Annotated in this window: 41 protein-coding genes, 2 tRNA genes and 1 riboswitch (1 of these 44 only partly in view); of the genes, 5 read left to right on the plus strand and 38 right to left on the minus strand. The window is 55.4% G+C overall.

Annotated elements, in window-relative coordinates:
* Together OR1_RS15125 and OR1_RS15130 are read left to right on the plus strand one after the other, a co-directional pair.
* Positions 1–222 carry the 3' portion of a peptidoglycan-binding protein gene (locus tag OR1_RS15125; RefSeq protein ID WP_041972730.1) on the plus strand. The gene continues 45 nt to the left of window position 1, outside the view, so the window shows 222 of its 267 coding nt (coding positions 46–267); its start codon lies beyond the left edge, outside the window; the stop codon is at positions 220–222.
* Between the two features lie 103 nt (positions 223–325).
* On the plus strand, positions 326–763 hold the full coding sequence (locus tag OR1_RS15130; RefSeq protein WP_041972731.1) for a hypothetical protein: 438 nt from the start codon (positions 326–328) through the stop codon (positions 761–763).
* 218 nt (positions 764–981) lie between these two features.
* Here the strand turns inward: OR1_RS15130 and OR1_RS15135 are convergent, their stop codons facing one another.
* The 5 genes from OR1_RS15135 to nifH all read right to left on the minus strand — a co-directional run bounded on the left by OR1_RS15135 (position 982) and on the right by nifH (position 6,942).
* Positions 982–1,800: a mechanosensitive ion channel family protein gene (locus tag OR1_RS15135; RefSeq protein WP_041972732.1), complete on the minus strand. Its 819-nt coding sequence runs from the start codon at positions 1,798–1,800 to the stop codon at positions 982–984.
* Positions 1,801–1,847: 47 nt separating this feature from the next.
* Positions 1,848–2,579 carry a DUF4197 domain-containing protein gene (locus OR1_RS15140; RefSeq protein WP_041972733.1) on the minus strand — a complete coding sequence of 244 codons (732 nt, stop codon included), beginning with the start codon at positions 2,577–2,579 and terminating at the stop codon, positions 1,848–1,850.
* Positions 2,580–2,652: 73 nt separating this feature from the next.
* Positions 2,653–2,733: riboswitch (cyclic di-GMP riboswitch) on the minus strand.
* 63 nt (positions 2,734–2,796) lie between these two features.
* Positions 2,797–4,266, minus strand: a complete 1,470-nt coding sequence (nifK, locus tag OR1_RS15145; RefSeq protein ID WP_041972734.1) for a nitrogenase molybdenum-iron protein subunit beta — start codon at positions 4,264–4,266, stop codon at positions 2,797–2,799.
* A gap of 114 nt (positions 4,267–4,380) precedes the next feature.
* Positions 4,381–5,811 carry a nitrogenase molybdenum-iron protein alpha chain gene (gene nifD / locus OR1_RS15150; RefSeq protein WP_041972735.1) on the minus strand — a complete coding sequence of 477 codons (1,431 nt, stop codon included), beginning with the start codon at positions 5,809–5,811 and terminating at the stop codon, positions 4,381–4,383.
* A gap of 264 nt (positions 5,812–6,075) precedes the next feature.
* On the minus strand, positions 6,076–6,942 hold the full coding sequence (gene nifH / locus OR1_RS15155; protein WP_041972736.1) for a nitrogenase iron protein: 867 nt from the start codon (positions 6,940–6,942) through the stop codon (positions 6,076–6,078).
* A gap of 112 nt (positions 6,943–7,054) precedes the next feature.
* Here nifH and OR1_RS22125 point away from each other — a divergent pair, with 112 nt between their 5' ends.
* Positions 7,055–7,357, plus strand: coding sequence for a hypothetical protein (locus OR1_RS22125; RefSeq protein ID WP_152609927.1), 303 nt, complete (start codon positions 7,055–7,057; stop codon positions 7,355–7,357).
* On the opposite strand, the gene OR1_RS15160 is transcribed toward OR1_RS22125, so the two are convergent.
* Both OR1_RS15160 and nifV read right to left on the minus strand, forming a co-directional pair.
* Positions 7,347–7,910 (minus strand): ANTAR domain-containing response regulator, encoded by a 564-nt coding sequence (locus OR1_RS15160; RefSeq protein ID WP_041972737.1) that lies wholly within the window; start codon positions 7,908–7,910, stop codon positions 7,347–7,349. The genes OR1_RS22125 and OR1_RS15160 overlap by 11 nt on opposite strands.
* 66 nt (positions 7,911–7,976) lie before the next feature.
* Entirely contained in the window at positions 7,977–9,122 is a 1,146-nt protein-coding gene (nifV, locus tag OR1_RS15165) for a homocitrate synthase (RefSeq protein ID WP_041972738.1), read from the minus strand.
* Positions 9,123–9,456: 334 nt separating this feature from the next.
* On the opposite strand from nifV, the gene OR1_RS15170 reads away from it, so the two are divergent.
* A complete protein-coding gene (locus OR1_RS15170; RefSeq protein WP_052440509.1) occupies positions 9,457–11,490 on the plus strand; it encodes a bacteriohemerythrin in 2,034 nt (677 codons plus the stop codon).
* Between the two features lie 328 nt (positions 11,491–11,818).
* Here OR1_RS15170 and amrB read toward each other — a convergent pair whose 3' ends face one another.
* From amrB to OR1_RS15210, 8 genes are all read right to left on the minus strand, one after another.
* Entirely contained in the window at positions 11,819–12,622 is an 804-nt protein-coding gene (gene amrB, locus OR1_RS15175; protein WP_041972739.1) for an AmmeMemoRadiSam system protein B, read from the minus strand.
* Positions 12,623–12,693: 71 nt separating this feature from the next.
* Complete coding sequence (gene scpB, locus OR1_RS15180; protein WP_041972740.1) at positions 12,694–13,314, minus strand: SMC-Scp complex subunit ScpB; 621 nt, start codon at positions 13,312–13,314, stop codon at positions 12,694–12,696.
* The gene (locus tag OR1_RS15185) at positions 13,301–14,104 is read right to left on the minus strand and encodes a ScpA family protein (protein ID WP_041972741.1); all 804 of its coding nucleotides are present in this window, start codon (positions 14,102–14,104) and stop codon (positions 13,301–13,303) included. The genes scpB and OR1_RS15185 overlap by 14 nt, the downstream gene beginning before the upstream one ends.
* A gap of 3 nt (positions 14,105–14,107) precedes the next feature.
* Positions 14,108–15,091: a tryptophan--tRNA ligase gene (trpS, locus tag OR1_RS15190; protein ID WP_041972742.1), complete on the minus strand. Its 984-nt coding sequence runs from the start codon at positions 15,089–15,091 to the stop codon at positions 14,108–14,110.
* Between the two features lie 20 nt (positions 15,092–15,111).
* Complete coding sequence (locus OR1_RS15195) at positions 15,112–15,783, minus strand: site-2 protease family protein (RefSeq protein WP_041972743.1); 672 nt, start codon at positions 15,781–15,783, stop codon at positions 15,112–15,114.
* A 154-nt stretch (positions 15,784–15,937) separates the two neighbouring features.
* The gene (glnA, locus tag OR1_RS15200) at positions 15,938–17,350 is read right to left on the minus strand and encodes a type I glutamate--ammonia ligase (RefSeq protein WP_041972744.1); all 1,413 of its coding nucleotides are present in this window, start codon (positions 17,348–17,350) and stop codon (positions 15,938–15,940) included.
* Between the two features lie 39 nt (positions 17,351–17,389).
* Positions 17,390–17,728 (minus strand): P-II family nitrogen regulator, encoded by a 339-nt coding sequence (locus OR1_RS15205; RefSeq protein ID WP_041972745.1) that lies wholly within the window; start codon positions 17,726–17,728, stop codon positions 17,390–17,392.
* A 242-nt stretch (positions 17,729–17,970) separates the two neighbouring features.
* On the minus strand, positions 17,971–18,882 hold the full coding sequence (locus OR1_RS15210; RefSeq protein ID WP_041972746.1) for a putative 2-dehydropantoate 2-reductase: 912 nt from the start codon (positions 18,880–18,882) through the stop codon (positions 17,971–17,973).
* 65 nt (positions 18,883–18,947) lie between these two features.
* Here OR1_RS15210 and OR1_RS15215 point away from each other — a divergent pair, with 65 nt between their 5' ends.
* Positions 18,948–19,673 (plus strand): M23 family metallopeptidase, encoded by a 726-nt coding sequence (locus OR1_RS15215; RefSeq protein ID WP_041972747.1) that lies wholly within the window; start codon positions 18,948–18,950, stop codon positions 19,671–19,673.
* Here OR1_RS15215 and hrpB read toward each other — a convergent pair.
* From hrpB to OR1_RS15325, 23 genes are all read right to left on the minus strand, one after another.
* On the minus strand, positions 19,665–22,181 hold the full coding sequence (hrpB, locus tag OR1_RS15220) for an ATP-dependent helicase HrpB (protein ID WP_041972748.1): 2,517 nt from the start codon (positions 22,179–22,181) through the stop codon (positions 19,665–19,667). The genes OR1_RS15215 and hrpB overlap by 9 nt on opposite strands.
* 2 nt (positions 22,182–22,183) lie before the next feature.
* Positions 22,184–22,867, minus strand: coding sequence for an HAD family phosphatase (locus OR1_RS15225; protein ID WP_041972776.1), 684 nt, complete (start codon positions 22,865–22,867; stop codon positions 22,184–22,186).
* Between the two features lie 11 nt (positions 22,868–22,878).
* Positions 22,879–24,117: a VanZ family protein gene (locus tag OR1_RS15230; RefSeq protein ID WP_052440511.1), complete on the minus strand. Its 1,239-nt coding sequence runs from the start codon at positions 24,115–24,117 to the stop codon at positions 22,879–22,881.
* 6 nt (positions 24,118–24,123) lie between these two features.
* Entirely contained in the window at positions 24,124–27,048 is a 2,925-nt protein-coding gene (locus tag OR1_RS15235) for an SLBB domain-containing protein (protein ID WP_041972749.1), read from the minus strand.
* A gap of 117 nt (positions 27,049–27,165) precedes the next feature.
* A tRNA-Glu gene (locus OR1_RS15240) sits at positions 27,166–27,240 on the minus strand.
* A 39-nt stretch (positions 27,241–27,279) separates the two neighbouring features.
* Positions 27,280–27,354: transfer RNA gene (locus tag OR1_RS15245), tRNA-Gln, on the minus strand.
* Between the two features lie 68 nt (positions 27,355–27,422).
* On the minus strand, positions 27,423–27,962 hold the full coding sequence (locus tag OR1_RS15250) for a 2-oxoacid:acceptor oxidoreductase family protein (protein WP_041972750.1): 540 nt from the start codon (positions 27,960–27,962) through the stop codon (positions 27,423–27,425).
* Between the two features lie 77 nt (positions 27,963–28,039).
* Entirely contained in the window at positions 28,040–28,783 is a 744-nt protein-coding gene (locus OR1_RS15255) for a thiamine pyrophosphate-dependent enzyme (RefSeq protein WP_041972751.1), read from the minus strand.
* Between the two features lies 1 nt (position 28,784).
* Positions 28,785–29,879 (minus strand): 3-methyl-2-oxobutanoate dehydrogenase subunit VorB, encoded by a 1,095-nt coding sequence (locus tag OR1_RS15260; protein ID WP_082002984.1) that lies wholly within the window; start codon positions 29,877–29,879, stop codon positions 28,785–28,787.
* 24 nt (positions 29,880–29,903) lie between these two features.
* A complete protein-coding gene (locus OR1_RS21735) occupies positions 29,904–30,107 on the minus strand; it encodes an ATP-binding protein (RefSeq protein WP_082002985.1) in 204 nt (67 codons plus the stop codon).
* Positions 30,108–30,195: 88 nt separating this feature from the next.
* Complete coding sequence (gene hisG, locus OR1_RS15265; protein WP_041972752.1) at positions 30,196–31,071, minus strand: ATP phosphoribosyltransferase; 876 nt, start codon at positions 31,069–31,071, stop codon at positions 30,196–30,198.
* Positions 31,068–31,445, minus strand: a complete 378-nt coding sequence (hisI, locus tag OR1_RS15270; RefSeq protein ID WP_041972753.1) for a phosphoribosyl-AMP cyclohydrolase — start codon at positions 31,443–31,445, stop codon at positions 31,068–31,070. The genes hisG and hisI overlap by 4 nt, the downstream gene beginning before the upstream one ends.
* Positions 31,446–31,485: 40 nt before the next feature.
* The gene (locus OR1_RS15275; protein WP_052440513.1) at positions 31,486–31,824 is read right to left on the minus strand and encodes a hypothetical protein; all 339 of its coding nucleotides are present in this window, start codon (positions 31,822–31,824) and stop codon (positions 31,486–31,488) included.
* Between the two features lie 76 nt (positions 31,825–31,900).
* The gene (rlmB, locus tag OR1_RS15280) at positions 31,901–32,647 is read right to left on the minus strand and encodes a 23S rRNA (guanosine(2251)-2'-O)-methyltransferase RlmB (protein ID WP_041972754.1); all 747 of its coding nucleotides are present in this window, start codon (positions 32,645–32,647) and stop codon (positions 31,901–31,903) included.
* A complete protein-coding gene (pyrF, locus tag OR1_RS15285) occupies positions 32,647–33,375 on the minus strand; it encodes an orotidine-5'-phosphate decarboxylase (RefSeq protein WP_041972755.1) in 729 nt (242 codons plus the stop codon). Before pyrF ends, rlmB begins: the two co-directional genes overlap by 1 nt.
* 111 nt (positions 33,376–33,486) lie before the next feature.
* The gene (locus OR1_RS15290) at positions 33,487–33,810 is read right to left on the minus strand and encodes a hypothetical protein (RefSeq protein WP_041972756.1); all 324 of its coding nucleotides are present in this window, start codon (positions 33,808–33,810) and stop codon (positions 33,487–33,489) included.
* A 140-nt stretch (positions 33,811–33,950) separates the two neighbouring features.
* Positions 33,951–35,663, minus strand: coding sequence for a proline--tRNA ligase (locus tag OR1_RS15295; protein ID WP_041972757.1), 1,713 nt, complete (start codon positions 35,661–35,663; stop codon positions 33,951–33,953).
* Between the two features lie 225 nt (positions 35,664–35,888).
* A complete protein-coding gene (locus tag OR1_RS15300; RefSeq protein WP_041972758.1) occupies positions 35,889–36,254 on the minus strand; it encodes a hypothetical protein in 366 nt (121 codons plus the stop codon).
* 187 nt (positions 36,255–36,441) lie between these two features.
* Complete coding sequence (gene ispG / locus OR1_RS15305; protein WP_041972759.1) at positions 36,442–37,500, minus strand: flavodoxin-dependent (E)-4-hydroxy-3-methylbut-2-enyl-diphosphate synthase; 1,059 nt, start codon at positions 37,498–37,500, stop codon at positions 36,442–36,444.
* A gap of 95 nt (positions 37,501–37,595) precedes the next feature.
* Complete coding sequence (locus tag OR1_RS15310) at positions 37,596–39,005, minus strand: ATP-binding protein (RefSeq protein ID WP_052440515.1); 1,410 nt, start codon at positions 39,003–39,005, stop codon at positions 37,596–37,598.
* A gap of 8 nt (positions 39,006–39,013) precedes the next feature.
* Positions 39,014–39,298: a sulfurtransferase TusA family protein gene (locus OR1_RS15315; RefSeq protein WP_041972760.1), complete on the minus strand. Its 285-nt coding sequence runs from the start codon at positions 39,296–39,298 to the stop codon at positions 39,014–39,016.
* Between the two features lie 27 nt (positions 39,299–39,325).
* Complete coding sequence (locus tag OR1_RS15320) at positions 39,326–40,441, minus strand: YeeE/YedE family protein (RefSeq protein WP_152609928.1); 1,116 nt, start codon at positions 40,439–40,441, stop codon at positions 39,326–39,328.
* A gap of 76 nt (positions 40,442–40,517) precedes the next feature.
* A partial coding sequence (locus OR1_RS15325; RefSeq protein WP_041972762.1) for a (Fe-S)-binding protein occupies positions 40,518–40,910 on the minus strand: 393 nt, incomplete at its 5' end.

Genomic DNA, 40,910 nt, shown 5'->3' on the forward strand with positions numbered 1-40,910 from the left:
CCGTCATACGCCGCTACTGATTGCGCCAACCTTCCAACCGTGGAGCAATTCAAGAAAAGCAGTTCCAATATGGACACCAAGAAAATACAGCTATGCTTGAGCACTGCCGGTTTCTATGCTGGGAAAATTGACGGGTTAAAGGGGCCATTGACCATCAGCGCCTTGACAAAGTATCATGCAAAAAGAGCCGGAACTCCCAAAAAACCGGGGACTACCAAATAAAGCCTGTGCGAACGCTTTACCTCACTCCTGTTGCCAGCGACGCACTTCTTTTCAGAACAGATCAATAATACGGACTGCTGGCCGCTTCGGAAATGAGGTCTCAATGAAAAAACTCATGCCATCGGCAATCTTTGTCACCGCTTTTGCCATGCACCTGATATATCTACTCGTCTTCCGCGAGCCCGGCTGCGGGCCACCCCCTACCCTCTCAGGCTACTTCAGTAACGGAGACGTGTTTCTCGGCTTTTCCTACGCCCTTGGTGCGGCATTCTCGGTATGGTCGTTCATATTGTTCATGTCTTGTCGTTCCAAATCATCAGCGGCAGGAGCAGCGAGTGGAACAGTGTTGACCACAGGGCTCGCCGCCGCAGGCTGCTTTCTCACCGGCTGTTGCGGTTCGCCCATGTTTGCCGTTTACGCCGGTATCTTCGGCATTGGCACCTTCACCATTCCAAAATGGGTGGTCGCGCTGCTGACGGCATCCCTATGTGGAGCCTCCATCTGGTGGCAGAAAAAAAGCCGCATTGGCTGCGGTTGCTAGAAAGAGAAGGCAGAGCGCCGACGGCAAGGAGCTCAAGGTGTTGAACCAGGAATGGTCTACCTTATTGGCGGCACCGATCAACCTGCTGGAGAAGAACGCCGAGCTGATCAGCATAATCGAGGAGTGAAAGACTCGCACGAAATTGCTCCATCAAGCCACAACAAAAAGGGCACCCTGTTTCCGGAGTGCCCTTTTTGTTACGAATCGAACCACCGACCCTATGCCGGGTTCTGCACAACCACCATCTGCGCGGGCATTGGCGACGGGAAGCCGGCAGCTGCCAATGCCTCGCGGATCGTCCGGTTGCCGTCGAAATAGACCTGCCAGTAGTTATCGTTATGGCAGAACGGGCGAACTGCCAGCACCGGCCCGACCAGGGTGAAATCTAAGATTTCCACCTCCACCGCCGGCTCCTTCAGCACGTTGGGAACCGCTGCCAGTTTCTCCCGCAGAAGTTGCATGGCTGCGACATGATCGGCGCTACCGGCAAGCTGGCACTTCAGCTCGACCCGCCGGAAATCGTTGGCTGTGAAATTCTGGATGGTGTCGCCGAAGATTTTGGCGTTCCCAACCAGCGTCATGACGTTGTCCGGCGTGTTGATGGTGGTGACAAAGAGCCCGATCTCCTTGACCGTGCCGGTCACACCGGCCACGGTCACGAAATCGCTCACCTTGAAGGGGTGCAGCACCACGAGGAAGATCCCGGCCGCCAGGTTGGATAGGAGTCCGCCCCAGGCGGCGCCGATGGCGATGCCAATGCCGGCAACCAGTGCGGCGAAGGTAGTTGTCTGGATCCCGCAGTACCCCAGGATGGCGACAACGAGGATGATATTCAGCGTCACGGCGACGAAGTTGCCTATGTAGCGCATCAGGGTTGGATCGACCTTCTGTTTTTCCAGCACCGTGTGCAGCATCCGCCCCACCATGCCGATCAGCCAGCGGCCGACGACCCAGAACAGGATGACGGCAATTATCTTGGTCCCGAATTCCGTGGCATAATTGACAACAAGCTGCTGGTACTGTCCAAGGTTATCCATACGCTTCCTCCTTTTCTAGAATAAGTCGTTTACAGCAGCGCCCCTGTTCATTTGCCGAATACCTTGCGCAGAAGATCGGTGGTCCGGGCCGCGGGGTTTGTCCTGATCTTCTTCTCCTCCTCACCCACCTTTATGAACAGACCGTCCAGAGCCTTGTCGGTTACATAGGTATCGAGATCCAGGGATGGGATGCCTGCCAGGGATGTCAAGGGCGAGACATCGTACTTGCCGATCATCTCTTTGTAGGCACGGGCGGTTCCCACCTGGTCCATGCTCCTGGTTACCGTCGGTTTGAAGGCATCAAAGAGTTGCGACCGGGTCTTGTTCTCAAAGAACCTGGTTGCCGCCGTATCCCCACCGTTCAGGATTCCCTGGGCATCCTCCACGCTCATCTGCCGGATGGCATCACCGAAGAAGCTGGCCGCCTTGGGCGCCGCTTTTTCCGCGGCCCGGTTCATGCTTAGGACAACCTCGTCAACCTGTTGCTGGTAGCCGATGCGCCCCAGAATATCCGCTGCCTGCTGGATCTTGTCGGGAAGAAGGATCTTAATGAGCTGGTTGCCGAAGTAGCCGTCAGGCCTGGCAACCTCGGTAACGGCCCGCTCGGTGCCGGTGGCCAGTGCCTCCTTGAGCCCCTTGACAATAGTGCTGTTGTCGAGAGAATCCTGCTGTCGCAGTGACGGGAGAACTTCTCTTGATAGATCATCGAAAAAACCTGCCAGACAGGGAGCAGCAAAGAACAGGAGCAGGACCGACGCCAGACCGAGAGAGCGTTTCATAGAAACCTCCATCCTCATAGAAATTTCGCAACGAAAAAGGCCGGACTGCTCGGTTCCTCCATACGGTGAAGGCTCCGGCAACCCGGCCGACTATAAGCTGTTTAGTCCCGTGGCGTTCCGTCCCCCGGTCACCCGGGGTTTGGCAGTATTATTGTTACATATTAACAATACCGGCTAATTGCCAGCTGTCAATTATGCGATCAAGATACTGTTGCGGCTACCGCATCATCTCGAAGTGCCGGTCATCACAGGTTTCATCCGTGATTTCGATGAACTTGTTGCAGATCGTGGCGAGCATGTTCAGCACCCCCTGATAGCCGATCAGCGGCACGCGGTGGAGGTTCACCCGGTCGAAGATCGGGAAGCCGAACCGGAACAGCGGGATCTTGGCGTCCCGGGCCGCGAACTTGCCGTGGGTCTCGCCGATCATGGCGTCCACCGGGTCGGTCATGACGAGGCTCCGCAGGTGCCAAAGGTCCTTGTTGATGTAGATCTTTCCTTCCTTGCCGTACATGGAGCCATCGAGAAGAGCCTGGATCTCTTTCTCCAGCTTCTTCGTCCCCTTGCTGCAGAGGATGTGATAAGGGACCGCCCCCATTTCCAGCAGGAATGAGACGTACCCCAGGAGATAGTCCGGGTCGCCGTAGACCGCGAACTTCTTGCCATGGATATACTGGTGAGCGTCGGTCATGAGGTCAACGGCGCGGCCGCGCTCGGCCTTCAGCGATTCGGGAACCGGCTTGCCGAACAGATCGGAGATCTTCATCAGGAACGCGTCGGTCTTGGCGATACCGAAGGGCATCGGCATGGAGACATGCTTGCCGGAGTAGGTATCCTTGAGCCAGGTGAAGGTCTTGGCAGTGGAATAGCTCCCCAGGGCAATGGTTGCCTTGCCGTTGATGGAATCGGCAGCGTCATCCAGCTTGGTGCCGCCGGGATAGATCCGGTAATGACCATCCAGGGGAGAATCGAAGGTTTCGGAAATATCGGCCAGCAAGGTATAGGGAATGCCGAATTCCTTGAGAATACGCTTGTATTCGCGATAGTTGCCGGTATTGGCGTCGAAACCTGCGATCAGGTTCAACTTGCCGGTGCAACGCCCTTCCACCGCTTTACCTTCCGTCAGGGTCTGCAGGATGGAGAGCAGCATGGCGTCATAGCCGTGAACATGGGAACCATTGAAGCTCGGAGTATTGGCATAGGGGAGCGGGAAATCCTGGGGCACGCACCCCTTGTTTTTGGCGTTCTTGATAAAAGCGGTCAGGTCGTCGCCGATGATCTCCGGCATGCAGGAGGTGAAGATCGGCATCATCTTCGGTTTGTAGAGGGCATAGGCGTTTTCCAGCGCCTCGTGCAGGTTGTTCTGGCCGCCGAACACTGCACCGTCTTCGGTCATGGAGTCGGAGACTGCCGGTGCCGGTTCGCGGAAGTGGCGGTTCATGGTGGAGCGGTAGTAAGAGGCACACCCCTGTGAGCCATGCACAAAAGGGAGGCTCCCTTCGAAGCCGTGGGCGGCCAGCTCGGCACCCAGCGGCTGACAGGCGTGGGCCGGGTTGATGACCAGTGACGTCCGGGCAAAGTTCTTTTCCTTGTATTCTTCGGTGTTGATCCAGGCCGCAACCCGCTCAACCTCTTCCACAGGGGTCTCGGTCACGGGCTTGACTGCTAGTCCCAAGTTGTTAGCCATGATATATCTCCTCTCCGGATACTCATCCGTATCACGGTAGATTTATGTTTTTCGTAGGGGCGAGGCATGCCTCGCCCAGTGCGCCCCATGGGTCGCCCCTACATTCATTCCTCATCAAAACGGGCTTTTCACCAGATTCCACGTCGGGGAATTTATCGCCATATCCACATCCCGTGCAAACGTCGGAAACCCCAGGTAGCCATGATACGGTCCGGAGTAATCCCAGCTGTGCATCTGCCGGAAGGGAATCCCCATCTTCTGGAACAGGTATTTTTCCTTGATCCCGCTGCCGATCAGGTCGGGCTTCAGGGTGTCGGCAAACTGTTCGAATTCGTACTCGGTGATGTCGTCATAGATGACGGTCGCTTCCGGCATTTCCGGTGAAGTTCGCTCGTAATCGTCGCCGTGGGCAAACTCGTAGCCGGAGCCGACCACTGCCATTCCCAGGTCTTCATAGGCGTTGACCGTGTGCCTGGGGCGCAGCCCGCCGACGTAGAGCATGACCTTTTTGCCATCCAGGCGCGGCTTATACTCGTCGATCACCGCCTGCATGAGCGGGTCGTACTTGGCAATGACCGCCTCCACTTTCTCCTTGATATTGTCGTCGAACAGTTCGGCCAGCTTGCGCAGACTGTTCCGGATCTTGGTCGGGCCGAAGAAGTTGAGTTCGATCCAGGGGATGCCGTACTTTTCTTCCATAACCTTGCACATATAGTTCATGGAACGGTAGCAGTGGATGACGTTGAGCTTCACCTGGTGGGTGGCGGCGATCTTGTCCATCTCGCCGTCGCCGGTCCAGACGGACTTGACATTGAAGCCGCACTCTTCCAAGAGCGGTTTCGTTGACCAGGCGTCGCCGCCGATGTTGTACTCGCCGATAAGGGCGATGTCGTACGGCCCGATCGGCTCAGGGAACTCGCGGGTCTCGATGATGTAGTCGCGGATCGTGTCGTTACTGATATGATGGCCGAGGGACTGGGACACACCGCGGAACCCCTCGCAGTTGCAGGGGATGATCGGAATGTCCAGTTCCTTGGCAGAGGCCTTGGCCACCGAGTTGATATCGTCGCCGATCAGTCCCACCGGGCATTCGGAAAGGACCGAGATCCCCTTGGCGAGCGGAAAGAGATCCTTGGCTTCCTGGAGCAACGTCTTCAGCTTCTTGTCGCCGCCGTAGACGATATCCTTTTCCTGGAAGTCAGAGGTGAACTGCATGGCAAACTGATTCACCCCGTTGATCCCGGACATCAGGTTGCGCCGGGTACCCCAGGAGTAATAGCCGCAGCCGACCGGGCCGTGAGATACGTGCACCATGTCGCGGATCGGCCCCCAGACCACCCCTTTGGCGCCGGCATAGGCGCAACCACGGGCGCTCATCACACCGGGGATCGTCTTCCTGTTGGACTTGACGCAGGCCCCTTCACCTTCATTTGGAGCCAGGTGGGGAACGCGTTTTTTCTTGGCCTTGTCCGGATAGATTTCCAGGGCGTTGTCGATCATCTCCTGGGTCGATTCTTTGGTAATGCCGTCTATTTTCTTTGACATATCTCTCTCCTGAGGAGTGTGGCTTTTCCGCCCTGGCTGCGTAAGTCTTCAGGACTCCTTGTGCGGCGTAGAGCTGCTACGCCTCCGCGCACTCCCTCGACAGCCTTGCCAGGACAAAAAATCCGCACTCCTTTATGTTTTTTAAAACCTTATGGCGAACGATTTTGCGGTCAGCCCGGTAGCTCCCGAGGTGAGCCGCCAGCGCTACCCCGCACAAGGACGAGCCGAAGGGCACTGCCGGGATGGCCCAAAGGCGTTCGTCACCTAAGCGGCGTTCTCCGCCTTGCCGACTATGGTCTCGTCTTCCGCTTCCATGATGCCGTACTCCATCAGCAGGTCTTCCAACTCTTCCATTTCGAGCGGGGTCGGCACCACCAGCATCTTGTTGTTCTGGATCTTTTCCGCCAAGGTGCGGTATTCCTGGGCCTGCGGATGCTCCGGTGAGTATTCGATAACGGTCATGCGGCGCATTTCGGCGCGCTGTACCTGGTTGTCGCGGGGAACGAAGTGGATCATCTGGGTGCTGAGCTTCGCAGCCAGGGCGCTGACCAGTTCGAACTCCTTGTCGGTCTTTCTGGCGTTGCAGATCAGACCGCCGAGGCGGACCTTGCCGGATGACGCATACTTGAGAATCCCCTTGGCGATGTTGTTGGCCGCATACATGGCCATCATCTCGCCGGAGCAGACGATGTAGATCTCTTCGGCTTTGCCTTCGCGGATCGGCATGGCGAATCCGCCGCAGACAACGTCGCCGAGCACGTCGTAGAATACGAAGTCAAGATCATCGGTATAAGCGCCGTTCTCTTCCAGGAAGTTGATGGCGGTGATGACGCCGCGGCCGGCGCAGCCAACACCCGGCTCGGGACCGCCGGACTCGACACACTTTGTGTCGCCGTAGCCGACTTTCAGGACATCTTCCAGTTCCAGATCCTCGACAGTGCCACGCTCCCTTACCAGGTCCATAACCGTGGACTGCGCCTTGGCGTGCAGAATCAGACGGGTGGAGTCGGCTTTCGGGTCGCAGCCGACGATCATCACCTTCTTGCCGAGGTAGGCGAGTCCTGCCACCGTGTTCTGGGTCGTGGTCGATTTGCCGATGCCACCTTTGCCGTAGATAGCTATCTGTCTCATTACTTCTTCTCCTTTCGTTTGAGCTGTCCGCTTTTTGTGCCCTTCGCGCCCTGGCTGCGTTATCGACATCCTCGATGTAGCGCTGCTACACCTGCGGTGTCTCTTCCTCGCCATGGCACGAATCATCACAAAAATCGAACAGCCTGGGTCTTGTTGTGGGGAACGAAAAAAGCGCCCCATTTTAGAAATGGCGGCGCCTTTGCCTGAAAAAAGAGGCCCCGACTGCTGCTCGTCGGGGCCTCTTTGCCTCACTGTTTCGGTTACATCAATGTATCCGGTATTCGGTTTTGTTTTTTATTTAGCACTGACCGTGCCAACTTATAACCTGGCGTTATTTCGTTGTTTGGCGTCACATCCCCGGTACAACGAGCATCCGGTTAATGCAGCTGCACAATATTTCAGCATCATTCGGTGAGCAGGATGGCCTCGGCAATCTGCCGGAGGGACTTGCGTTTGTCCATGGCAAGCTTCTGCATCTTGCGAAACGCTTCCGGCTCGGATAGGGAAAGGTTCTTCATCAATAAACCCTTTGCCTTCTCGATCACTTTACGGCTTTCAATGGTCTCCTTGAGATCATTTACCTGCTCTTTGAGGTTCTCAACCTCGTCGTTATGGGCAAAGGCAAGCTCGATAGCCGGCCAAAGCTCATCGCTACGTACCGGCTTGGTCAGAAACGCGGCAATACCTACCTTGACCGCACGGGCTACGACATCTGGGTCATGGCAGGCAGTGAGGAAGATAACCGGCACTTTCAGTTTTTGCCGGATTTCCGCAGCAGCGGTAATGCCATCCTTTTTCGGCATGGAAACATCCATGATGATGATATCAGGGATCTTTTCCAATGCCGCTGACACCGCGGCGATCCCATCCACTGATTCGTGAATCTCGTCAAAACCGAGATCCTTTAGCATCGCCTTCAACCCCTGCCTGATGACCGGTTCGTCATCGCATATCAATACAGATTTCATAATATTCCCTTCTTGGAGCTGGAGTCGTTAATCTGAGTTAAGCACAATCCATACCTGATGTTGCCTTCAGGCTGCGAGAGAACTGCAAAACCCCTCGTGAAGGCGAAGCAGGTCACTATCCCTGAGTGACCGCTTGACCTTCTCCGCATAGGCACGTGCCCGGACAAGCAGCATCGATGCCTGCTCGTGCGACAGTTCAATCCCGAGTCCACGGTAGCGCTCTATCATCCCCCTGCTCCCGGAATGTTTGCCGATAGCAAGAACCCGGCTGAGGCCGACATCTTCCGGGTTGAACCCTTCATAGTTGTGCGGATTTTTGATAACACCATCGGCATGGATGCCTGATTCATGGGCAAAGGCACGTTCGCCGACAACCGATTTCCAGGCCGGTACAGGTCGATGCGAAGCGCGACCGACATAACGGGAAATCTCGGCAAACCTGTGGGTGTCGATACCGGAGTCAATACCGCACGACACCTTCAATGCCATCACTACCTCTTCAAGGGCGGCATTCCCGGCCCGCTCGCCAAGACCATTTACCGTTGTGTTGACGAATGCGGCTCCGGCCTTGATTCCGGCAAGGGCGTTGGCAGTGGCCATCCCCAGATCGTCATGGGTATGGACCTCGATAGCCAACCCCGGCACGGCACACCTGAGCGCCCGCACCTTTTCATACATGGTGAACGGATCCAGTATCCCAAGGGTATCGCAGAACCGAAACCGGTCAGCGCCTAAGGCCCGGGCAAGATCCATCAGTTCGGCCAGGAAATTCAGGTCTGCCCGGCTGGAGTCCTCGCCGCCGATGGAGACATATAGTTCGCGCTCCTTGGCATAACCAAGGGCATTCCTGAGCTGTTCCTTGACCCATTCCCTGCTCTTCCCAAGTTTACTCCGGATCATCTGGTCCGAAACCGACAGCGAGAGGTCAACGGAACTGACGCCACACTCAAGCGAGGCGTCGATATCGCTTCTGAGCGCGCGGTTCCAGGTAATGAGACGTGCATTAAGCCCCATATCGACCAGGGCCCGGATCGATTTCCGCTCCTCCTCGCCCATGGCCGGAATCCCGCATTCAATCTCGTGAACGCCGATGGAATCCAGCATTCGGGCGATCTCTTTTTTTTCTTTGATGGTGAATGATACCCCGGCAGTCTGCTCACCGTCCCTCAAGGTGGTATCATCGATAAACAGCTTGGTTTCGTTACGTTCCATACCTGCCTCCGGAAACAGCGCCCGTTTGCATCTTCGCTTCACTTGCGCTGCAAATAAATAAAGGCGCTCATTGCTGATCAATGGGCGCCTTTGCCAAATACGTATCATGCGGTTTGAGGTTAAATAAGCACATGATGTGCCAATACGTAACATACTGTTTTCCCAAAACCTGTCAGATCTAAGCAATTCATTACTGATTTGTATGCCTAGATGTTAGGCAATACAGAGACTAATGGCTTAGCGTTTATGACAACAAAATAGTAATTTGGTCTAAATATTGGCCGGTCAAGGTCGATAAGATTTTTAAAGCAACAGACTTCAGAGGGGGGTTCTAATGGCAGTAAAGACAGGGATTCAAACAAAAATTACCGGTACTTTGGTGGTAATTATTTCATTAATGTGCCTGGTCGGATTGATTGCATGTCTCAAACTGTGGGAACTGGCGCGTGTCGCCGATGAACTGGGCCAGGTGAATATGCCGGCAGTTATGATGCTTGCCAAGATGCGTAACAACGTCGACACATACCGGAGATCGGAACTGCAGTTTTACCTGAAGAACACGCCTGACGATTTCAACCGGTATTACGAGCGCATGGGCAAAATGCAGACAGAGCTGAAATCTTCGCTTGAATCTTACGGCAAACTAAAATTGAGCGCCGGAGAACAAGGGAAAATCAAGGAACTTGATGCGGCCTGGAATTCGTATCTGGAAGCGGCAAAGAAATCGGTTGACCTGATCAAGGCGGGTAACATTGACGATGCCCAGGCACAGACCCGCGGCGAAGGCAAAAAACTATACGACAACACAAACACCATCCTCGGCGAATTACAGGGATTGAGCCAGAAAAATGCCGACGAATCGATCAATAAGGTCGACAAGGAAGTAATCAAGACCAGGAACATCATTATTGCCCTGATTATATCAGCTCTGATTATCGGCATTCTGCTCGGCATCGCGACACTGAAAGCGATTCGCGCCCCGCTTCGCAGGCTGGCAGAAGATGCCGAGCAGATCGCTACCGGAGATCTGAGCGTAGAGTTCCGGATCGATACGGAAGATGAAATCGGTCAACTGGCCGGGTCATTTGAAAAAATGGTCAACAGCCTCAGGGAACTGATCGGCAGACTTGCCGACACCTCCTCGGAGGTATCGAAATCGTCCGCTGAGATGAAGACAAACTCGGAAGCGATGGCATCCGGCGCCGAGGAGGTGGCCTCGCAGGCGACCACTGTTGCGACTGCCAGCGAGGAGATGTCGGCAACATCCGGGGATATTGCCCATAATTGTCTGCTGGCGGCGGAAAGCGCCAAACGGGCTAACGACGCGGTCGATCATGGCGCTGCTGTGGTCGACAACTCCATTATTGTCATGAGACGGATCGCGGACCGGGTAACATCCTCGGCCACGACCGTCATAGAACTTGGGCAGAAAAGCGACCAGATCGGCACCATCGTCGGCACCATTCAGGAAATCGCGGACCAGACCAATCTCCTGGCCTTGAACGCGGCCATAGAGGCGGCCAGAGCAGGCGAACAGGGGCGGGGTTTTGCAGTAGTCGCCGATGAGGTCAGGGCGCTGGCCGAACGAACCACCAAGGCGACGAAAGAGATCGGCGAAATGATCAAGGTTATCCAGAATAACACCCAGACAGCGGTATCAGCCATGGATGAAGGGGTGGCGGAAGTCCGGAACGGGACTGACGAGGCCGAGCGATCCGGTGAGGCACTTAGAAGGATTCAGGACGAAATAAACACCGTAAACCTGCAGGTCCAGCAGATCGCCACCGCTGCCGAGGAGCAGACCGCTACCACCAGCGAGATCAGCACGAACATCCACCAGATCAACAATGTCGTTCACATGACCGTAGACAAGGCCCGCAATACCTATGATGCCTCACAGCTGCTCTCCAACCTGGCAGGAGAGCTCCAGAAGGTTGTTTCGGAGTTCAAGCTCTCCGAATCCGGTAAATTGATCAACTGGAGCAACAGCTTCAGCGTCAAGGTCTCAAAAATGGATCAGGAGCACCAACGTCTGATCGACATGATCAACAATCTCTACATCTCCATGCGGGAAGGACACGGAAACGAGTCCATCGGCGCAATCCTGGACGAACTGATCGAATACACCAAGACCCATTTCAGCCACGAAGAAAAGCTTATGAAAGAATCGGGATACCCGGGGTACGAAGACCAAAAGCGGGCTCACGAGAGCCTGATCAGGCAGGTGGTGGAGATTCACGGCAAGTTCAAGTCCGGCGCGGCGCTCAGCCAGGAGATCATGACCTTCCTGAAAAACTGGCTGGTCAACCATATTCAGGGGATGGACAAGCGATACGGCCCTTATCTGAACAAAAAAGGGGTCAAGTAGAGTGCATAGCTGGTCCGCAAAAATTAGCGATCATTGCTGACAAGCATAATTTCCCTTCTGTTTCCTCATTAGTGCTATAATTTCATCAGGAAGAAAGATGTAAACTGATCCCTTGAAAGGGGGTAAAGAATATGACAACCACTGGATGGGAATTCTGGAGCGTAAAATTTGACCTGTTGATGCTTACACTGATATCAATCATACTCTTCATCCCGGTGTGGCTTGGTTATCGAAAGGATGAAAATCTGCATCGTGTTGATTTAATGGCCGGAGATGAAGGTGAAGACTAAATTAAGTTCGTCATTACGATTTCCGGCAGGACACAGGTTCAGCTGACCGTAACTGCCGCATATCCCACCACCTGCCGGAAATCGCCGTTCACCTCGCCGCTGTTGGCATATTTAATTAATCGTGCCCGGGTGGCGCCAAGCAAATTTGCCGCTACAAGCATCACGGTGGCAGGCACTACCCCGCACATGGTTATCCTCTTGGCGCGGCAGACATCGAGCAAACCTTGCGGGTCAAGGGCTAAGGCTCGTTCGAGTGCTATTTCGTCTTTTACCCTCGCGCTATCGGCAGACTCATAATGGGTCATGTCTGAACTGGCCACGATCAGTACCCTCTCCCCGAACTCCCTGATCGCTGTTGCGATCCCCTCTCCCAATTCCAGACAGGAACTGAAACTGCCGAATCCGAGGCATATCGGGACAATGGCGATCTCGGGAGAGAGATATTGCAGAAACGGAACCTGGACCTCCAAAGAGTGCTCATAGAGATGCGCGTCAGCGTCTTCCTCGACAAGCTTGGCATGACGTCTGACCAGAGCGCTAAGCCGCTCTTCTATCGGAACGCTGCCTAGAGGGGTCTGCCAGCTTCCTGGCGGGTAGAGCGCTGCGGCGGCACCGATGCCGTGATGGTTGGGGCCGAGGATTATGACCGCGGTGGGGATTTCTACAGCACCGTAAACCTTGCCGGCCACTGCTCCGGAATAAACATACCCGGCATGCGGGGCTATGAGTCCGATGACCGGCTCTGGTTTGACATCCGAGGCGATGAATGATGAGAGTTCGGCCTTCAGACTGGCGGGGTCTCCGGGGTAAAACTGGCTGGCAACAGCTGGCTGACGGATCATGACCCCTCCCGGTGCCGGATCATGACCCGGCAGGTTTCTATCCATTCAGGTTACTACAATCGGGCATTTAATCAAGATTCCGGTTCACCCTGGAGCAAGGGCTGGATGAATGGGACCGAGAGCGAAGGATCCAGCGGCAGTTCCCCCTGTTCCTCATAGACCGGGAGTTCGGCAAGATCCTGAATCTCTTTCAGGGTCGGCAGGGCATTGAGATTTTTCAGGTTGAAGGTTTCAAGGAATTCCCTGGTGGTGCCGTACACAATCGGCCGGCCCGGAACATCCTTTTTACCGAGGATGCGAATCAGTTTCTTCTCCAGGAGGGTCTTTACCACCCCGCCGCAGTCCACCCCTCTGAGATATTCAATCTCAGCCCTGGTAACCGGCTGGCGGTAGGCGATGATTGCCAGGCTCTCCAGTGCCGACTGGCTGAACTTCAGCGGCCGGCTCTTTTGCAGACGCCTCATGACCTCCGCATGTTCCGGCCGGGTGCGTAATTGATACCCCCCGGCCACTTCAGCAAGCGTTATCCCTCTGGCATTCCGCTCGCAATCCAGCCGTAGCGCTTCGATTGCCGCAAGAATCTCCTGACGGTCACGTTCCGGCAGAATCGAGACCAGCCGATCCATGGAGAGCGGCCCATCGGCAACGAAGAGCAAACCCTCAACCAATGCTTTACATTCAAGACTCGACATATTCTATTTCACTGGACAATGATTCATTGCCACGGATAAGCAGTATGGCGGCAAACGGTTCGCTCTGGGCTACCTTGATGCTATTGAGACGGCAGAGTTCCAAGAGGGCGAGAAAGGTAGCGATAACGAGTTCACGGGTAAGCGGCTCCTCGTCGAAGAGCTCTTCGAAAAGAACGGACCCGGACTGATCGATCTTATCGAGAATCCGTCCGATCCGCTCTGCAACGCTGATTGTTTCACTGATGACATCATGGAATCGTTCGAAAGGGACCTTTGACAAGACCTGGCGAAACGCCTCGACCAGATCGAACAGTTCCAGCACCAGCGGCTGGTCCTCCCCCTTTTCTTCCAGTTCGTCGGGAAACGGCAGACTGCGCGAGAACAGGTCCCGGCCCAACAGCTCCCGGGCGCCCAGAACCGCTGCAGCATCCTTGTAACGCTGATATTCCAGAAGCCGCCTGATCAGCTCGGCCCTCGGGTCCTGCTCTTCAGCCTCCCCGGCCTCGTCTTCTTCAGGCGATGGCAGCAGCATCCGGGACTTGATCTGGAGCAGGGTCGATGCCATTACCAGAAACTCTCCAGCAACCTCCAGGTTCAGTTCTTTCATCAGTTCCAGATATTCGAGGTACTGACGGGTAATGGAGGCAATGGGGATGTCGCAGATCTCCATCTCGTTTTTCCTGATGAGATGGAGCAGCAGGTCCAGCGGCCCCTCAAAGGTATCTACCCGGACCGTGTAGCCGGAGTACTGCAGGGGGTCAAACAGCAACTGAGTCGGAGAACCGGTCATTTATCAGAACTTCAATGCAGATCTGACCTCGGCCAGGGTTGCGCCGGACTCCTCGGTGGCGCGTCTGCTTCCCTCTTCCAGCACCTGATTCACCAAGCCGGACTGGGCAGCCAGTTCCTTCCTCTTTTCGCGGAACGGCGCCAAACGCTCAACCATGCATTCGGCCAGGATCTTTTTACACTCCACGCAGCCAATCGCCGCAGACCGGCACGCCGGCACGATCTCGTCCAGCTTCTCCTGCGGCACGTACAAACGGTGCAGGTTGAACGCCACGCAGTTGTCCGGCTCACCCGGATCCGCCCGTCTGACCCTGGCGGTGTCGGTGACCATGGACATCACCTTTTTGCGGGTCTCATCGGCATCATCGGACAGATAGACGGAGTTACCGTAAGACTTGCTCATCTTCCTGCCGTCAAGGCCGAGGAGTTTCGGCGTTTCGGTAAGAAGCGCCTCTGGCTCCGGAAAGACCGGGGTATATAGATGGTTGAACCGCCGGGCGATTTCGCGGGTGATCTCCAGATGCGGTATCTGGTCATGACCGACCGGTACCCGGGTTGCCTTGTAAAGGATGATATCTGCCGCCATCAGCACCGGGTAACCGAGAAAACCGAAGGTGGAGAGATCACGGTGTTCGAGATTTTCCTGCATCTCTTTATAGGTCGGGTTGCGCTCCAGCCAAGAAACAGGGGTAATCATACCCAGGATCAGGTTTAGTTCCGCATGGTGAGGCACCATGCTCTGCTCGAAAATCGTGCATTTTTTCGGATCGAGTCCGAATGCCAGCCAGTCCAGCACCATGTCCCTGGTATTCTCGCGAATAGCCGAAGTATCGGCGTATTCGGTTGTCAGCGAATGCCAGTCCGCAGCAAAAAAGAAACAGTCATACTCTTCCTGAAGCTTGAGCCAGTTGTCCAGCACACCATGAAAATGCCCCAGGTGAAGTTTTCCTGTCGGCCTCATGCCGCTTACTACCCTATTTCTGCCCATCTGCCAACCTCCGTTACCGGTCACTTCATCAAAAGAGAGGTTACCCCGAAGACCACATTGCTGTGCGGGCCTGCCAGGAGCCTGATTCCCAGGCCGAGTGCCGGTGAAATTACGTAACTGAACATGTTGGTGAAAAACACCAGGATTATGATAATGATCATGCCGTATGGCTCGATACGGGACCAGAATACCGCCTGCTTGTAAGGGAGCAGCCCCACAACCACCCTGCCGCCGTCAAGAGGCGGCACCGGAATCAGGTTGAAAATCGCCAGCAAGAGATTTACGTAAACAGAAAATGCCAGCATCAGCACCATGGGCTCAACAAAGAACTTCATCTCCGACAGCTGGGTTCCGGCGGCAATCACCAGCCGCATCCCTATTGCGGAAAACAGCGCAATGCAGAAATTGGTAATCGGCCCGGCAGCGGCAACCCAGATCATGTCCCGCTTGGGATTCCTGAGATTGTTGAAATTCACCGGCACCGGCTTTGCCCAACCGATGCCGATAATGAAGATCATCAGCGTGCCGATGATGTCCAGATGATTGAACGGGTTGAGGGTCAACCGCCCCTGGGCCTTGGCAGTGCCGTCGCCGAAACGATAGGCCACAAAACCGTGCGATACCTCATGACAGGTGATCGCCATCAACGCAGGGACCAGCATGATTGAGAGTTTGAAAAAAAATTGTTCCAAAAGGACCCCGGTTGCGCGGCAGATTCAAGTCAAGCCTGCCATTTCTAGCAGAAAGAGGGGCCAATGTCAATTTTGGCAGGTTTAAGAGCATTAAAGGCCCGACAGGATTCAAAACCTGTCGGGCCTTTAAGGTCGAGCCTATTGAAGGCTGGGATTAGATATCGTAGTAAAGAGCGAATTCAAGCGGTACCGGACGCATGCGGACCGGATTTACCTCGGCCTCCATCTTGTACTCGATCCACTTCTCGATGACGTCAGAAGTGAAGACATCGCCCTTGAGAAGGAACTCGTGGTCATCCTTGAGGCAGTTGAGGGCCTCTTCCAGAGTACCCGGAGCCGAAGGGATATCAGAGAGCTCTTCTGGTGAAAGGCCGTAGATATCCTTATCAAGCGGCTGGCCCGGATCGATCTTGTTCTCGATACCGTCAAGACCTGCCATCAGCATGGCGGCAAAGGCAAGGTAGCCGTTGCACGAGGGGTCCGGAGTACGGTACTCGATGCGCTTCGCCTTCGGGTTGGAGGAAAACATCGGGATACGGACGGAAGCGGAACGGTTCCGTGCCGAGTAAGCCATGTTAACCGGCGCTTCGAAGCCCGGCACCAGTCGCTTGTAGGAGTTGGTGGTCGGGTTGGTGAAGGCGCAGAGTGCCTTGGCATGCTTGATGATGCCACCGATATACCAGAGAGCCATCTGGGAAAGCCCGCCGTACTTGTCGCCGGCGAACAGGTTTGAACCGTTCTTCCATATTGACATGTGGCAGTGCATGCCGGAGCCGTTGTCACCATAAAGAGGCTTCGGCATGAAGGTTACGGTCTTGCCGTTTCTGCAGGCCACGTTCTTGATGACATACTTGAACCACTGCAGGTCGTCAGCCATTGCGACCAGCGAATTGAAGCGCATGTCGATCTCTGCCTGGCCGCCGGTGGCAACTTCGTGATGCTGGCATTCGACACGAATACCGACCTTCTGAAGCTCCATGACCATTTCGTTACGAAGATCGTTCTGGGAATCGGTCGGAGAAACCGGGAAATACCCTTCCTTGTGGCGCGGCTTGTAGCCGAGGTTAGGGAACTCCTCGCGGCCGGAGTTCCAGGTCCCTTCGATGGAGTCAACGGCATAGAACGACTGGTTGGAGCTGGAGTCGTAACGGACATCGTCGAAGATGAAGAATTCGGCCTCTGGCCCGAAGAATGCGGTATCGCCGATGTTGGTGGACTTGAGATACGACTCAGCCTTTAAAGCGATGTTACGCGGATCGCGGGTATACCCTTCCTTGGTGATCGGATCGAAGATGTTGCAGATCAACGACAGGGTCGGAACTGCGACAAAAGGGTCCATCTTGGCGGAATTCGGATCAGGAACGATGATCATGTCTGAAGCGTGGATCGGCTGCCAGCCCCGGATGGACGAACCGTCAAACCCCTGCCCCTCTTCAAAGGTATCTTCGCCGAATTCGGACATAGGCACGGAAAAATGCTGCCAGATACCGACAAAATCCATAAACTTGAAATCTACCATCAGTGCGCCGTTTTCTTTGGCAAATGCTACTACCTCTTTTGGTGTCATCAAAAAATCTCCTTTCGCTGTGTTAAGCTGTTTTTTAATCTAGAGTGCATCCTCGCCGCGTTCACCGGTGCGGATCCGGACAACTTCTTCGACTGGTGTGACAAAAATCTTGCCATCCCCGATGCGGCCTGTTTTGGCAGCCTGTTCTATTGTTTCGACTACCTTGGAGACAATGTCGTCTGATACGATGATCTCCATCTTTATCTTCGGGATGAAATCAACTACATACTCGGCACCACGGTATAGTTCAGTATGCCCCTTCTGGCGCCCGAATCCCTTGATCTCACTGACCGTAATCCCCTGAATGCCGATTTCGTTGAGTGCGTCCTTCACCTCGTCAAGCTTGAAAGGCTTTATTATGGCTTCTACTTTTTTCAAAGTTGATCACCCCCATGCAGTTTATTGATTAATGGTTAGTCATTGTACTTCAGAAGTCAGTCCTCGTCAAAACAGATGCAGGAAGATAGCACAAATTGAGCAATAAATCTGCCAACGCAACCGACAAAAATATCAGTCGCTATTCCAGCTAGTTACAAATCACACTGTTCGTCAAAGGCCGGAGTGGTGCAAATGAGCACAAAAACAAGGCAGCAACGACTCGCTGTAAGCCTATTTTTTCATCACACTGCAGCAACGAATGCCAGCAACGAATGGAGCATGGCGGTCTTGGGGAGCGGCACGCCTCTGACAGTCCCGGCCTCAACAGCCCTGGCAAAAATAGCGTCAAGCTCCAAAGGCCTCCCTTCCTGCCTGTCGATCTGCATAGAAGGCATATAAGGGCCCATAGCGTCGGAGAAGACCAGCATCTTTTCGGCAAATTCGAAGGATATCGGTTCCAGCAGCCCCTGGGAATTTGCCGTGGCAATAACCTCCATCATGATATCCCTGATCAGGGAGCGGGTCGCAGGATGCGCCAGAAGGCGATCCACAGGGGTATCGAGAAGCGCGCACAGCCCGTTGAACGGGATATTCCAGACAAGCTTCTGCCACCGCGCGCTTTTCAGGTCCTTGACTATGTTGCACTCGATCCCGGCATTCCGGAAACTGTCCGCAACTTCGGCAAGAAATTCTTCGGCAACGCCGGCAAACCTGCCGAGTTCGACTCGCCCAGCCCCCAGATGGTGCACTACCCCAGGCTCGCCACGATTGGCGCAGAGAAAGGCAACCCCACCCAGAATTCGATCCGGCCCGAACAGTTCTGCCAGCATTTCTTCGTTGCCAAGCCCGTTCTGCAGAGTCAGGATGCGGGTCTTCGCCCCCACCAGCGGAGTGATCAACTCCCGGTAACTGCTGTTGGCAAACGTCTTTAGCCCTACCAGGACAAGCTCGACCTCCCCGATATCCTCGGGGCGAAACGCCGTTGCTACCTGTTCGAGCCGGAAATCGCCGTTGATAGATCTGACGGTAAGACCCGACGCAGTCACGGCCTCATAATCGCGCCGCAGCAAAAACGTTACATCGTTGCCGGCACGCTGAAGCAGCGCCCCATAATACAATCCCAGCGCCCCGGACCCCACAACCGCAATTCGCATTCCCTTATTCTCCTCAAGATACTTGTATTTAAACCGATAATTATGTAACATCACCCAGAATTTTTATGAAACCAAATCAGATTACCATACTGTTGCTCGGCATGCTGACTGTTGCCTCACCCGGATGGGGCGACATCTTCCGTCATGAAGACGACACTGAGACCATTTCGTATACCGATTCTCCCAGTGACGGACGATATACCCTCATCATGCGCGAACCCAGGCATGAAAGACCAAAGCCCCGTAAAGCAGCCACCAGGCTTGCGGCGCCAAAACCGGATCAGTCAGCCGTCCAATCAGGCGAACAGCACCCTTCAGCTCCCAATGAACTCCCGTTGCAGGGTGTCATCACATCCAGCATCGGTTACCGTAATGACCCATTCGACGGCAAGCTGCGGCATCATAACGGCATGGATATAGCTGCACCGTCAGGTACTCCGGTGAAACCGGTCGCCCCCGGAACCGTGATCTTCAGCGGCTGGCGAAACGGCTACGGCAACGCCATCATTGTCGCACATAACGACGGCATGTATACGTTATATGCGCACCACAGCAGTAATCAGGTTAGCGAAGGCGCCGCAGTCGACCGCTCCACGACAATCGCCCTGTCTGGTTCCACCGGCCGCTCCACCGGACCACATCTTCATTTTGAGGCATGGAAGAACGGGGAAAACATTACCGCCTCGTTTCTCCCCTCCGGAGGAACAGCCCCTCACCAGGAAGTCGCCAGCGCCCCGGTACGCCGCTACCTGCAACCGGACGGCACCATCCTGTTCACCAATTTACGCTGACTTCGCCCGAACGGTTTTCCGCGTCGGAACAGCGCTCCACGGGTCATCCGGCCAGGGATGCTTCGGATATCTCCCCTTGAGCTCCTTTTTTACCTGCGGATACGTTTTGTCCCAGAAACTCCGGAGATCCCTGGTCACCTGCATCGGCCGCTGGGCCGGGGACAACAGGTGCAGGATGATCGGAACCCTCCCCCACGCTATTGTGGGAGTCTCTGCCAACCCGAACATCTCCTGAAGTTTTACCGCCACAAACGGTTCTCCGCCCGAATAATCAAGACGCAGACGCGATCCGCTCGGGACGGTAATATGGGTGGGCGCCCCCTCGTCAAGCAGACGAAGCTGTTCCCAGGACAACTGCGACTGCAGCAATCCGAGCATATCGAGTCGCTTCAGATCTGACGCCGACTTCATCCCGGATAGCGCTGGCGAAAGCCACTCGGCCAGTCTGGAGGAAAGAGCATCATTGGACAGGTCGGGCAAGCTCTTATCTCCGGCTACCCTGTTGATAAACGCCAGTCGAGCCTGGAACTGACGGGCACCGTCCGTCCACGGCAGCATACCGAGCTCGGGATCTTCATTTATCGCCCCCAGCAAAGCGTTGACTACCTCTTCATCCTTTGAGGCGCAACTCCTGATCGAAAGCCTTAGTGCCCCGAAACACTCCTCTGCCGTCGTGATAACCCGGCCGCTCTCCCGGTCCCAGGAGGTCTTTCGCTCGATCGCAATCTGTTCGCTAAACTGGCGTCGTATCTGATCACCGGTCACGCCGGAGGCGCCATGGATAACCCCTTCTTTTCCCGGGCTGCCCAATATCTCGACCGCCACGATGAACTGCCGGTCATGCAGCGAACTGCCCGGGCCAAGCCTTCCCCCGGTGCCGTTGGCCAGCAGATAACGGTCGGACCGGTCTTCTCTCTGCATGGCGCACCGGTCAGGAAACCCTTGCAATAGCAGTAGCGGGACCAGGTCCAACATCGGCGCCTGGTCGTCACGGCCCGAATTCACGAGTCTTTTGAGCCGGCCACTGACCCTGTCTACCTGCCTGCAGGCATTGGTATCCAGTACGCCGGACAAACCGCTTCCGGAGCGCCATTCATCAAGAAGTTCCAGCCGATCGGTATAATCGCAGCTGTTACTCGGACGATTCATCAGATAGTCGCGCCGCAATATCTCTTTCTCGGAGATAAGCGCTGCCAGGTCACAGGCAATGGGTGCGGCCCCAAGCGCTTCGCCTTCGAGAACCATGCTGCTAAGCCTCGGGTGAAGGGGGAGCATGGCCATTCTTCTCCCCCGGTTCGTGATCCTGTGACCGGCATCAAGCGCTCCGAGCATCTGCAGCAAAGACCTCGCCTCTTCCATGCCACCGGTTGACGGCGGATCCAGCCAGGAGAGCGCTGCCGGGTCGGCCACGCCCCAATTCGCCAGTTCGAGGGCCAACGGGGCCAGATCGACTACCCTGATCTCCGGCTGCCCATAAGGGACAAGCGTGGCATTGGTCGCGGCACTCCAAAGGCGATAGCATATGCCGGGGCCGAGCCTCCCGCTTCGTCCTGCCCTCTGCGCCGCAGATGCCGCCGATTCCCTGACCGTCTGGATCCGGTTGAGGCCGGTGGCAGGATCGAACCGGACCGTCCTGGACAGGCCGGCATCAATTACCACCGATACCCCTTCGATGGTGAGGCTGGTTTCGGCAATATTTGTCGCCAGCACCACCTTCCGTTTATTGCCCGGCAAGAGGGCACGTTCCTGGTCCTCAAAAGGGAGATCGCCGTAAAGGTGAGAGATGAGGATATCGCCGGGGCTGGAATCGGCGAGCATGAGGCCGCATCTTCTGATTTCTGCGCTACCAGGCAGAAATACGAGGAGATCGCCGGAAGTTTCCGCCAATGCCCTCTTTACCCCCCCGGCAGCCGCAGCCGCGATCTCCCCGGCCGGATCGCCGAGGTAACGGATATCGACAGGATGGGATACCCCGGCACAAGACACGACAGGAACGTCTCCCAGGAGTCCGGACACCGGCCCGCATTCCAGGGTTGCGGACATGACTACGATTTTGAGATCCGGCCTGATCGTCTTCTGAACGTCCAGGCAAAGAGCGAGTGCCGTATCTGCGTGCAGGCTCCGCTCATGGAACTCGTCAAAGATCACCGTTGAAATGCCGTCGAGTGTGGGATCGGCCTGGAGCCTCCGGGTCAGGAGCCCTTCGGTAAGCACCTCGACCCGGGTCCGAGGCGAGACTTTCCGATCGAAACGGATCGAATAACCGACTGTTTCCCCGACCCTCTCACCAATGCTTTTCGCCAGCCAGGAAGCAGCATTCACTGCCGCCAGCCGGCGCGGCTCGAGCATCAGGATCCTGCCGGCAGCGCCGAGCGAAGAGTTGAGCAATGCCAGAGGGACGCGGCTGGTCTTGCCCGAACCGGGTGGGGCCTGAAGCACGGCCCCGGTAGCAGACTCCAGTGAATAAAGGAGTTCCGGGATTACCGAATCGACCGGCAAGGGGTGCATGATCAGTAAGATACTATCTTTTTGAGATCGGCGATCGAGATGTCCGCCAGAGATGAGACGATGCGCTGCGCGCTACCCAGCTGTTCCGCCGGGTAGCTGTTGGTCACCGCGAGGACCGGTATCCCGGCGCCGGCAGCGGACGCAATTCCGGCAGGAGTGTCTTCTATTGCCACGCAGCCTGACGGCAGTATGCCGCTGCCTGGAAAGGCAACCGCGAGCTTTTTCGCTGCCAGGGCATAACTGGCCGGATCCGGCTTGCTGGCGGCAACCTCCTCGGCAGTAACCATGGCGCTAAAGGCATTATCGATGGCCAGCTGGTGGAGAATCGGCTCGATGTCGCTTCTGAGGGCGCCACTGCAGATAGCCAGCGGCAGTTCTGACGACAATGCAGATATCAGGTCGACAACACCCGGATACGCCGTAACACCACCGGCAACCACGTCCTGAAACAGCTTGGCCTTGAGTGCAATCAGCTCTTCGAGGGCATCGTGATCAAGGGTCCGGCCGCCGGCGCGAAACGCTTCGACAAAGGCATCGCGGTCATCAAACCCCATGTACCGCTCGACGTATGCCTCCCAGGAGTAACCGAGGCCGAGCGGTTCGAGCACTACCTGGAAAGAGCGGTAATGAAGCGGTTCGGTATCTACGATAACGCCGTCAAAGTCAAAAATGACACCCTTCAGGATATTGTCTTCCATTAAAATCTCCCCACCAGCGCCAGGAGCGCGGATGAATCCGATACCACCGGGGCAATGGCAATGCTCCGGTAGCGCGCGGTCGCATGATAACGGGTAACAACCCTGCCGCAGAGTTCGCCGATTGCGGCGCCTAACAGTATATCGCTGGCCCAGTGCTTATTCTGATAAATTCGTGAGAATCCCACGAAGGTTGCCGCGGCATAAGAAGCAATAGCCGTAATCGGGCTATCTGCAGCAGACGCGACGACCGACGCCATTGCAAAGGAGCTGGCAGTATGCATCGAAGGGAGGGAATCGTAATCCGTCCTGAATTGAAAGGGGCGGAAACTGCCGGAATCACCGGAAGCCGAGGGTCGCCCCCGCCCGATGGTCTGTTTGAGAATCAGTGTGGAAGCATCTGCAAGCAGTGCAGCTTCACCGAGCATCTCGCCCAGCTCCTTGTATTTGGGGGAATCACCCAGAATTCCGCCGCTATAGACTGCAGCGGCAATCCCCAGATGGACAAATGGATCGCCGACAAATGAACCGATATCGGCTGCGCGATCCAGATTACCCCCTTTTCGCGTTGCGACCTTGTCGCGGATATCCTCGTCATATAGAGCGGTAACGGCAATTGACCCGGCAACCAGCGCGGTTGTCAGCAGTCCGTTGTTTTCGATGCCGAACGGGGCCTTGCCTATTTCCACGGCTTCATCAGCGATGCGCACTGCAGCTGACTTCATTTCGCCAACAGGGGCAAATGCCGACTCTCCGCCCCAGGACTCACCTGACGGCCCCAGGACGGCGGCAACAAATGTCAGCATGAACAAAGTATTGCAGCTGCCGGTTGCAAGCTTGCGCCGTCTGGAAAAACAATGCATCAGCCACACAGCAGCAGCCCCGGTCATGTTAGCTACCAGATCCAAGATATCCGCCGTTCGATGGCTGGTAAGCAAACTCTGGGCAATCTCCATGGCCCCACCGAAACATACCACGCCGATAAAAACAGGCCAAATCGCCTTTCCGGAATAGGCAAAAGCCCTGACGCCAAGAAACATCATAACTGCATAGGCCGAAGCATGCTGCAGCTTATCCCACCCGAGAAACTTATTGGGCATTTTCGGAGGCGATGGGGTGAGAGATAACCAGATTATTATCAATACCCAGCAGATCAAGAGGGCTGTCGCCACACTTCTGGTCCCGGGAATTGCCCCTGGTTCATGACCGGTTAACTGCTGTTCTGGCTCTGTCATCGGCATTATGGGCTACTTCAACCCGATAAGAACTGTGCCCGCAGTCAAGGCGACATTGGCCAATATCTGGGTTATGTCCTTGATCTCGCGAAGCCAAGCCGTTCTTTCGAGCTTCTGGGGCACGACAAGGGTATCGCCGGGCTGGAGCGGGGTCGCCATGAAACTGCCGAAGGTCCAGCTACGGCTTTCGTCGTCCCACTTAATACCGAATGACGATTGCTGCCGGCTGAAAACCGAGCCATCGGCGCGGATGATATACATCTCACCCCCCTCGGCGTCGCGAGTCGTGCCTCCTGCCTTTTCCAGGTAATACGACAACTGCTCTCCCGGCTTATGAATAAAGGAGGTCTGGTTGTAGACCTGCCCCATTATATTGACTACGCTCGACCGCGGCGGGATATCAAGGACATCGCCCCCTTGAACCTCAACATCGTTGGGGCTGTTCTCGAATTCGCCAATCCCGGCAATGGCAATTACAATGCGCCCTTCGGCCTTCAAGGTCTTCAGTTTATCCAGGTTTTTCTGCAACCCTTCGAGAGCAGCCTTGGTTGCTTCGAGTTCCTCCCGCGAAGCTGCTACAGATGCAAGCTCGCCCTGTTTCTTCATGATATCCTGTTCGGATCTCAGAATGATTTCATCCATCCGTTTTTGCTGATCCTTTTGCACCGTTTTCCTGAAAAAACGGGCTCCTTTCAGATAAGCCTTGTCGGTATAACCGCCGGCGCGCTTCAGGATGGAACTGAGTTTTTCACCTTTAGAGACCGAATAAATGCCGGGGAACCTGACCTCACCCTGCACATTGATGAATCGATCGGAAGAATCAAGCCACTCCTGCACACCCCTGACAATGAACACATCATCAGGCTTCAACGTCAGATTATGACCGGAGTCGCCGGCCATTGCCTTTGCCAGATCGACATCTACCCGTTCCGCCCGGGCGATCCCTTTGTCCAGAATAATCCGGGTCAGCTCGGCCTTTTCCATGTAGGCGTTACGCTTGAGGCTGCCGCTGGCCGCAACCAGGTCGCGAATGGTCATGTTCGGGTAGTAATCGTATGTGCCGGGGTTTACTACCATGCCATTGATGGATACAGTGGGTTTCTCGACCATTTCCTGGCGCGAGAATACCTTCACCGTATCCTGTTCGTGCAGGGGGACGTTCTCCTTTTCATCTCCGGACAGCACCTTGCTGAGGTTGAACACAATTGTTTCGCGATGGAAATCCGGGGGAACGATTCTGGTAACTTGGGCAGCATCCAGGTAGGCATCGGGAACTACGGCGGTAAAGGAAGGGATCAGGTCGGACACTCTCATGCCGGCCTTGAATTGATACTCTCCGGGACGGGCCACATTTCCCTGAAGCGTGACAACCTGCCGCAATGCCTTCATTACCGGATAAAGCTTGACCATATCCCGGTCCATTATCTCCTTTGCAGCGGTTTCGGGATCGCCAAGTTTCAGATCGGAAACAACCCGGCCTGATTTCGGATCAAATCGCTCGATCTGGAGCCGCCCCTGATCGCCACTTGCCGATGGCCCGCCGGCCATCTCAAGAAGCTGGCCGAGCGAGGTCTTGTTTTTCAACTCAAAGATCGCCGGGCGCCTGACTTCGCCGGCCACGGCCGCAACCGGTCCGATAACCGGGACAAAGATGGTATCGCCATTTTCAAGACGGACATCGTTTGACCGGTCACCGGCAAGGAACATCTCGTACAGATCGATCTGTCTGACCGCTTTCCCCCCCCTCGACAGCCGGATATTTCTCAGGCTGCCGCTTTTGGAAGGCCCTCCTGCCAAGGCGAGCGCATTGATGACAGTGGCTGTGGAGGTCACCGAATAGGCGCCGGGAGACTCGACTTCACCGACTACAAATACCTGGATCGACCTGAGCCGGCCAAGGGAGACATTAAGTTCGTAACCCTTGTAGTAACGGGAAACCGCCTTGGAAATCATCTCCTTGGCCTGGCCGAAGCCCGCACCCCAGACCTTGACCGTCCCGACTCTGGGCAGCGTAATCTCTCCATTCCGGTCCACAACAAGCTCATACCGCCCCTGAATGGACCCCCACAGGTCAATCCGGAGCGAATCACCCGGGCCGAGAACGTAATCTTCGCCAACAGGCGCATTATCGAGCGGGGTGGAGGCAGCAAGGGAGTTTTTGAAGAACTCGTAGCCGAACTGCTTCAATGTTCTGATAAACGGCTCAACCTCAACCGTATCCTGCAGGGTGGTCGTCTTGGAGGCAAAGGATCTTTCGAGCAGCGACCCTTGTTCTTCTTCACTGACAGGGAGGACCCGTTCCTCATTGGAAAAAAAGATCAACTCCTGCTTTACCGGTTCGTCGGCGAGTAGCGGCTCAGTGCTCTCTACCGGGGTCTGAACCGTACCCTGGACCTTGAAGTAATAGATTTGTTTATTGCGCAGAAAGCGAAACTTGTGTTCCGATACCGGACCGACCTCCACCTTATTGTCATAGCGACCGGATTCTATACCGTAGTAAATTGTAAATCTCGCCGGCTGGTCGCCGGGTTTCTGCGTCAGCCCGTTGACCTTCCAACTGAGCGAAACCATGCTGTCTCCGGACACGGCTTTAAGAATGATCTTGGGCTTTTTCTGCAGGGTTTTCTGCTGCAGTCCGGTATCCACAGTGATCTTGTCCAGAGATTGAATCCGCCGCATTCCCTGCTGTTGCTGTTGATTGTCCAGGGGGGAAATCCCTCTCTGCAGACGCGAAGGTGTTTTCTGGTCTTCGACGCCCGGCAGGATTCCTTGTTGGTTAGTCGGGAGAGGGGAGAGAGGGGTTTCCATTTTCATTTCGCCGGTATATACCCCTTCGGATTCCGGTGACTCGAAATTGTTGACCTGCGCGGAAAAAACCGGGGTTGAGATTAAGAACAATAGACACAGAAGATATGAAATTAATCTGAACTTGGTCATCAATGTCTCCTTGGGCGCTTTACAGGTATTACGATCCTGTAAAATAACCAACTTCTCCGGTTCAATGCAAAATAAAAAAAAACAGCAACCCTTTGTACAAGAATTACTGTTAAAAGATGGTGATCCCAAGGGGACTTGAACCCCTGTTACCGACGTGAAAGGCCGGTGTCCTAACCACTAGACGATGGGACCTGAAAAATGTATGCAAATCTTCTTGGCTGGCGAATGAAATGGCTGGGGTGCGAGGATTCGAACCTCGGGATGACGGAGTCAGAGTCCGTTGCCTTACCGCTTGGCGACACCCCATCAAACCAGAGGTTTTTTAGCAGAAAGATCTTCCCGGGTCAAGCCTTTTTCCGAGCCTATTTCATTTTTCAGACTGTCCGGTCCGCGCCGGCCGCGATCGCCTTGACATTGGCCGGTATAAACCGGTGATTCCGCTCAGGAAGTGCGTCACTCAGGGCATCTTCAACAGCTTTGATGGAGACGGCGCCACTTTTTGCGGCATACGCCCCGACAGCCACCATATTGACCATCCTCGGGTCACCGAGCGAGTTGGCAATCTCGTTCATGGGGATTGCTATCAACTCGACGTCGCTTCTGACATGGCCAGCCGTATCGACCAGAGATGTATTGACTATGCATATCCCGCCGCTGGCGACCTTCGGATAATACTTGTCAAAGGAGAGCTGATTGAGCAGCACCGAAACGCTCGGGTTGCCCACAACCGGAGATCCCACCTCTCCGTCGGCAATAATCACTGTGCACATCGCCGCACCGCCGCGCTTTTCAACGCCGTAGGCCGGAAAAAACGAGACGTTCTTCCCTTCCCGAATTGCTGCATACGAAAGCAGGTTTCCGGCGAGCAGGACACCCTGGCCGCCAAAACCGGAGATAAAGAGATCGTGACGCATAAAAGGACCCTCGTGAAATGTGAATGGTGAATAGTGAATAGATGAATGGTAATTATTCACCTTTCACAATGCACTCTTCACAGGTTGTGAACGTTTTTAAACACTCCGACCGGGAAGTATGGAATCAACTCGGCCCCAACCCTCGCATTTGCCTGCAGGGGGTTCATCCCCCAGTTCGTAGGGCATGCGGAAAGGGCCTCGATGAAAGAAAATCCTTTCCCTTCAGCCTGGTAACGGAACGCCCTGGAGATCTGCTTCCGGGCGTCGATCAGGTTGCGCGGGTCATTGACCGCCACCCTGGCGCTGAAAGCAACACCGTCAAGGTTTGACAGCAGTTCGGCCATCTTGAGCGGGGCGCCGTCCTTGGACTGATTGCGGCCATAGGGAGTGGTGGAGGTTTTCTGACCGACAAGCGTTGTTGGCGCCATCTGGCCACCGGTCATGCCGTAAGTGGTATTGTTGACGAAAATTACCGTGATATCCTCGCCGCGGTTTGCGGCGTGAATGATCTCGGAAGTGCCGATGGCAGCCAGATCGCCGTCACCCTGGTAAGTGAAGACTATCGATTCGGGCCTTGCCCGCTTGACCCCGGTTGCAACCGCAGAAGCCCGGCCATGCGGCGACTCGACCACATCGATGTCAAAGTAGCTGTAGAGAAATACCGAGCACCCCACTGAAGCGCAACCGATGGTACGATCGCGCAGACCATGTTCGTCCAGCGCCTCGGCAACAATCCTGTGGATGGTACCGTGCTGGCAGCCGGGGCAGAAATGGGTCTGTACGTCCATAAGAGAAGCCGGTCTTTTAAAAACCTGTTGCATATCAAAACCTCGTGAAAGGTGAAAGATTTGTGAATATCAGTAATGCGTTTTTTATCTGTTCGAAAATCTCTTCCGGCGTCGGCAACGACCCGGCTCCGGGAGGCCGGCCGTAAAAATCGATTTCAGTGCCGGGCTGAACGGAGAGCCTGACATCATCGATCATCTGGCCGGTGCTGAGCTCGATATCGAGGATCTTGCGGCACCGTCCGGTGAGGTCATGGTACGCCTTGGCCGGGAATGGGAACAGCGTGATCGGTCGCAGCAGTCCGACCTTCATCCCTGCTTCGCGAGCCGCCATTACTGCAGATTTAGCGATCCGGGCAGCAGACCCGAAGGCTGTCACTACCAGTGTGGCATCGGCAGTCTCAAACTCTTCCCACCGGGATTCCTTTTCCTGGAGTTCATGGTAACGCTCATGCATCTGCCAGTGAAAGGCCTCCATCTCTCCGTCACCGAGTTTCAGAGACTTGACCACCCGTTGCTCCGTACCCTCTTTTCTGCCGCGCACTACCCAGTCTTTTGCCGGTAGAGTGGCAGCAGGTCTCGGATTAGGGATGATAGCCTCCTTCATCTGGCCGATGACGGCATCGGCAAATACCATGGCCGGCATCCGGTAGATATCCGAAAGATCAAACGCCAGCATGGTCAGGTCATACATCTCCTGAACCGATGCCGGTGCCAGAACGATAATGCGATAGCCCCCGTGCCCTCCACCCCTGGTTGCCTGAAAATAGTCGGCCTGGGAGGCATCGATACCGCCGAGTCCCGGCCCCTGCCGGCAAATATCCACAATGACGCCCGGCAGTTCCGAACCGGCCATGTAGGAGATCCCCTCCTGCTTTAGAGAAATGCCGGGACCAGATGAGGAGGTCATGGCCCGAACCCCGCAGGCAGAGGCGCCAAGGAGCATGTTTATGGAGGCTATTTCGCTCTCAGCCTGGATGAACTCTCCACCCAGGGCCGGGAATTCGCGGGCGAGATACTCGGGAATATCGCTTTGCGGTGTGATCGGGTAACCGAAATAATGTCGGCAACCCGCCTCAATTGCCGCCATGGCTACCGCTTCGTTCCCCTTTACAAACTTTCGTGCTTGCACAACAAACCTCCGCGAACAGAATCGCTATTTAAAGACAATGATTGCCGCATCCGGGCAGATCTGGGCACAAAACGAACAACCGGTGCATTTCCCCTGATCCGGGGCCAATGCCGTGTGGTATCCCATGGAATTGATTGTCTCGCTCATCGCCACGATCTTGTGGGGACAAACAGTAGTGCAGAGACCGCACCCTTTACAGCGCACAACATCGATCTCAATTTTCGGCATGGTTAGAACCTCTCATAATACTTGTCCTACAAACAAAGGGATAGCGGCATCAACCGCTATCCCTTATTCCAGGCTGAGTAATAGCCGGTCAAATAATCTTGTTAAGCGGATATTCGACGATCCCCTGAGCTCCCAGTTTCAGCAGTTCGGGCACGATCTTCCGGACATCCTTTTCCGGAAGCACGCTTTCGACCGATACCCAGTCAGAGTTGAAGAGGTGGGCAACGGTCGGCTGATTGAGACTCGGCAGGATTCTGGTAATCGCCTCGACCGCGCTGTTGGGGGCGTTCAGTTTCAAGCCGACCATCCCTTCGGCAGCCAGGGCCGATTTGAGCAGCTTGGCAATGGTCTCGATCTTCTCCCGTTTCCAGGAGTCATTCCAGGCTGCCTTGTTTACGACCAGGACCGGCACCGACTCCATCAGTTCGCAGACGATCCTGAGGCCGTTGGCCTTGATGGTGGAACCGGTCTCCGTGACCTCGACAATGGCGTCGCACAGGCCGTCAACGACCTTGGCTTCGGTTGCACCCCAGGAAAACTCGACCGTTACCGGGATATTTCTCTCGGCAAAATAACGCTTGGTGAAACCGACCAGTTCGGTGGAGATGGTTGCTCCATGGAGGTCTTCGGGCTTTTCCACCTTGGAGTCCTTGTTTACCACCAGCACCCAGCGTGCCGGCCGGCGCGAGACCTTGGAATAAACCATCTCGCAGACCTCGATGACATCCGACTCGTTCTCACGCACCCAGTCACGCCCCGCAATGCCGGCATCAATGGTTCCCCGCTGCACGTACTTACCCATTTCCTGGGGGCGGATCAGCTTGCAGTTCATTTCATCATCGTCAATGCCAGGGAAATAGCTCCGGGACGATATGGTTATCTGCCACCCGGCCTTCTTGAACAGGTCGACAGTGGCGTTCTCAAGGCTCCCCTTGGGGATGCCGAATTGCAGGACATTGCTCACTTCTTGTATACCTCCTTGGGATCAAAGAGAGGGTTGGAGTGTTCCACCCACTGGCCGTTTTCCCATTTAACGTAAAAACAGCTCCGGTTGCCGGTATGGCAGGCAGCTGGCCCGTTCTGTTTCACCCTGATGACCACGGAGTCGCTGTCGCAGTCGGTATAGGCCTCGACTACTTCCTGGGTGTTGCCGGATTCTTCCCCTTTCATCCAGTACTTGTTCCTGGTCCTGCTGAAAAACCAGGTCTTGCCGGACTCCAGGGTGAGGTTCAGGGTCTTTTCGTCCATGAACGCCACCATAAGGACATCGCCGGTCTCATGGTCCTGGATGACGGCCGGGATCAGGCCGTTCATCTTGCCGAAATCGATGGCAACCATCGTTATTCTCCTTTTATACGGGTTATTGGGGGGATGAAATCTAGATATCGTCCTGCACGCCCCATTTATCGATGAAATGGATTCTGCGCAATACGTTCTGGCCGCTCACCTCATCAAGGATCTTATCGGCCTCTTCCGCGGTAAAACCGACCTTTGGCCTTACCCCCATCCAATGAGTGGCCTCACCGGCCGGGGTTTCCATAGGTCGTGGCACCGGAGGGCCGGGCTTGTATTTATCGTTGATAAAGAGGGCGGCCTCATACTGTCTCGGCCGCTTTACCAGCTTTACCTCCACCTGAAATCCGCTTTTAAGGGTCTTGGTAAGTATTGAATCTATAATTTCCATATCCTTTGGTATTTCACCGGAATCTTCAAACATTTCCTACCTCCTGATAGGATTAAAATCAGGCCATAATAATACAAAGAATCTACATTTGCAAGCAGGCCGTGGATTTTCAACCGGCGCTGCCGGCGCTCCGCTGCCTTACCACCTCGAACAGAGCGATGCTCCCGGCGACCGCGGCATTAAGCGACGAAACACCGCCATGAATAGGAATGGAGAGGACCACATCGCACGCCTTTCGGACCAGCGGCCTGATCCCTTCCCCTTCGCTGCCGACCAGAAGAGCAACCTTGCCGCAGAACTTCTGGCTGTAGATCGTGGCAGACGCATCATCGGCAAGCCCATAGATCCAGAATCCCGCTTCCTTGAGCTGTTCCAGCGCCTGAACCAGATTGGTGACCCGGGCTACGGGCAGTGTCTCCACCGCACCGGCAGAGACCCGTTCAACCGATGGTGTCACACCTACGGAACGGTCTTTGGTAATGACAATACCAGATGCGCCGGCACAGGCCGCGCTTCTTGCCAGAGAACCGAGATTTGCCGGGTCCTGAACTGAGTCCAGCAAGAGCAGCAGAGAGTCTGCGTCGCCAGCGGTTGCAGCAATAATATCTTCCAACTCACTGTAAGGGAACGGTTCGACCTTGAGGGCAACTCCCTGATGATGGTCAGAACCGGCAAGACGGGTAAGATCCTGCTTCTGCCGCTGCCGTACCGACACCCCCCGCTCTCGAGCCAGCTTTATGATCCGTTCCATGCGCCGTTCATCCATGGGGCCGGAGATAAAAAGCTCGAACGCTTTCCGTTTCCCACGGAGCGCTTCGGTAACGGCATTGATCCCGTAAACGATCTCTTCGGCCACTAGAGAACCGCCTTCCCGGCAACAATCTCGTCAATGATCAGATTGCACGCCAGCGCCGGATCGTTATGGGCGGAGATCGGTCTGCCGATCACCAGGTAATCGGCGCCTGCGGAAACCGCCTCGGCCGGGGTCATGATCCTCTTCTGATCGTCAGCTGAGGCAAACAGAGGCCTCACCCCCGGGGTGACGATGAGGAAATCGCTGCCGCATGCCGCCCGAATCATCGGCACTTCCTGCGGCGAGGCAACGACACCGTCAATGCCTGCCCGCCGGGCAAGCTTAGCCAGCCTCACGACCTGGTCGCTGATCGGCGTCTCGATCCCGATCTCCGCCAGGGTCTGCTGATTCGACGAGGTCAGGATGGTCACAGCCAGCACCTTTGGCCGGTTATCACCGCACTGTTTCCGGAGCGTCTCCATTGTGGTCGCCATCATCTCGTAACCGCCGAGTGCGTGCAGGTTGCAGAGCTGCACCCCGAGCCGAGCCGCCTCGACTGTGGCCATGGCGACGGTGTTTGGGATGTCGTGGTATTTCAGGTCGAGAAACACCTCGCCGCCGGTAGCGCGGATTGCGCGCACTGCCTCGGGGCCGCAGGCGGTAAAAAGCTGCTTGCCGATCTTGAACATCCCAACCTTGTTGGAAAGGAGTTCCGCCCATTTCCGTACTTCTGCCATCCCCGGCACATCCAGGGCAAAAATGATCTTCTTGCGTGCTTCATCGCGGGTCATGATTGAGAACCTTTTCGGGATTGATATTGAGACTTACATAGCAGGAGCGGCGAGAAAATACAACTGATAGTCTGTCCGAAAGATCCATAAACAGTCCGGATCAACGGCTGTCTAATTGTTATTGTCAAAGTCCCCCCAGACGGCCAGCCACTGCTCCTGAGGGGTCCGGCTATCCCCGAATTGAACGATTATCCCATCTTCCCGCTGGTATGAGCATGACCATCCGGGCTTGTCGGCGCCGTCAAACATCGGGTATTCATATTTATGATCCATGGGGTTATAAGGAGCCGAATACGTTCCGTCATTCTTGGGGGGAGGACAACGCTCATCTCCTGCATACCATGGTTGAGAATCACGGCTCGACTCAGCTGCCAGCAATGTGGATACTTGGCACAGCATAAATATCGAAAGCGTTAAGGTAATGCATCGGATCATGTTCTTTCCCCTGCAACTAATTGACTTCAGCTATCAATTCACACCTGATGCAAAACTACCGCATCATGACATTGATGACAATTAAAAAAGGCGGGGAGTCACCTCCCCGCCTCACGGATACAACCATCGCTACCGCGGTTCTATTGCGCCAGCGCCTCTGCAACCAGCTTCCGGACCCTGGCCACTGCCTCATCGATAGGGAGCAGCTCCACCTCGCCGCTCCTGCGGTGCTTCAGTTCCACTTTCCCTTCGGTCAGGTTCTTGGCGCCGACAACAATCCGAAGGGGGATGCCAATCAGGTCCGCATCCTTGAACTTGAATCCGGGCCGCTCGTCGCGGTCGTCCAGCAGCACTTCCACGCCGGCCGAGGCCAGACGGTTGTAGATATCCTCCGAAGCCTTGACCACCGGCTCCTCCTTGACACTCAAGGCAGAGACGATGCAATGGAACGGCGCGATCGGGATCGGGAAAATGATGCCGTTGGCGTCATGGTTCTGCTCGATGCAGGCGGCAACGGACCGCCCCACGCCAATGCCGTAGCACCCCATAAAGATCACCTGCTCCTTGCCGTCGGCATCGAGATAGGTCGCCTTCAATTTCTCGGAATACTTGGTGCCGAGCTTGAAGACATGGCCGACCTCGATCCCGCGCCACACCTCCATCGCCCCGCTGCTGCAGCGCGGACAAGGGTCGCCGGACACAACGGTCCGGATATCGGCAAACGCGGTGACATCGAAATCCCGGCTGTGGTTGGCGTTCCGGAAATGCAGATCCTTGGCGTTGCCACCGATGATGAAGTTGCACATCCCCTGGATCGCCTGATCGGCAATGACCCGCACCGTCACGCCGCTAGGTCCGGCAAACCCGACCGGGCCGCCGCTCGCCTTGACATAAACCTCGTCGGTTGCCATCTCCAGCTCGGCAGCGCCAAGGAAGTTCTTCAGTTTCAGCTCGTTCAGGTCGTGATCCCCGCGGACCAGCGCCATGACCGGCTCGTCATCGGCAACCACTATCAGCGCCTTGACGGTCTGGTCGGGATGGACTCCCAGGAACGAGGCAACCTCTTCGATCGTCTTACGGTCCGGGGTTGCCACCGCTTCCTTTGGGAGCAGCTCTCCGGTCGACTCCGGGAACGGCTTCGACTCGGCCTTTTCCACGTTAGCCGCATAGTCGCAGGCGCTGCAGGACAGGATCGCATCCTCGCCTGAATCGGCCAGCACCATGAATTCGTGGGACGATGACCCGCCAATGCTGCCGGTATCCGCCTCCACGGCGCGGAAATTCAGTCCGCACCGCTCGAAGATCCGGCGGTACGCCTGGTACATCTTGTCGTAGGAGATATCCGCAGCAGAGCTGTCCACATCAAAGGAATAGGCGTCCTTCATGATGAACTCCCGGCCGCGCATCAGGCCGAACCTGGGACGGATCTCGTCGCGGAACTTGGTCTGGATCTGATAGAGATTGATCGGCAACTGGCGATAGCTGCGAATCTCCCTGCGGACGATGTCGGTTATAACCTCTTCGTGGGTCGGTCCGAGGCAGAACTCGCCGTCTTTCCGATCCTTGAACCTGAGCAGCTCCTTGCCGTAGAACTCCCACCGCCCCGACTCCTGCCAGAGCTCGGCCGGGGTCACCATCGGCATCAGGAGCTCGATGGCGCCGGCCCGGTTCATCTCCTCGCGGACAATCTGTTCCACCTTGCGGATGGAACGGAGTCCAAGCGGCAGGTAGTTGTAGACCCCGGCCGCAACCTTCCGGATCATCCCGGCGCGGAGCATCAGCTGGTGCGAGATCACCTCGGCATCTGCCGGGGTTTCCTTAACTGTTGGTATAAAATACTGGGAATATCGCATTGAAAAACCTCTGGTTTGATAAAATGTGCATTGCGTGATTTGCATACCCGACTGAGCCCGCGATACAGCTCCTCACCGAGCCTGCGGACAACCTTCAAGATGCGGGATAATAGGCGAAAGGGGTTGAAAAGTCAAGGGAGGGTCATACGGGGCCGCTTATACTCTTTATGATTCGTATGCAAGCAATTTTGAATAGCTATCACGGAAGATATGGAGTTCACGGGATCAACCCAGCCCCGCATTCCTCATCTCTTCTGCTAACTTTTTAGCCAGTGCCCGCTCTTCGTCGGTTACATAAACAGTCGGGCTGCCGCCGGAATCAGCCTCCTTTTCCTTGGTGGCAATCGTATTACTCTTTTGCATAGCATTTTGCATTGCATTTTGTATTGCAAGCACTTGAGGGCTGGATTCCGCACGGGCTTTTGCCTCTTGCAGCATCTGTTCGGTAGCCTTCCGGTTCTCGCTTTCGCTGTAACTGATCAGCGCCTGAGCAATCGCGTAACCGGCGCAAAACAAGAGAGCCAATGCCTTAAAGGCAAAAACCAGCTCGTCGCTTGTCAGAAATAGCATGATGAAAATTGCCGCTTCCAACGCATGTTACCTTTCAAAATGTTATTGCAGCGACCAAATACCACTGCTCTAACAATATATCGGCATTATCAGGCGGTAAATGTAGCGAAAAACAATAAAGCCGCCCAAACCTTTGAATCGGTTTGCAGCGGCTTTCAGACGTTACCTTGAAACTCCCGGCCTAAAAGAGGGGAATCTCCTGCTTTCACTAATCCTTCTTAACAGAGTTCATCACTTCCTCTACCAGGGCATCGGCCAGCTCCCTCTCCGGCACCTTCCGGACAATTTCGCCGTGCCGGAACAGCAGCCCTTCGCCCCGGCCGCCGGCTATGCCGAAATCGGCCTCGCGGGCCTCGCCAGGGCCGTTTACCACGCACCCCATGACTGCGACCGTGACAGGGGCGTCAACGGTCTGCAGGCGGCGCTCAACCTCCTGGGCCACGGTGATCAGATCGATCTGACAGCGGCCGCAGGTCGGGCAGGAAACGAAATTGATCCCTCTCTGCCTGATCCCCAGGGCCTTCAGAATCTCGAACCCAACCCTGACCTCGTCCACCGGATCGCCGGTGAGCGAGACCCGCATGGTATCGCCGATACCTTCGGCCAGCAGGATACCGAGCCCCACCGACGACTTGATGGTACCTGAAAAAATGGTGCCGGCCTCGGTGATACCGATATGGAGCGGATAATCGACCGCATCCGAGAGCAACCGGTACGCTGCCACGGTCTTCATGACATCGGAAGCCTTGAGCGAGATCTTGATCTGGTCGTAGCCGATATCCTCAAGAATCCGGACATGGCCGAGCGCGGAATCGACCATGGCCTGCGCCGTGGGATGGCCGTACTTAACCAGCAGCTCCTTTTCCAGAGAGCCGGCATTGACACCGATCCGGATCGGCACCTGCCGTTCCCGGGCAGCCCGCACGACCTCCTCCACCTTCCATTGCTCACCGATATTGCCGGGGTTGAGGCGGAGACCGTCGATTCCCCCTTCAAGCACCTTCAGCGCCAGCTTGTAGTCAAAATGGATGTCGGCAATAACCGGAATCGGGCTGACTGATTTGATCCGGCCGAGCGTCTCGGCGGCATCCATGTCAGGCACGGCGCAGCGAACGATCTCGCATCCGGCGCCGGCCAGAGAGTTGATCTGGGCAAGGGTTGCCGTCTCGTCACGGGTATCGGTGCTGCACATCGACTGGACCGAGCAGGGCGCCCCGCCGCCGACAACCACACCCCCTATTGATATCTGTCTGGTGAGCTTTTTCATGAAGCGGGATAGTAGGTTAAAGGGGGGGAAAAGTCAAGAATGACAGTGGCCGGGACGAGGCAACTACCAGAACCAGCGAAAACAAGAACTGGCTGTCAGCTCTTTTTTATCTCCGGAAGGGTAAAATAGAATGTTGCCCCTTCCCCGACCGCGGCTTCAGCCCAGATTCGACCGCCGTGCCTGGCAATGACCCGTTTTACCGTCGCAAGTCCTATTCCGGTCCCCTCGAACTCATCACCATGGAGTCGCTCGAAAACCTGGAACAGTTTCTTGCTGTAAGCCATATCAAAGCCAACACCGTTGTCGCGCACGTAAAAAACCTGTTTTCCCTTACTGTTATCCTTTCCTACTTTAATAACAGCTTCAGGGTTTTCCGATGAGTACTTCCAGGCGTTACCGATCAGGTTCTGCAGCACCAGATCCAGGAGCGTGGCATCACCTGAGGCGATGAGCCCCGGTTCGACAAAGGTTCGCACATTCCTGTTCGGTTCAGTATCGCGGAACATGGCGATGATCTTTTCCGCAGACCGGCTCAAATCGTAATTTGTATGCCTGATCTCCAGCTTGGAAACCCTGGAAAGATGCAGCAGGTCATCGATCAGTGCACTCATCCGGCTGCTGGCATTGCTTATCCGTTTCAGACAGTCTATCCCTAGTTCGTTCAGAGAATTGGCGCATTCCTCGGAGAGGATATTGGCAAACCCCTTGATGTGGCGCAGAGGCGCCCGCAGATCGTGGGATACGGTATAGCAGAATGTCTCCAGTTCATTGTTTGCCAATTCCAGCTGGACGGTGCGTTCCCTGATCCGGCTTTCGAGTTCCGCATTCAGGTGACTGAGCTGTTCTTCCGCTGTTTTCAGTTCGGTTATTTCATTGTAAACAACCACCACATCCGCTAATTCGCCATCCTCGTTCTTGATAGGAGTGGCAACAACATTGAATATCCGGTCACCGTACTTCCAGCTCTCGATCCGACCTATACCCCGGCCGTCCTGGATCATCTCGCAGGCACATCCCTCTTTCGGCCGGTTATGCCGGCATACTTCGTCGCTGCAGTAACTACCGATGACGGCAGAGAGGTCCTTGTCCGGGAAAAACAGCTCGCGAAGCTTGTTGTTGCATGACAGGATCTTTTTCCGGCCGTCAATTACGAGTATACCCACCTCGGCGGCAGCAAAAATTGCCGAGGTATTTTCATTGACAATATGCAGCTGATGGTTGGTTTCCTTCAGGTTTTCCAGAACATGCTTGATAGAACTGGAGATAATGCCGATCGGATCAACGTCCACGAGTGTTTCATCATCCAGCTCTTCTGGTTTGAGCGGCTGTGTGCCCATTACACCCAGCAGTTCATTGGTTTTTGTACGAATGTAGGCGCTTTTGCCAGCAATTTTATCGCGCAGGTAGCCGTTCTCCTCGCGCAACCGTTTCAACTCGGCATAGAGTGCGTCCAGAGAAGCGCCTGGTTGATCCGGCTTTATATAGGGAGAAGAGTCATTATTCATCTCATTCCCTAAGCCGATTCCCAGGTGCCTGCCTGTTGGCCGCAATCATGGTTTGAGACCTGGATCATGTAACAGGATTCATTTTTCATTACTGAACAATGGAGCCCCATATTGCCTGCAGATTCGGGAATGGTCGTGGTTGAGTCCCTGTTGTCGGTTCGAAAAACGAGTTGAACCGTACCATTGTTAAGATCAACGAAGTTCTTGTTGATCTCTCTGAGGGCAACCAGCAAGGTTGACGGGCATATCTGCCCGCGGATATCGAATTCAATGGTTCTGACAGGAGCTGCCATCTTTAATCACCTTTACGGCCGATGTCGTCAGCGGATCACCAGTTTTTTCAGAAATAACGTGCCAAGCCAGGTCCCGGGAATGATGCCTGCCACAAAAAGGATACTCTGCAACGCCAGGATCGGCAAGCCGCCGAGAAGGTGCCAGACGTTGCAGGCCGGCGCCATTCGCGATGCCAGCCCCATGATTATGCCGCCAATAAATGCGCATATATAATGTCTTAACGGCATTTTCGCGTAAATCTTTAATTCATTTAACATCCAGGCAGAGGCGGCGCTCCCGCACACTATCCCGACTATTACCGGGAGCTGAATCACGGCTATCGCATCGATGGCCGGGCCAGGCCCCCCGATCAGCGATGATCCTGTCAGTGGATGCCGGTAACTGAGGGGAACTGATCTGAAATAGGCAAGTTGCCCAAAATGCTCTGAAAATACGATCGATTCGCAATAACCGGCAATCTTGGCGTAGGCGGTGGTGATCCCCAGCGGCAGTCCCACAGTGACATATGACAGGGTGCCGATCAAAGCCAATAAAACCGCTGCCTGCCACTGCTGCAAGGCGCCCTCGGCAAAGGTGGTCCGTACCCATCCTCCCATTTTGTGAACCCGATAAAAATACCAGCCGGAAAGAATTGCCAGCAGTATTACCGGCAAAACAGGGGTGATCCCCAGCAACTGTGGAACCGTAACCGTTCCGGGCCAAAACGTTGTCTTCCTGATGACGGAACTCCACCAGGGATGATACTCGGCATAAATCGCACTCCCGATTATCAAACCGATAAAGGCCACCAGCGCCGGAATGCTGCCGCTACCCATCTTGTAGAGTGTTCCAACCACGCATCCACCGGCGAGCACCATGCCGATCCCGAACAGAAAACCGCCAATCAGGTTGGCGAGTGATGGTGAACCGATCAGGGGAAACGGGTAGAGAGGGAGCAGCCCGCTGAGACGGGACAGTTCAAACAGCAGCATACCAGTGGCAACGAGCAGCAGCAGGATGCGCAACTTAAACATCGATTTAAAGAGAAAGATATCCCTGAACATCCCGGCGATACAGAAATCGGAGCGATGCATCACATACCCTGCCCAGGTTCCCAACAGTAAGCCGCTAAGCAGGACAAGTGTAACTGTGTTGTCTGTCATCATAGTCTTAATATACTAAAAAATCCGAACCTTGCCGGAACGGATTTTTTTGCTGTTTATTTCGGCATCATAGCGATCACCTAACCGCCTCCGCGACGATTTCGGCAACATCCCTGACCCTGGTCTGGCCGGACAGTTTATCTTTGAGTCCGTCTTCGAACATGGTCAGGCAGTAGGGGCAGGCGACGCAGACGGTATCCGGGTTTTTGGCCAGTGCCTCTTCGACCCGGTTGATGTTGATCCGGGCGCCGGTATGCTCTTCGAGCCACATCCGGCCACCGCCGCCGCCGCAGCAGAACCCCTGGTTCCGCTGCCGCTCGAATTCCACCGGCGGTTCTCCGGTAGCCCGGGCGACGGCGCTTCTCGGTTCGTCGTAGATGTTGTTGTGTCTCCCGAGGTAGCAGGAGTCGTGGAAGATGATTTTGCCGAGATCGGTGGCCTTGCCGGTTGTTTTGAGCCTGCCTGCGGC

This window comes from Geobacter sp. OR-1, from assembly GCF_000813145.1.
Lineage (GTDB): Bacteria > Desulfobacterota > Desulfuromonadia > Geobacterales > DSM-12255 > Geoanaerobacter.

Coding starts and splice junctions, on each gene's coding strand:
- OR1_RS15130 (WP_041972731.1), top strand. CDS start 326: ATGAAAAAACTCATGCCATCGGCAATCTTTGTCACCGCTTTTGCCATG.
- OR1_RS15135 (WP_041972732.1), bottom strand. CDS start 1,800: ATGGATAACCTTGGACAGTACCAGCAGCTTGTTGTCAATTATGCCACG.
- OR1_RS15140 (WP_041972733.1), bottom strand. CDS start 2,579: ATGAAACGCTCTCTCGGTCTGGCGTCGGTCCTGCTCCTGTTCTTTGCT.
- nifK (WP_041972734.1), bottom strand. CDS start 4,266: ATGGCTAACAACTTGGGACTAGCAGTCAAGCCCGTGACCGAGACCCCT.
- nifD (WP_041972735.1), bottom strand. CDS start 5,811: ATGTCAAAGAAAATAGACGGCATTACCAAAGAATCGACCCAGGAGATG.
- nifH (WP_041972736.1), bottom strand. CDS start 6,942: ATGAGACAGATAGCTATCTACGGCAAAGGTGGCATCGGCAAATCGACC.
- OR1_RS22125 (WP_152609927.1), top strand. CDS start 7,055: ATGGCACGAATCATCACAAAAATCGAACAGCCTGGGTCTTGTTGTGGG.
- OR1_RS15160 (WP_041972737.1), bottom strand. CDS start 7,910: ATGAAATCTGTATTGATATGCGATGACGAACCGGTCATCAGGCAGGGG.
- nifV (WP_041972738.1), bottom strand. CDS start 9,122: ATGGAACGTAACGAAACCAAGCTGTTTATCGATGATACCACCTTGAGG.
- OR1_RS15170 (WP_052440509.1), top strand. CDS start 9,457: ATGGCAGTAAAGACAGGGATTCAAACAAAAATTACCGGTACTTTGGTG.
- amrB (WP_041972739.1), bottom strand. CDS start 12,622: ATGATCCGTCAGCCAGCTGTTGCCAGCCAGTTTTACCCCGGAGACCCC.
- scpB (WP_041972740.1), bottom strand. CDS start 13,314: ATGTCGAGTCTTGAATGTAAAGCATTGGTTGAGGGTTTGCTCTTCGTT.
- OR1_RS15185 (WP_041972741.1), bottom strand. CDS start 14,104: ATGACCGGTTCTCCGACTCAGTTGCTGTTTGACCCCCTGCAGTACTCC.
- trpS (WP_041972742.1), bottom strand. CDS start 15,091: ATGGGCAGAAATAGGGTAGTAAGCGGCATGAGGCCGACAGGAAAACTT.
- glnA (WP_041972744.1), bottom strand. CDS start 17,350: ATGACACCAAAAGAGGTAGTAGCATTTGCCAAAGAAAACGGCGCACTG.
- OR1_RS15210 (WP_041972746.1), bottom strand. CDS start 18,882: ATGCGAATTGCGGTTGTGGGGTCCGGGGCGCTGGGATTGTATTATGGG.
- OR1_RS15215 (WP_041972747.1), top strand. CDS start 18,948: ATGAAACCAAATCAGATTACCATACTGTTGCTCGGCATGCTGACTGTT.
- hrpB (WP_041972748.1), bottom strand. CDS start 22,181: ATGCACCCCTTGCCGGTCGATTCGGTAATCCCGGAACTCCTTTATTCA.
- OR1_RS15230 (WP_052440511.1), bottom strand. CDS start 24,117: ATGCCGATGACAGAGCCAGAACAGCAGTTAACCGGTCATGAACCAGGG.
- OR1_RS15235 (WP_041972749.1), bottom strand. CDS start 27,048: ATGACCAAGTTCAGATTAATTTCATATCTTCTGTGTCTATTGTTCTTA.
- OR1_RS15250 (WP_041972750.1), bottom strand. CDS start 27,962: ATGCGTCACGATCTCTTTATCTCCGGTTTTGGCGGCCAGGGTGTCCTG.
- OR1_RS15255 (WP_041972751.1), bottom strand. CDS start 28,783: ATGCAACAGGTTTTTAAAAGACCGGCTTCTCTTATGGACGTACAGACC.
- OR1_RS21735 (WP_082002985.1), bottom strand. CDS start 30,107: ATGCCGAAAATTGAGATCGATGTTGTGCGCTGTAAAGGGTGCGGTCTC.
- hisI (WP_041972753.1), bottom strand. CDS start 31,445: ATGGTTGCCATCGATTTCGGCAAGATGAACGGCCTGATCCCGGCCGTC.
- OR1_RS15275 (WP_052440513.1), bottom strand. CDS start 31,824: ATGTTTGAAGATTCCGGTGAAATACCAAAGGATATGGAAATTATAGAT.
- pyrF (WP_041972755.1), bottom strand. CDS start 33,375: ATGACCCGCGATGAAGCACGCAAGAAGATCATTTTTGCCCTGGATGTG.
- OR1_RS15290 (WP_041972756.1), bottom strand. CDS start 33,810: ATGATCCGATGCATTACCTTAACGCTTTCGATATTTATGCTGTGCCAA.
- OR1_RS15295 (WP_041972757.1), bottom strand. CDS start 35,663: ATGCGATATTCCCAGTATTTTATACCAACAGTTAAGGAAACCCCGGCA.
- ispG (WP_041972759.1), bottom strand. CDS start 37,500: ATGAAAAAGCTCACCAGACAGATATCAATAGGGGGTGTGGTTGTCGGC.
- OR1_RS15310 (WP_052440515.1), bottom strand. CDS start 39,005: ATGAATAATGACTCTTCTCCCTATATAAAGCCGGATCAACCAGGCGCT.
- OR1_RS15315 (WP_041972760.1), bottom strand. CDS start 39,298: ATGGCAGCTCCTGTCAGAACCATTGAATTCGATATCCGCGGGCAGATA.
- OR1_RS15320 (WP_152609928.1), bottom strand. CDS start 40,441: ATGACAGACAACACAGTTACACTTGTCCTGCTTAGCGGCTTACTGTTG.